This is a genomic window from Burkholderia sp. IO2, from assembly GCF_029522185.1.
In the GTDB taxonomy this organism is placed as follows: Bacteria; Pseudomonadota; Gammaproteobacteria; order Burkholderiales; family Burkholderiaceae; genus Burkholderia; species Burkholderia cenocepacia.
Map to the genome: position 1 here is coordinate 1 of NZ_JAKWFH010000026.1, position 57,671 is coordinate 57,671.

Sequence of the window (57,671 nt, forward strand, 5' to 3'; positions counted from 1 at the left end):
GGGGTAGTGCAGCTCATGACTGGAAGACCGCCATGAACCAATTCGCTATCCTTTACGCAGATCGATTCATCCGGCCTTCCGTGTAATTACTCAACCCGCCTTGAACACGGAAATCCTGACACCCCCGATATTTCCTCAGGATATCAACGAGTCGAACGATTTCCAGCGCGGTTTGACGGCAGGGGATCACGGCGTTTCGTTGCGATGCTTGCCGGAATCGCGCGTTGCGGCGACAGCGATCTATCGCACCCGTACCGTTCTTACGCAAGCCGGGGCCGGCGGCTCACCGTTATCGCCGCGCTCTCTGTAGGGGACGACCTCCACGGACATCTGCTCGCGCCAGAAGATCTCGGAGATCCGGCGGCCGTGCTCGCCGTAGTGGGTACGATGATTGAACCCCATCGACTCCAGTGCTCCAGTGAATTGCGCGAAATTCGGCTCGCATGTCGTCAGCGGCGCAGCCGGCATTCCGGGAATCGGATCAAAGCCCAGTTCTACGCGCGTCCCCCTTCCATAGACCACGAACCGCTGGATACCGACCGCCCAGTTACCGGGCAGGCGCTGGCCGTAGCCGAAGCTGTCTTGATCGATCGCGTGGGTCTGCACGCCGAAGCTGCGGTGCACCGCGTCGGGTGTCATGTCGGTAACCTGATTGCTAATCCGAATCAGCTCCAGCATGCCTTGCAGCGCCTGCGTGACGGTCAGGCTCGCCGGGCTTCGCGATTCGACGTGCGACGCCCCGCTACCGTCGGGTGGGGCATCCGCCGATTGCCCATGTGCGCCGCCGAACGGCAGGCACAGGCTCAATGCCGTCACGACGGCCAAGGGGCTGACGAATCCGTGCCTGGTATGAGCGGTTGAAACGACGTGAATTCTGTTCTTGGTCTGCATCACGCTGGATCCTTGTTGTCGTCGAGCAAAGCAACGATGTTCATTCCCCGTGCCCGTCCCGCGCGGCGTTGTGACGACATTGTCGACAATCTCGCCGACGTAATGGCGTCACTTCGTGGTGCGCGTCGACATCAATACGCTGTCACGGCACCGGACGACGCGAGTGTCCACTGAAACTTCTCAAAAAATCGACCTTCCCGTGTACGTCGTCAACCACTCCAGCGCCAGCGTCCCCGCCAACGAGTTCCCGTTCGCATCCAACCCTGGCGCCCACACGCACACCGCCATCTCCCCCGGCAGCACCGCGACGATCCCGCCCCCCACGCCGCTCTTCGCCGGCAACCCGACCCGATACACGAAATCGCCGGCCGCATCGTAGGTGCCGCAGGTCAGCATCAGCGCCGACAGCCGCTTCGCGGAACTCGAATCGACGATCCGCTCGCCGGTCACCGGCGCGACCCCGCCGTTCGCGAGGAACAGCGCGGCGCTGGCGAGTTCGACGCAGTTCATCTCGATCGCACATTGGCGGCAATACGCGTCGATCACGGTATCGGGCGGCATCTGCATGTTGCCGAAGCTCGCCATGAAATGCGCCATCGCGCGGTTGCGCTCCGCGTGCTGCAACTCCGACAGCGCGACGCGCGAGTCGTAGTCGATGTCGTTCGCGCCGATCAGCCGCCGCACGAACTCGACGAGCGCCGTCTCGGCCTTCACGAAGCGGCGGCACAGCACGTCGGTGACGACCAGCGCGCCCGCATTGATGAACGGATTGCGCGGCTTGCCGCGCTCGCTTTCGAGCTGGACCAGCGAGTTGAACGCGGTGCCGGACGGCTCGCGGCCGACCCGTTCCCACAGTTCGTCGCCCAGCAGCTGGAACGCGAGCGTGCACGCGAACAGCTTCGAGATGCTCTGGATCGAGAAGCGCTCGTGCGCATCGCCGACCGTGTAAACGTTTCCGTCGAGCGTCACGACCGCCATCCCGAACTTGTCGGCGGGCACTTTTGCGAGTTCGGGAATGTAGTCGGCCACCCGGCCCTGGCCAATCCAGGGGGCGAGTTCGGTGTGGATGCGTTCGAGAGTCGTCTGGTAATTCATCGCGTCAGGCAGGGTAGAGGCACGGCCGGATTCCGGCGAGCCCGTATGGAACCGTCCCGGCGCCGATTCGTCAAGCGCGGGCCGAATCGCGCCCTTATTTTCAAGACCGGCAAACAGGCAAGCGGCGGGCGCAGTATCATGCGGTACGTTTCGGCCGATGGCCGGCGTCCGGCACCGGCCGGCGCCGCCGCGGCTTCCCCGATGATCCGACCGCTGCCCATGTCTTTTCGCATCCTGCTCGTCGAAGACGACACCCGCCTGTCCACGCTGATCGCCGGCTACCTGCGCAAGAACGACTATGAAGTCGACACTGTGCTGCATGGTGACGCCGCGGTGCCGGCGATCCTGTCCATTCGTCCCGATCTCGTCATCCTCGACGTGAACCTGCCGGGCAAGGACGGCTTCGAAATCTGCCGCGAGGCGCGCAAGCAGTACGACGGCGTGATCATCATGGTGACCGCGCGCGACGAGCCGTTCGACGAGCTGCTCGGCCTCGAATTCGGCGCGGACGACTACGTGCACAAGCCGGTCGAGCCGCGCATCCTGCTCGCGCGGATCAAGGCGCAACTGCGCCGTGCGCCCGCGCGCGCGGCCGAGAGCACCGCGCCGCAGCCGGAGCGCTACGCGTTCGGCAAGTTCTCGATCGACCGCACCGACCGCACCGTCGTGCTGCCCGACGGCAGCACGCCCGATCTGACGTCGGCCGAATTCGACCTGCTGTGGGCGCTCGTGTGTCATGCGGGCGAAGTCGTCAGCCGCGACGATCTGATGCTGCAATTGCGCGGCGTCGAATTCGACGGCCTCGACCGCACGATCGACGGGCGCATCTCGAAGCTGCGCCGCAAGCTGCGCGACGACGCGAGCAACCCGCAGCGGATCAAGACGATCCGCAGCAAGGGTTATCAATTCAGCAAGCACGCGTGGGAATGACGCCGCGCTCGCGCGACGCCGTCACGTTCCGCGCGGGCATTCCGCCTGCCGGCCGGGAGCCGCGATGATCCGACGAACCCGTTCGCACCCCGATGCACCGCCGCTGCCGACGCTGCGCTACGTCAAGTGGCGCTGGCTGCATTTCCGTCGCGCGTGGACCGACACGCGCGCCGACCGCATTCCGAGCTGGTCGCGCCTGTACGTGCGCACCTATCTGCATCTGCTCGGCCTCGTGCTGCTCACCGCACTGGTGCCCGCTCTCGCGCTGTGCGTCGAATTGTCGCCGCAGGTCGTGTGGCATGCGTTCGACTCGTTGCCGGGCGACATCTGGATCGTGCTCGCGTTCGTGTTCACCGCGCCCGCGCTCGCCGCGTACCGGTGGATGCGGCCGGTCTGGTCGGATCTCGTGATGGTGCGCGAGCGGGCGATCGACTTCACCGGCGGCCGCTTCAACACCCGCGCGCGCGAATCGCACAGCGTGATCATCGGTCCGCTCGCGCGCACGCTGAATGCGCTGGCGATGCGCATGGAGCGGCTGATCGCCGCGCAACGCGATTTGACGAACGGCATCTCGCACGAACTGCGCACGCCGCTCGCGCGCGTGCGCTTCGCGCTCGAAATGTTGCGCGAACCGGGCTCGGCGGCCGAATACCAGGGCGCGCTCGAGAGCATCGCGCAGGACGTGACCGAGCTCGAGGAACTGATCGACATGAGCCTCACGTATGCGCGGCTCGAATACAGCTCGCTGCAGTCGAACCTCGAGTCGACCGCGCCCGTCGCATGGTTCGAGCATCAGGTGAACGACGCGCAGCTGCTGTATCCGGAGCGTGCGATCGAGTCGCGCATCGCGATCGCGTCGGATTTGCGCGTGAAGATGGACCGGCGGCTGATGTCGTATGCGATGCGCAACCTGTTGCGCAACGCGAGCAAGTACGCGAAATCGCGGATCGTCGTCGGGATCTCGCTCGTGCACGGCAACATCGGAATCTTCGTCGAGGACGACGGCCCCGGCGTGCCCGAGAGCGAGCGCGAACGGATCTTCGACGCGTTCGTACGCCTCGACCGCCGCACCGGCGGTTACGGGCTCGGCCTGTCGATCACGCGGCAGGTGCTCCACGCGCACAACGGCCGGATCGCGGTCGTCGATCCGGTCGAGCTCGGCGGCGCGCGGTTCGAGATCAGCTGGCCGGTCTAGCGATACGCGGCAAGCGTCCCGAGCCTCGCCGCAACAACGGCACGACAGCACGCAGCCGCGCGCGCCGGACCCGGTGCGTCGCCGGCCTTTCCCGCCATACCTTCCCCGTATCGATGCCTTCCTGCACCGCGAGCGCGTGACGATTCGTTTGCCACGGGGGCGCGCTTTGCATTACGATTGCAATTGCAACTATATGGGTGGCCGATCCGTGACGGCGGACGCGGGCGCCCCGCGACGCAGCAGTGAAGCCGGGGCCGCCACGATGGCCGTCCCCTTGTTCATGCATTCCTGTCCGGGTCACACATCATGCGGCTTTTGAATATCGTGTCTTCTCCCCGCGGCGCGAAGTCGGCTTCGATCGCGGTCGCCAATGCCTTTATCGATGCGTACCGGCAGACGGGCGCCACGCTCGACGTCGATACGTTGAATGTCTGGGAGGAGGATTTGCCGGACTTTGACGGCGACGCGATCGGCGCGAAATACAAGGGCGTCGCCAACGTGCCGATGGACGAGGCGGAGCAGTCGATCTGGCGACGAATCCAGTCCCTCGTGAAGCGCTTTCAGGAAGCGGACCGGATCGTCGTCGGCGTGCCGATGTGGAATTTCGGCTATCCGTACAAGCTCAAGCAACTGATCGATCTCGTCAGCCAGCGGAACATGCTGTTCACGTTCGATGGCACTGCCTACGGCCCGTTGCTGGAGATTCCGCGCGCACTGGCCATCCATGTGCGCGGGCAGGGCGAGGCGGCCGGCGCGGGACGTGCGGGCCATCCCGGCTTCGGGCATCAGGCCGATTACATCGAATTCTGGCTGAAGTTCATCGGCGTGGACGAGGTCAGAAGCTTGACCGTCGAACACACGTGGCATGCGAGAGCGCACGAAAGCATCGAACGCGCGCAAGCGCGTGCGGTCGCGATGGCCGCCGATTTCTGATCGGGAAACACGCCGGCGCGACGGCCGCACGGATGCCGCCGCAGCGGCATCCGCGCATGCTCAATAAGTCCGGCCGAGCTGCAGGTAGACGTTGCGTCGGCCGCCGGGGGCGAGCGCCACGCCGATGTAGACCGGCCCGAACGCGGTCGACAGGCTCGTGAAGAACGTATAGCTCTGCTTGAGCGCGCCGCCGCCGATCTTCTCGCCGGCGGCCCACACGTTGCCGACTTCCGCGCTGGCGCCGATCGACAGGGCCTTGATCGGCGACGCGTTGAACGTCATCAGCTGGTTCATGTACGTCACGTTGCCGTATGCGAGCTCGTTGCCGTTCAACTGGTCGGCCGCATAGGCGGCCAGATGCTGGAAGCCGCCGAGCGTGAAGTTGAACGCGTTGATCAGGTTGGTGCCGCCGATGCTCTTGCCGCCTTCGATCGTCGCGCTGATGCTGTGCCGGCCGAACTGTTGCGCGATCATCGCCTTGCCGTAGATCTCCGTGTACGGCGTGTTGGAGATCGCATCGTCGAATTCCTGCGCCGACTGGCTGTTGTGCGACAGCAGCGAGCGTTCGACGCGGAATTCGGTGTAGTAGCCGTGACGCGGGAACATCGGATCGTCGAGCTGATCGATGACGAGCCGCGCACGGGCGATGAGCGCCTGCGACGTGAAACTCGGCCACAGCAGCGTCGAGCTGCTGCCGTCGTCGGCCGAGAACGGCAGGTTGTAGTTCGGCGAGCCGTGCCCGGTCGCGTAGCCGAGGCCGATCCGGAAGTCACCGAGACGCCCGATCGGCAAGCCGAGGTCGAGCCCCGCGCGCGCCGTCTGCATCAGGTACTGGTTCAGCTTCACGTCATTGCTGTTGTCGTACAGGTTCGCATAGCGACGCTGGTATTCCGCGTACGGCGACAGGTACACGCCGTATGCGGCCGGCAGCGGCTGGCGCAATTCGACGCGCGCCGACTGCAGGTCGCTGCCGATCGTCGTGTCCGCGCGGAATTCGAGCCCCGATTCCGTGAGCCACGGCCGCCGGTAGCCGACGTGCAGGCGGAAGCCGCCTTCGTCGGTCGAACTGCTCGACATGCCGAGCCCGAACAGCAGGAAGTTGGGCCCCCAGTACTTCTCGCGCGCGTCGATCTCGAGCACGTTGTCGTCGCCGCGGCTCACGATCTGCTGCGTGACGCTCTCGAAGTTGCCGCCCGTCGTGAGTCCGAGCAGATCCTGGCTGACGGTCTGCGGATCGTAGATGTCGCCGGGTTTCACGTGCAGCGCGTTGCTGACGACCCGCTTCGGCACGCCGCCGCTGGTCTTGATGTCGATGCGCGTGATCCGGATCGGTGGCGGCAGCGGCTGCGCGTGCGCGGACCGGTACGCCGCGTACTGTTCCGGCGTGAGCGCGAAACGCCGCAGCCTCGGCAGCGCCGCGGTCGCGGCGGCCTCGCCGGCGGCGATCGCCTGCTTCGCGTTCTGGAAATCGGTGAACGCGAGCGAGCCGAGGTCCGGCGTGAGCAGCACGTCCTGCGCGTCGAGTTGCTTGCGCTGCGCGGTCACGTTCTGGCGGATCAGGATGCCGACCATCTGCTGCATCACGTCGGCCGGCGACGCGAGCGCGTCGAGCGGGCGCAACTGCGAGCCGATGTCGACGGCGATCACGACGTTCGCGCCCATCTGCCGTGCGGTGTCGACGGGCAGGTTGCTGACGAGGCCGCCGTCCACGAGCGCGCGCCCGTTGATCTCGGCCGGCGCGAACAGGCCCGGCATCGCCATGCTCGCGCGAATCGCGAGCGGCAGCGAGCCGTGGTCGAGCACGACCATCTGGCCGGTCTGCAGGTCGGTCGCGACCGCGCGATACGGGATCGGCAGGCGGTCGAACGGCTGGTTGGTCGGCACGGCGGCCGTCCAGTTCGCGAGCAGCGCCTGCAGCCGGTTGCCCTGCACGAGGCCGACCGGCGCCTTGACGCCTTTCTTGCCGAAGCCGAGCGTCAGTCCGTTGATGTACAGGCGTTCGTCCTCCCGGCTGGTTTGCGGCAGGTCCGCGCGGTCCGTCACGTCGAACGCGATATCCGCGAGGTTCACTTCCGACAGCCGCTTCTGCATTTCGTCGGCCGCCATTCCGCTCGCGTACAGGCCGCCGACGACGGCGCCCATGCTGGTGCCCGCGATGCAGTCGATCGGGATCCGGTTGTCCTCCAGCACTTTCAGGACACCGAGGTGTGCGTAGCCGCGCGCGCCGCCGCCGGACAGCACGAGGCCGATCGACGGGCGGCCGGCCGGGCCGCCGTCGGCCGAGCAGGTGTGCGCGGATGCAGCGGGCGTGGCGGCCGCCGGCGCGTTGGCCGCCGCGGCGACGGCCTGGGCGGCGGCGGATTCGGTGGCCGGCAGCGGTTGCGCGGCGACCGTGCAGCACCAGAAGGCAACGAGCGTCGTGCAGAGCGGGCGCACCGGCGCCCAGCGGAAGGAAACGGTCGCTGTCATGGTGAAAATACCTGGCGTGATCGTGCGTCTGACGCCTGCCGGGAGCAGGCAAGACCGAGAGATTACCGTGTTTTACAGGCCCAACGCGAGAGGCTGTTGCGTAGCCGGACGGGCGCGGAATGCCCGTTTCGGCAATTTCGTCGCGAAAAAATCATGGGAATTGCCTAAAGTATCGGAATGATTTGCCGCTAAGCTCGTGATGGGGCGGCATGGACGCGCGGCAAAAAAGTGCGGCGCGGCCGTCCCGGCCCGTTCCCTCACCAAGGTTTGATATGTCGACACCGCTGTTCGGAAAGTTGTTTGCGCAACCCGTTGCGATCGACCCGGGAACGGCGAGTACGCGGATCTATACGCACGAACGCGGCGTGGTGCTGAACCAGCCGTCGGTCGTCTGCTTCCGCAAGGGCGGCGCGAGCGACGCGCGGCCGACGCTCGAGGCCGTCGGCGAGCTCGCGAAGGCGCTGGTCGGCCGCGAACCGGGGCACCTCGAAGCCGTGCGGCCCATGCGGCACGGCGTGATCGCGGACGCGCACGCGGCCGAGCAGATGATCCGCAGCTTCATCGACATGTCGCGCACCCGCTCGCGCTTCGGTCGCCGCGTCGAGGTCACGTTGTGCGTGCCGTCCGACGCGACGGCCGTCGAGCGCCGCGCGATCCGCGAGGCCGCGTTCGCGGCCGGCGTATCGGAGGTCGAACTGATCGAGGAATCGCTCGCGGCCGGGCTCGGCGCGGGTTTGCCGGTGACCGAGCCGGTCGGCTCGATGGTCATCGACATCGGCGGCGGGACGACCGAAGTCGCGGTCATCGCGCTCGGCGGCATCGTCTACCGCGAGGCGATCCGCGTCGGCGGCAGCCAGTTCGACGCGGCGATCGTCAACCATGTCCGCAACCTGTACGGCGTGCTGCTCGGCGAGCAGACGGCCGAGCACGTGAAGAAGACGATCGGCTCGGCCACCAGCGCGGTGCCGCGCACGTCCACGCGCGCCGTCGGTCGCAGCATCGGCGACGGCCTGCCGCGCTCGGTCGAGCTGTCCAACCACGACGTCGCGGACGCGCTGGCCGCGCCGCTCAAGCAGGTCATCGGCGCGGTGAAGTCGGTGCTGGAAAACGCGCCGGCCGAACTCGTGACCGACATCGCGCATCGCGGCGTGGTGCTCACCGGCGGCGGCGCGCTGCTCGCCGATCTCGAACGCCTGCTGTACGACGAGACCGGGCTGGTCGCACGGATCGCCGATGAGCCGGCCACCTGCGCGGTACGTGGCGCGGGCGAGGCGATGGGGCGACTCGCGATGTGCCCGGCCGACTGACCCGGGTGCCGGGTTCGCGTCGCGACGCGGCGCATCCTTCACATACTTTCGATCTCCCGATGGCCGGCCTGCGTGGCCGGCATCGGTTCGTCGCATGGACAGGCGCGAGCGCGCCGTGCTAGCGTGACGCGCCCATTCGGGGCGGGCCGGCCGATGCGCGCGGCGATACCTGAGAGAGACCGACTACCTTGAAATATCGAACCAAACGGGGCTTCGCGGCCCGGGCCGGCCGCGTGCTGGCCGTCGTTGCGTGCGTCTGGGCCGCGGCCGCTGGCGCGATCGTCGTCCATGGCATGCGGATGCCGAGCGATCCGGCGGACGTCGCCGTGATCTTCGGCAATGCGCTCGACGAAACCGGCGCGCCGAAGCCCGTGCTCGCGGCCCGGCTCGATGTCGGCGTGCGGTGTTACCGCGCGGGGCAGTGTCCGGCGTTTCTGGTCAGCGGCGCGATCGACGGCCCCGGGCTGAACGAGGCGACGGCGATGCGCGACTACCTCGTCGCGCGCGGCGTGCCGGCGGACCGGATCGCCGTCGACGACCAGGGCGACAACACGCTCGCGACCGCGCAGCATACGCTGGCCTACCTGCGCACGCACCGCCTGTCGCGCGTGCTGATCGTCAGCCAGTATTACCACCTCGCGCGGGCGCGCCTCGCGTTCGAGCGCGTCGGCATTGCGCGGTCGACTATCTCCGCCGCCTATCCGCGCCGCTTTCAGTGGCGCGATGTCTATTCGAGCTGGCGCGAGGTGCCGGCCTATGCGGTGTATGCGGTGCGGCTGTGGGTGAATCCCGATGCGCGGCCGGTTTCGTTTCGGCCGATGCTTTATCTGATGAGCCTGTTTTCGTGACGCGGCAGCCGCGGCGGCACATGCTTCCGGCCGCGTTGCAACGGTGTTTCAAGACGAAAATCGAAGCAATTCCGGGGATTGCTTGAAAATCCGGATTCCTCTGATGATTATTGACGGCGCGGATTATCCATTTCCTGATCCGGCAGGGTAAAAATATTGCACTGCAAGATTCGCGTATAACGCATCACGACGATATATCAGCGTTTTCACGGATGCGGCGCGTCCGATATCTTTGCGAAAAACTTGAAACAAGCCGGTGAAAGACCTGCCGGTCGTTATTTGATGAGCGCCTTCCGGTGAGTAAAAAGTACATGTGCGTCGGCCCTTGATCCGATGGGAAAACATCGACTGGAAAACGGGTTGAGTTTGATATAGCCTTGTCTGATAAAAGCAGGGCAGTAATCAAATCAACAGAAAGTCGCTGCAAAAAACAGGGGCCGCCATCATGTCATTCGACTAGTTTCGACTTGCATTCCCGGTCTGGCTAAAAATTCATCCATGAATAAACCGACATCGCGCCGCGATTGCCGGAGCGGACGCTTTCATCCGTGATTTTCTGCTGTGCGTCACCCTGTGTGGTCGCAATACCAATACCAAGGCCGAAATCAATAACGAGGGAAAGCATGAATACTGCGCGTTCGAAAAAGGCGAGTGAACCGTTCCCGAGACTGTTGTTGCCCACGGGTGTTTTCCTGGCACTGTCCGGCGCGGGTATCGTGCCCGCTCATGCAACTTGCAACCAGGCGGGCACGACGGTGAGCTGTTCCGGCGTCGCGAACCCGCTGGCGCCGAGTTTCTCGAGCAACCTCAACAACATCAACGCGACGGTCAACCCCGGTGCGAGCGTCGGCGTGCTGCTCGGCGTCGGCGGCACGGCGATGTCGCTGACGGGCAACAACACCACGCTGACCAACAACGGCACGATCGACCCGTCGGCGCTCGGCTCGGGGCTCGGCGTGCTGTCGAGCGGCGCGGTGATCGGCAACGCGGCGGCGAGCTCGGTCAACGTCACCAACAACGGCGTGATGAACGGCTCGACCGGCGTGGCGATCAGCGGCGTGACGGGCATGGCGCTGTCGGTCCAGAACGGCCAGGGCGGCACGTCGACCATTACGAACACCGGTTCGATCGGCTCTTCCGCGCTGGTCGGTGCGACGCTGATCGGCGCCGATGCGCCGGTGGTCGCCGCCTACGGCGGCGGCACGGTCAACATGACGAACAGCGGGACGATCAGCGGCCGCGTGTCGTTCGGCTCGAACAGCGCGCCCGGGGGCGGCAATACGTTCACCAACTCGGGCGTGATCAACGGCAGCGTGTCGATGGGCGCGAACAGCACGAACACGTTCAATGCGATCACGGGCTCGCAGGTCAACACGGCGGGCGGCACCGGGGGCGCGTTCAACATCACGGTCGGGGCGAACACGCTCAACGTCGCGCAGACGGGCATCGTCGACGGCGGCGCGGGCGGCAACAACACGCTCAACCTGCAGCAGGGCGCTTCCGCGAACGGCACGATCGCGGCCAACAACTACATCAACTTCAATCACCTGAACGTCCAGGGCGGCAACTGGACGATCAACGGCGCGTCCACCGCGCAGGACGCGACGCTGAGCGGCGGCGTGGCGATCATCAACGACAACGCGTCGTTCGGCACCGGCAACATCACCGGGAACGGCGGTGCGTTGCAGGCGGGCACGGCGGCGCTCAACGTCTCTAACAACGTGTCGCTCGGCGTGGGGGGCCTGACGGTGCAGGGCACGACCGGGCTGACGCTGTCCGGTACGGTGTCGGGTGGCGGTGCGCTGACGAAGAACGACGGCGGCACGCTGACGCTGTCCGGCGCGAACAGCTACACGGGCGGCACCAACCTGAACGCCGGCGGCCTGGTGATCGGCAACAATTCGGCGCTCGGCATCGGCACGCTGAACGTGAACGCGTCGGCGTCGCTCGACACGAGCACGAACGTGACGCTCGGCAACACGGTCAATCTCGCCTCCGGCTCGACGCTGTCGATCGGCGGCAGCAACAGTCTCGGGCTGACCGGCGCGATCAACGGAAGCGGCGGCCTCGTGAAGAACGGCGCGGCGACCACGACGCTGAGCGGCGTCAATACGTATACGGGCGGCACGACCATCAACAGCGGCACGCTCGCGCTGAATGGGGCCGGCAGTCTGTCGGCGACCGGCACGGTCAACCTGACCGGTGCGGGTGCAACGTTCGACGTGAGCGCTGCGTCGGGCGCGCAGACGATCGGCTCGCTGGCCGGCGCGGCCGGCACGAACGTGAACCTCGGCGTCAATTCGCTGACGCTCGGCGGCACCGGCAATGCGACCTATGCCGGCACGATCGGCGGGTCGGGCAGCGTGACGCTGTCGGGTACCGGCGTGCAATCGCTGACGGGTACGAACGTATACACGGGCGGCACCAACCTGAACGGCGGCAACCTCGTCGTCGGCAGCAATACGGCGCTCGGCAGCGGCGCGGTGAACGTGAACGGCTCGTCGACGCTCGACGCGACGACCAACGTGACCCTTGCAAACGGCGTCAATCTCGCGACGGGCACCACGCTGACGCTCGGCGGCGGCACCGATCTCGGCCTCGGCGGCGTGATTGCCGGTGGCGGCGGTCTCGTGAAGAACGGCGCGGCCGCGCTGACGCTGAACGGCGCGAACAATTACACCGGTGGCACGACGCTGAACGCAGGCAGCCTCGTGCTCGGCAACGGCTCCGCGCTGGGCACCGGTGCGCTGACCGTCGGCGGCGCGGCGACGCTCGATACGAATGCGAGCCTGTCGGTCGGCAATGCGATCGGTCTCGGCACGGGCGCAACGCTGACGCTCGGCGGCAGCAACGCACTCGGATTGAGTGGCGCGATTTCCGGTACGGGCGCGCTGGTGAAGAACGGCGCGTCGACCACGACGCTGACGGGGGCGAACACCTACACCGGCGGCACGACGATCAATGCCGGCACGCTCGCGCTCGGCGCGGGCGGCAGCCTGTCGTCCACGGGTACGGTGAATCTGGTCAATGCGGGAGCCGCGCTCGACATCAGCGCGGGCAGCGCGCAGTCGATCGGCGCGCTGTCGGGCGGCGTCGGCACGAGCGTGAGCCTCGGCGCCAACGCGCTGACGCTGGGCGGGACTGCGAGCGGCACGTTCAGCGGCACGATCGACGGCACCGGCAGCCTGACGCTGGCGGGTACCGGCACGCAGACGTTGAACGGCGCAAATACCTATACCGGCGGCACGAATCTCAATAGCGGCAGTCTGGTACTCGGCAACAACGGGGCGCTCGGCTCCGGCGCGCTGAACGTCGGCGGGGCGGCGACGCTCGATACGAATGCGAGCCTGTCGGTCGGCAATGCGGTCAATCTCGGCACGGGCGCCGCGCTCACGCTCGGCGGCAGCAACAACCTCACGCTGGGCGGCGCGATTTCCGGCGCGGGCAGCCTCGTGAAGAACGGCGTGGCCACCACCACGCTGACCGGCGCGAATACTTACACGGGCGGCACGACGATCAACGCGGGGACGCTGGCGCTCGGCGCGAGCGGCAGTCTTGCATCGACCGGTGCGATGAATCTCGCGGGCGTCGGTGCGACGCTCGACCTGAGCGGCGCAGCGGGCGGCCAAACGCTCGGCGCGCTGTCGGGTGTCGCGGGAACGAACGTCAACTTGGGCGGCAATGCGCTGACGTTGGGCGGTACGGCGAGCGGCACGTTCAGCGGGGTGATCGGCGGCTCGGGCAGTCTCACGTTGTCGGGCACCGGCACGCAGACGCTGAACGGCGCAAATACCTATACCGGCGGCACGAATCTCAATAGCGGTGGCGTGGTGCTCGGCAACAATACGGCGCTGGGCACCGGCACGGTGAACGTGGGCGGCGCGGCGACGCTCGATACGAACGCGAGCCTGACGGTGGCCAATGCGGTCAATCTCGGCACGGGTGCGGCGCTCACCTTGGGCGGCAGCAATGCGCTCGACCTGAGCGGTGCGATTTCCGGTGCGGGCAGCCTCGTGAAGAACGGCGCGGCGACGACCACGCTGACGGGCGCGAACACGTACACGGGCGGCACCACGATCAACGCCGGCACGCTGGCGGTGGGCGCGGGCGGAAGCCTCGCGTCGACCGGCGCGATGAATCTCGCGAGTGCCGGCGCGACGCTCGATCTGAGCGCCGCGACGGGCGCACAAACGCTCGGCGCATTGTCGGGCGTCGCGGGCACGAACCTCAACCTCGGTGGCAACGCACTGACGCTGGGCGGGACCGCCAGCGGCACGTTCAGCGGTGCGATCGGCGGCACGGGCAGCCTGACGCTCGCGGGCACCGGCACGCAGACGCTGTCCGGCGCGAACACCTATACGGGCGGCACGACGATCGGCGGGGGCAGCACGCTGGCGCTCGGCGCGGGCGGCAGCCTTGCGTCGACCGGCACGGTGAACCTGGCCGGGGCCGGGGCGACGTTCGACCTGAGCGGCGCATCGGGCGCGCAGACGATCGGCGCACTGACCGGTGCGGCCGGCACGAACGTGAACCTCGGCGGCAACGGGCTGACGCTGAGCGGCAACGGCAGCAACACGTTCGGCGGCGCGATCGGCGGCGCCGGCGGCCTGACGCTCGCCGGCAGCGGTACGCAGACGCTGACGGGCGCGAACACGTATACCGGCGGCACGACGATCAGCGGCGGCGGCACGCTGGCGCTGGGTGCGGGCGGCAGCCTCGCGTCGACCGGCGCGGTGACCCTCGCCGGCACGGGTGCGACGCTCGATCTGAGTGGCGCGACGGGCGCGCAGACGATCGGCACGCTGGCGGGTGCGGGCGGCACGAGCGTGAATCTGGGCGCGAATGCGCTGACGCTGAATGCCACCACCAACGGTACGTTCGGCGGTGCGATCGGCGGGACGGGCGGTGTGACGGTCGCCGGCACGGGCACGCAAACGCTGACGGGCGCGAACACGTATACCGGCGGCACGACGATCAACGGCGGCAGCACGCTCGCGCTCGGTGCGGGCGGCAGCCTCGCGTCGGGGGGCGCCGTGACTCTCGCGGGCGCGGGCGCGACGTTCGACGTGAGCGGCGCGACGGCCGCCCAGACGCTCGGCACGCTGACCGGCGCGGCCGGCACGAACGTGAATCTCGGCGCGAATGCGCTGACGTTGAGCGGCAGCGGCAACGGTACGTTCGGCGGTGCGATCGGCGGGACGGGCGGCGTGACGTTCGCCGGCACGGGCACGCAAACGCTGACGGGCGCGAACACATATACCGGCGGCACGACGATCAACGGCGGCAGCACGCTTGCGCTGGGAGCCGGTGGCAGTCTCGCGTCCGGTAGCACCCTGAATCTCGCGGGCACGGGTGCGACGTTCGACGTGAGCGCTGCGAGCGGCGCGCAAACGATCGGTGCGCTGTCAGGGGTGGGCGGCACGAACGTGAATCTCGGCGCGAATACGCTGACATTGAACGGCAGCGGCAACAACACGTTCGGTGGCACGATCGGCGGGACGGGGGGCGTGACGCTGGCGGGCACCGGCACGCAGACGCTGACGGGGGCGAACACGTACACGGGCGGCACGACGATCCATGGCGGCAGCACGCTTGCACTCGGCGCGGGAGGTAGCCTCGCGTCGACGGGCGCGGTGAATCTTGCGGGCACCGGTGCGACGTTCGATGTGAGCGCCGCGACCGGTACGCAAACGATCGGTGCGCTGTCCGGCGCGGCCGGCACGAACGTGAATCTCGGCGCGAATGCGCTGGCGCTGAACGGCACCGGCAGCAGTACGTTCGGCGGCACCATCGATGGCTCGGGCAGCGTGACGGTGGCGAGCGGCACGCAGGTGCTGACCGGCGGCAACACGTACACGGGCGGCACCACGATCGCCGCCGGCGGCACGCTGCAACTCGGCAACGGCGGCACGTCGGGCAGCGTGGCCGGCAACGTCGTCGACAACGGTGCGCTGATCGTCAATCAATCCGGCAATGTGACGATCGCGAGCGTGCTGTCCGGCACCGGCTCCCTCACCCAGGTCGGCAGCGGACAACTGACCCTGACCGGCGCGAGCACGCTGAGCGGGCCGACCACGGTCAGTGCGGGCACCCTCGCCGTCAACGGTTCGCTCGGCCAGTCGACCGTCACCGTGCAGAGCGGCGCGACGCTGACGGGCACCGGCACGGTCGGCGGCCTCGTCGTGCAGAACGGCGCGACGGCGGCTGCCACGCAACCGGGCGCGGCGCTGAACGTGGGCGGCAACGTCACGTTCCAGCCGGGTTCGACGTTCCAGGTCGCCGCCACGCCGCAGCAAAGCGGCAGCCTCGCGGCGAGCGGCACGGCGACGCTGAACGGCGGCACCGTGCAGGTGCTGGCGAACCAGAGCGGCTACCAGCCGAGCACGACGTACACGATCCTCAGCGCGTCGTCGGGCGTGCAGGGCGCGTTCACCCAGGTGAGCGCGAACTACGCGTTCCTGACGCCGACCCTCAGCTACGACCCGGGCCACGTGTACCTGCGACTGGTTCAGAACGGCACGTCGCTGCCCGACGTCGCGACGACGCCGAACCAGCGCTCGGTCGCGACCGCGCTGGGCGGGCTCGGCGCCGGCAATCCGCTGTACGACGCGGTGCTGACGACCGACGCGCCCACCGCGCGCCGCGCGTACGGGCTGCTCGACGGCGAACTGCAGGCGAGCCTGAAGAGCATGCTGCTGCTCGACAGCCGCTATGTACGCGACGCGGTGACCGATCGTGTCCGCCAGGGTCTCGCGCCCGGATCGGGCCCGCTCGCGGCCCTGTCGTCGGGCGGCGCCGCGCTGTGCGGCGACAACACGGCCGGCGTGGCCGACCCGACGCTGCCGCCGGAACGCCGGATCGGCTCGCGCGACGGGTGCTACGGTGGGACGCCGTATCAGCCGGTCGTCTGGGGGCAGGCGTTCGGCGGCCGCAGCCGGCTCGCCGGCGACGGCAACGCGTCGACGATCAACCGCAGCATGACGGGCTTCATCGCCGGCGCCGACATGGCGCTCAACGACAAGTGGCGCGCGGGTCTGGCGGCCGGTGTCACGCACAGCTCGCTCGACAACGACCAGAGTTCCTCGGCGGCGGTGAACAGCTACTACCTGTCGCTGTACGGCGGCGCGCAGTACGGCGCGCTCGGCGTGCGCGGCGGCGCGTCGTACACGTGGTACCGCATCAACAGCGACCGCTATCCGGGCTTCGCGGGCTTCTCCGATCACGACTCGGCCGGCTACAACGCGAATTCGGCGCAGGTGTTCGGCGAAGTCGGCTACGCGCTGCCGGTCGGGCCGGTCGCGATCGAGCCGTTCGCGGGCCTCGCGTACGTGAACCTGCATACCGACGGCTATACGGAAACCGGCGGCGCGGCCGCGCTGCGCGCCGGCGGCGAGACGACCCACGTCGGCTTCTCGACGCTCGGCCTGCGTGCGGCGTCGCAGCTCGGCTCGATCGCGAGCGGCACGTTCACCGCGCGCGGGACGGTCGGCTGGCGGCATGCGTTCGGCAACGTGCGGCCGTCGTCGGCGTTCACGTTCGCGAATGGCGGCACGTCGTTCCAGGTGTCGGGTGTGCCGATTGCTCGCGACAGCGCGGTACTCGAAGCCGGCATCGACGCGAACGTCACGAAGCGCCTGACGCTCGGCCTCACGTACAGCGGCCAGTATGGCAGCGGCGTGCGCGACAACGCGATCCTCGGCAACATCCTGTGGAAATTCTGACCGGCAACTGACGTACCCGTCCGCGGCGCCCCGCGACGCAGCAACGTCGCGGGGCGCCGCGGCCGTTTCGTCGCTGCGCACGTGCCCGGTTCTGGCCTATCCTGTGCGAAACACGCGACGCGCGCCGCGCGTTGCGCCTCGACACAGGAGCATCGATGCCGAATCACGCCGAAGCCACGACGACGCAGGCGCCGCAAGTCGCGCCAGTTGCCCCGACCATCGCGTCGGGTCCCGCCTTCATCGCGCCCGAAGCCGATCAGCAGGTTCTCGCGCGCAACAACCAGTACGTGCTGAAATCCGGTGACGCGTTCGTGGTCAGCGACGCGCTCGGTGACATCGGCGGGCATGACGACGGCCTGTTCGTCGACGACATGCGCGTGCTGTCGAAATGGCGCCTGACGTTCGGCGGCCGCGCGCCGTCGCTGCTGTCGGGCGCGACGAGCGCCGACAACGCGTCGTTCACCGCGCACCTGACGAACCGCCCGCTGCCGCCGCTCGGCGGCCACGAGACGCCCGAGGGCGTGATTCATATCGAGCGCATGCGCGTGCTCGCGGGCGACGTGCTGTACGAAGCGCTGACGCTGACGAACTACGGCGCGAGCGAAGCCGAGGTGCCGCTGTCGCTGTCGTTCGCGGCCGATTTCAAGGACATGTTCGAAGTGCGCGGCACGCAGCGGCCGAAGCGCGGCACGGTGGGCGCGCCGCGCGTCGACGCGGGCGCGGTGCGGCTGCGCTACGACGGCCTCGACGGCGTGGAGCGCAACGTGACCGTGCATTTCTCGCCGGCGCCCGACGCGCTGTCGGTCGATCGTGCGGACTACACGCTGACGATCGCCGCGCAGGCGTGCGTGTCGATCTACCTGACCGTCGATGCGACGCTCGGGCCCGAGCAGGGCGAAGGGCCCGGATGCGGCCGCGTCGCGCTGCGTACCGCGCTGGTCGGCGTGCATCGCGAGATGCGGGCACGGCGCGAGTCGATGGCGCGCGTGAACACCGGCAATCCGCTGTTCGACGCATGGCTCGATCGTTCGCTCGCGGATCTCGGGCTGCTCACGACGCAGCTCGACACGGGGCCGTACCCGTATGCGGGCATTCCGTGGTTCTCGACGCCGTTCGGCCGCGACGCGATCATCACGTCGCTGCAGATGCTGTGGCTGCAGCCGTCGCTCGCGCGCGGCGTGCTGCGTTTTCTTGCCGAGCATCAGGCGCGCGAGACCTCCGCGTTCCGCGACGCGGAGCCCGGCAAGATCATGCACGAGTTCCGCCGCAGCGAGATGGCCGCGACGGGCGAGGTGCCGTTCGCGCTGTACTACGGCGGCGTCGATACGACTCCGCTGTTCATCGTGCTCGCGGGCGCCTATCTCCAACGCACCGGCGACGATGCGCTGATCGACGAGCTGTGGCCCGCGCTCGAGCGCGCCGCGCAATGGGTGATCGACAAGTGCGACCGCAATCCGTACGGACTGCTCGATTACCAGCGCACGTCGGAGCGCGGCCTCGCGAACCAGGGCTGGAAGGACAGCCACGATTCGGTGTTCCACGCGGACGGCCGTTTCCCGGACGGGCCGATCGCGCTCGTCGAAGTGCAGGCCTATGCGTGCGCGGCGCTCGACGCGATGTCGGCATGCTCGCACCGGCGCGGCCATGCGGCCGACGCGACGCGCTACGCGTTGCGCGCGAAGACGCTGCGCGATCAGGTCGATGCGCTGTTCTGGATGCCGGAAGGCGATTTCTACGGGATCGCGCTCGACGGTCATGGCGAGCTGTGCCGCGTGTTCGCGTCGAACGCCGGCCACCTGCTGGCATTCGGGCTGCCCGACGCCGAGCGCGGCGCGGCGGTCGCCGGCGTGCTCGGCTCGGCGCTGTTCCAGACGGGCTGGGGCATCCGCACGCTCGCGGCCGGCCAGCCGCGTTTCAACCCGATGGCGTATCACAACGGCTCGGTGTGGCCGCACGACAATGCGCTGATCGCGCGCGGTCTCGCGCGCTACGGCGACAAGACGGCCGCGGTGAATCTGCTGCGCGCGCTGTTCGAGGCGGCGGTGAGCTTCGAGATGCGCTTGCCGGAGCTGTTCTGCGGGTTCCCGCGCCGGCGCGGCGAACCGCCGACCGCGTATCCGGTGGCCTGCCTGCCGCAGGCGTGGGCGGCCGGCGCGCCGTTCATGATGCTGCAGGCGTGCCTCGGCGTGAGCATCGACGCGTCGCGCCACGAGGTGCGCGTCGAGCGCCCGGCCTTGCCGGAAGGCGTCGACTGGCTGCGGATCGACGCGCTGCGCGTCGGCGACGAAACCGTATCGCTGACGTTCCGCCGTGTCGACGGTCAGGTCGTCGCGGCGGCGGAGCAGCCGGGCCGCGTGAAGGTGGTCGCGGTACTGTAGCGGGGCGCAACGTTGCGCGATGTCGCGCCACGTTCGCGCGCAGCGGCATAGAATCGTGACATGACCCTTGAACGATGGCGGAGGTAGACGATGACGACCGACAACCGGCCCGACGACGGCGAGCACAAGCTCGAGAATCTGGAAGCGGCGGTCGACCACCTGCACAAGTCGATCGAATCGCAGAGCATCGCGGTCGGCGCGGCGAAAGGCATCCTGTTCAGCCTGATCGAAACGCTCGGCGCACTGATCGGCGATCCCGACCTGCCCGAGCATGCGCGTTCGGGCTACGAAGCGTTGCGCGACAAGGCGAGCGAATTGCGCGGCGGGCTCGACCGCCATTGATGCACGGGCGGCGCGGGCGCTGCCCGATTTGGCAGACGCGGCACAAAACCCCGTGCGCTCAACCAGTTAGGTGCCCGATACGCAGGATATCCACAAGTTTGCCAACACAATCTGTGGAGAACCGCCCGGCCGCCGGCCGGGTGCGTCGCGGGTGCGTGGCGAGCGGTTCGACAACCGTTCCGGTGCCACACCATTGACCGGTCAAGGTCCGTGGATCGAATCCCCTTGTGTATCAAGATGTTACGCGTCCGATCTGATGGATATCCACAGGCTTGCCAACAAAATCTGTGGACAACTCGCAATCGATTGCGTCGCAGGGGTTGAGGATCCGGCCGGAATGCGACCAGGGCACGAAGCCCGTGCGCAAAGGCTGCCCGCGCCGTGCACCGGCACGCTAATGCGTGCGCGATCAAGGGCTTAGGCGCCAGGTACCCAGGATATCCACATCCTTGCCAACACTTTCTGTGGACAAGCGGCGTTATTCGACGGGCGCGGCGCCGGCCGCCTCGGCCACGATCCAGTCGCGAAAGAGCGTCATCGCGGGCGTCAGCGGTTTCGACTTCAGCGACGTGAGCCAGTAGCCGCCCGCGCGCACGTCGATGTCGAGCGGCCGCGCGAGCTGGCCGAGCTGCAGTTCGCGCGCGAACATGCACGCGGGCGCGAGCGCGACGCCCGCACCCTGCATCGCGGCCTCGACCATCAGCCGGGACGAATCGAACACGGGTCCGTTGACGGCCCACGGTTCGAGCCGTGCGGCGTCGAACCAGCCGAGCCATTCGTCGGTGCGGTACGAGCGCAGCAGCGTTTCGTTCGCGAGATCGGCCGGCCGCGCGAGGCGCCGCGCGATCTCCGGCGTGCACAGTGCGGTGAGTGGCGCATCGAGCAGCCGCTCGTTGCGCGTCGCCGGCCAGTTGCCTTCGCCGAAACGGATCGCGAAGTCGAGGCCCTCGGCGGCGAGGTCGACGACATTGTTGTTGGTCCGCAGCCGCAGCTCGACGAACGGGTGCGTGTCGCCGAACTGCTTCAGCCGCGGCATTAGCCAGCCTAGGGCAAAGGTGCCGACGACGCCGAGCGTCAGCACTTCGTGGAAACGCCCGCCGTCGAACTGCTTGAGCACCGTTTCGATGCGGCTGAACGCGTCGCTCAGCACCGGCAGCAGCGCGCGCCCTTCGTCGGTGAGCCCGAGGCCGCGCGGCAACCGCGTAAACAGCGTACAGCCGAGCCGCTCCTCGAGCGAGCGCACCTGCTGGCTGACGGCGGCCTGCGTCACGCTCAGCTCGAGGCCGGCGCGCGTGAAGTTCAGGTGGCGCGCCGACGATTCGAACGCGCGCAACGCATTGAGCGGAAGATGAGGGCGGAGCTTCGTCATAAGAATTTCTTTTGTCAGCGCTCAATTATCGTTGCTTGTCAGGCAACCGTAAAGTCTCGATAGTGCTGTCTCGGCGGCCGGCCGTTTTCCCTCTCCCGACACCGTTGCGCCGCCATTCCACCACGAGACAACCGACATGACCTACTCATCGAAACGTCGAACCCTGTTGCTGGCCGCCGCGACGGCGCCGCTCGTTCTCACCGCCACCGCGTGCGCGTCGCGGCAGGCCGCTGCGCCGGACCCGGCCACGGCGGCAGCGGCGGCTGCCGCGGACGCCATGGCGCCCGCCGCGGCAGCAGCGACGCTCGCCGATCTCGAACGCGACGCGGGCGGCCGTCTCGGCGTATGCGCGATCGACACGGCGAGCGGCCGGGTCATCGAGCATCGCGCGGGCGAGCGCTTCCCGTTCTGCAGTACGTTCAAGGCGATGCTGAGTGCGGCGGTGCTCGCGCAGAGCGTCGAGCGGCCGGGCTTGCTGCAACAGCGCGTGACGTATACGAAGGCCGACCTCGTCAACTATTCGCCGGTGTCGGAGAAGCATGTCGGCGCGGGCATGACGGTGGCCGCGCTGTGCGAGGCGACGATCCAGTACAGCGACAACTCGGCCGCGAACCTGCTGATGAAGCTGATCGGCGGCCCGTCGGCGGTCACCGCCTACGCGCGCTCGATCGGCGACGACGCGTTCCGGCTCGATCGATGGGAGACCGAACTGAATACCGCGTTGCCGGGTGACCCGCGCGACACGACGACGCCCGCCGCGATGGCCGCCAGCATACGCGTGCTGACGCTCGGCGACGCATTGCCGGCCGCGCAGCGTGCGCAGCTCGTCGCGTGGCTGCGCGGCAACAAGGTCGGCGACAAGCGGATTCGTGCGGGCGTGCCGGCCGGATGGGTGGTCGGCGACAAGACCGGTACTGGCGACTACGGGACGACGAACGACGCGGGCGTCATCTGGCCGACGTCGCGCGCGCCGATCGTGCTGGCCGTGTACTACACGCAGACGCGAGCCGATGCGCGGGCGAAGGATGACGTGATCGCGTCGGTCGCGCGCATCGTGGCGCAGACGTTCGGTTGAGCCACGCGGCGCGGCGTGCGTGGCGAGATCCGCGGGCGCGCCGTGCCGCAGTCGTGACCCGCGCGATCAAACGTTGTGCGATCAACGACTTAGATCGCGCATGCTCAGGATATCCACATGCTTGCCAACAAAAAGTGTGGACAAGCCCGCACGCAGCGGCGCCCGGCATGCCGCCCGCCGTCGTGCCGCGTTTGAAGCAGCGCGGACAAAGTCTTTCGGATCAAGCGTTTGGCCGCGGTATGCGCATGCTATCCACACGCTTGCCAACACAATCTGTGGACAAGCGCGGCAAGCAGCGTGGCAGCCGGCGCGTCACGCGTCGACGCAGCACATAATCGGTGATTGGCCGCTCGCGTGCCGTTTTCGAGGCGGCGCGGACAAAGTCTTTCGGATCAAGTGCTTGATCGCGGTATGCGCAGGCTATCCACATGCTTGCCAACACAATCTGTGGACAAGCCCGCGCGCTGCCGCGATGGCAACGCTCAGGGCTGCCGATCGCCGACGGCCGGCCAGCGCGCGAACGCGAACACCCACAACATGATGAAGTTCAGCACCGGGACGAACATCGTCAGGATCCACCAGCCCGAATGCCCGGTGCGCCGGACGATGCGGACGTACGGATAGACGACGATGGCGACGAGCACGAGCGAGATGAGCAATTGCCACGCGGTAAAGTGTTCCATGGTCTTCCTCGGATTGAAATGTCGTCATGCGGTGCCGGCGGAACGGCCGGCCCGTGGCGCCGACGCGGGTTGCCGGCCATGCGCGGCCGCGTGCGGCTTGCGTGATCTTGATGGGTGACGGGCGCGGGCGTCAAGGCATCGGCGCCGCGCTGCGATCGCACTGAATCGTCCGCGTGCGCGCCGGCCGCTACCGCGCGCTGCCGAAACGGTGACACGCGGCACGAACCGTAGACCGATCAATGGGTTAGCGCAGGCTTGCGCAGGATATCCACAAGCTTGCCAACACAATCTGTGGGTAAGTGGCGCAGCGCCGGCCGTTACGACGCGCATCGAGCGTGCATCGGACTGCATCGGAGTACATCGGAGTACATCGGGACTACATCGCCGTGGCGTCGTGATGCGAAGTGCGGCGAAGCGGTGTGCGCGATGGCCATGGCGCGCGCCGTGTCTGCATCACGCGTGCCAAAGTCCATCGGATCAAGGGTTTAGCGTCGCGGTGCGCAGGATATCCACAAGCTTGCCAACATTTTCTGTGGAGAACTCCACGTTCGCGAGGCGGCCGATGCCACGCACTGCCACGCTTCGCATGTCCGCTCACGCCGTGCAGATACCGGCCACGCCGACCTTCTGGAACAGGTGCGGGCTGGCGACGGCGGACGACGGATAGGCCGACAACTTGGCGACGAACTCCGGATGCGTGAAGGCCGCGCGAAACACTTCCGTCGATTCCCAGATCGCGTAGTTCAGGTAGGTCGGGCTGTCGCCGAGTGCGCGATGAAGCTGCGTCGAGATGAATCCCGGCTGCCGCTTCATGAAAGCCGCGTCGTCTTTCCAGGCGGCGAGAAAATCGGCTTCGTCGGCGGGCGCGAGCGTGAACACGTTGACGAGCACGACCGGGTCCGCGTCGATCGCAATCTGTTGCTGGATCGGAAAGGCCGGATCCATCGGCTTGAACTGGGGCATGGGTGCTCCTGGTGAGGTAAAGGGCGAGCGGGCGGCTACGCGTGGCCGTCCTGGCCGTGCGCGCCGGACATCGCCGACAGCACGCGCAGCGCCGCGTCGAGGTCGGAAGAGCTGAAGTCGCCGGCGATGTCGCGGACATGCCGCTGCCACTGCTCGACCACGGCCTGATAGGCCGCTTCGCCGCGCGGCGTCAGCGCATACAACGGCGAGCGTTTGTGCGCCGGATTGGGCAACGACAGCACCAGCCCTTCGTCGGTCAGCACGTTGATCTGTTTCAGGACGGCCTGCCGCGTGATGCCCATCGTGTCGGCGATCTGCGGGATGTTGGGCGCGTCCGGCGCCATCGAGATCGCGCCCAGCACCTGCCAGCGCGCGCTGGTCAAGCCGTGCGGCCCGGCGAAGGTGTTGCCCCATTCGATCAGCAGGCCGTTCAACCGGAATACGGATAGCGCGACGGCGGTCAACTTGTCGGATTTCGTCATGGCCAGCTCGGGTCGTAAATTGACAACTACTTTACGTAATAGACAACTAGTTGTCAAATTGATGGGCGAGTGTCGACAGACGAAGGGGCTTCGGTATTGCAGCGTGGAAGCGCACGCGAACATCCGTGAAACCTCGACCGATCTTTGGGGCGAGCGGATTGTCCACCAGGAGTGACGCGCGCGGGCGTGCTTGCCCCGGGCCGGCGCATTTGCCGCGCACGCACGACAAACCCTTTCCGATCAAGGGCTTGGTGCTGTTAATGGAAGGTTGTCCACAAGCTTGCCAACATTATCTGTGGACAAGCCTTCGGCCGCCCGCGCATCAGGCCGGCAGCGGGAAGCGCACCGTGACGGTCAGCCCGCGTCCGCCGCGGGTGGTGCCCAGCGAGACGGTCGCGCGATGCTGTTCGGCGATCCGCTTGACGATCGACAGCCCGAGCCCGCTGCCCGACGACGTGGCGGCCTGTGCGCCTTCGCCGCGATAGAAGCGTTCCCACACGTCGGCGCGCTCGGCTTCCGGAATGCCGGGGCCGTCGTCCGCGACTTCGAGCACGGGCGTCGTGCCGTCGACGCGCGCCGACACGTCGACGCGCGCGCCTTCGCCTGCATAGCGGATCGCGTTGTCGACGAGATTGTTCAGCAGCACGCGCAGCGTGTCGGCATTGCCCGCGGCCATCACCGGCACGTCGACGATCGCGCCGAGATCGATCCGGTGCGCGTCGGCGACGCGTGCGCGATCGGACACCACCGAGCGGCACAGCGCGGCGAGATCGACCGGCGCCGATGCGGAGACGACCGCCTGCGCATCGGGTTCGAGGCGCGCGAGCGTCAGCAACTGTTCGGCGAGGTGGCCGAGGCGGGTCGTGCCCGCATGGATCTGCGCGAGGATGTGCTCGCGTTCCTCGGCCGTCGCCGCGCGCCGCAGCAGTTGCGACTGGATCGACAGCCCCATGATCGGCGTGCGCAGCTCGTGCGCGGCATCGGCGATGAAGTGCCGCTGCAGCGTGAACGAGCGGTCGAGGCGCGCGAGCAGGTCGTTGATCGCTTCGGCGAGCGGGCGGACCTCGTTCGGCATCGACGCGACGTCGACCGGTTCGAGGTTGTTCGCATTCCTGCGTTTCAGGCCGGACGCGATCGCCCGCAGCGGCCGCAGCCCCGCGCCGATGCCGAACCACAGGCCGAGCGCGAGCAGCGGCAGCATCGAGAACACGGGCCACAGCAGGTGGACGGCGATGCCCGCGATCGCTTCCCAGCGCGCATGCCGCGCCTGCGCGAGCCGGATCGTCGTGCCGCCGCGCTCGGTCACATAGGTGCGCCACGGCTGGCCGCCGACGTCGACGCTCGCGATGCCCTGCTGCGCGGGCGGCGGCAGCTTCGAGTCGCGATCGGTCGAATACACGAGCGTGCCGTTGCGCCACACCTGCAGCAGCACCGCGTCGGGGTCGCTCGCTTCGAAGCCGTGCTTGCCTTTGGCATGGTTGCTGAACGACAGCTCGCCGTTCGGGCCGACCACGATCTGTTTCGACATGCTGCGCATCTGGTCGTCGAGCAGGTCGTCGAGTTCGCGCAGCGCGCCCCAGTAGGTGCCGGCACTCGCGACCAGGCCGATCACGCACGCGGCCGGCAGCAGCCACGTCAGCAGGCGCCGCCGCAGCGACGCGTTGCGCCAGCGCGCGACCGCGCGTTCCATGCGCGTCACGTGCCGTCACCGATCCGGTAGCCGACGCCGCGCACCGTGCGGATCATGTCGTGGCCGAGTTTCTTGCGCAGGTTGTGGATATGCACCTGCACCGCGTTGCTCTCGATTTCCTCGCCCCAGCTGTACAGCCGTTCCTCGAACTGCTCGCGCGAAATCACCGCGCCCGGTTCGCGCATCAACTCGTGCAGCAGTACGAATTCCTTCGGCGACAGCGGGACTTCGTCACCGTCGAGCCAGACGAGGTGCTTGACGGGATCGAGCCGCAGCGGGCCGATCGCGAGCGTCGTCTGCGCGCGACCCGCATGGCGGCGGCTGACCGCGCGAATGCGGGCGAGCAGCTCGTCGAGCTCGAACGGCTTGACGAGATAGTCGTCCGCGCCGCTGTCGAGGCCGGCGATGCGGTCCGGCACGCCGTCGCGCGCGGTGATGATGATCGCGGGCAGGTTTTCGTCGCGGCGGCGCAGCGCGGCGAGCACCGACAGGCCGTCGCGGTTCGGCAGCCCGAGATCGAGCAGCAGCAATCCGTAGCCGGTCGCGCGCAGCGCGAGCGACGCGGCGTCGCCGTCCTTCACCCAGTCGACCGCGAAGCCTTCCTGTTTGAGGCCCTGTTCGAGCCCGCTGCCGATCAGCGGATCGTCCTCGACGAGCAGTACGCGCATGAATTCGTGTCTCTTCAAACGGGGCGCCGCGGCGCCCGGGATTCCCATGATAAGCGCACGCGTCTTAGACCAAGCTTAAATGCGCGCAGGGCGCCGCGCGGTTTTCGTACTCGTCCAATGCGGCACCGTGTCACTTCGGGATGCCCTTCAGGTTTGCTTAATCTTACGGTCCGTAATCTGGCGCCGTCGCGTTCAACGGAGCGCGGCGCCACATCGAAGAAGAGGACCACGATCATGAAACATCTGGCCAGAATTCTGGCGGTCGCGCTCGTCGCGCTGCCCGCCGCCGTCTACGCGCAATACACGGGGCCGTCCGCGCTGACCACGACCACCGTGAAGGAACTGCTCGCCAACGGCCGGGATGACCAGCACGTGCAGTTGCAGGGGCGCATCGTCAAGCACGTCGGCGGCGAGGACTACGAGTTCGCCGACGCCACCGGCACGATCCGTGTCGAGATCGACCACAAGCTGTGGGCGGCGGGCCAGCCCGTCAGCGACAAGAACGAGGTGAAGCTGACCGGCGAATTCGAGCGCAAATGGTCGGGCCGCGTGAAGGTCGACGCCGATCACGTCGAAGTGCTGCGCTGACCGATGCGCGCGGGGCCGGTGATACCATGGACGACCGGTTCCCGTTCCCATCAAGATGGCCGCCAATTTCGACGAACTCGCGTCCCGGATCCGGGCGCAATTTTCCGAGCTGAGCCCGCAATTCCAGGCGGGCGCCGCCTTCCTGCTCGATCATCCCGACGACGTCGCCACGTCGTCGATGCGTAAGGTCGCACAGCGCGCGCAGGTGCAGCCTGCGTCGCTCGTGCGGCTCGCGCAGCAATTCGGCTTTCCCGGCTGGAACGAGCTGCGCGACCTGTGCGTCGCGCGCGTGCGTACGCGGCCCGAGCCGCTCACGCAGCGTGCGCGCTCGCTCGTGCGGCCCGACGCGAAGGCGTCGCTCGCACACGACCTGCTCGCCGCGCAGCAGCACAACCTGTCGGCGACCGCCGCGCAGAACGAGCATGCGCTCGCGGATGCGGCAAAGCTGATCCGCAAGGCATCGCATGTGCACGTGGCGGGGTTTCGCTCGTGCTATCCGGTCGCGTTCGGTTTCGTCTACGGCTACCGGCTGTTCCGGCCGACCGTGTCGCTGCTGAACGGCGTCGCCGGGTCGCTCGAAATGGAACTGCGGACGATCGCGAAGCAGAGCGTGACCGTGATCGTCAGCTTCGCGCCGTATTCGGCCGAAGCGACGCGCGTCGCGCAGGCCGCGAAGGCGCAGGGCAGCCGGATCGTCGCGATCACCGACAGCGCCGTGTCGCCGATCGCGCTGCACGCGGACGCGCAACTGATCTTCACGCACGACAGCCCGTCGTTCTTTCCGTCGCTGGTGGCCGCGCATGCGATGGCCGAGGCGCTGGTCGCGCAGTTGCTGGCGCTCGAAGGCAGCGATGCGATCGCGGCGCTCGAGCGGACCGAAGCGGAACTGCACGCGAAGGGCGCGTACGTCGTTTGACGGGCGCGGCACGGGCAGTTTCAGCCCTCTCGCATCACTTTCATTCACGACCCGACGCAACTCGATGACGTTGACCTACGCAGTGACCGACGCGGGCGACGCGGCGGTGCGCAAGCAGATCGTCGCGCCGCTCATCCGCTTCAACGAAAGCCAGGCCGGCCCGGTCGACTTCCGGCCGCTGGCCGTGATCGTGACCGACGAGGCCGGCGCGGTGGTCGGCGGCCTGTGGGGCGGCACGGCGTTCGGCTGGCTGCACGTCGACCTGCTGGTCGTGCCCGAGGCCGCGCGCGGCCAGGGTGCCGGCACGCGCATCATGGACCTGGCCGAACAGGAGGCCGTCGCGCGCGGCTGCCACAGCGCGTGGCTCGACACGTTCGACTTCCAGGCGCGACCGTTCTACGAGAAGCGCGGCTATGTCCGCTTCGGCGAGCTGCCCGATTATCCGGTCGGGCACAGCCGCATTTTCCTGACGAAGAAGCTCGCGGGCTGAGCGCCGCCGCGCGGCACGATTGACGTTGCCGGCGGCCGTCGCCTACGATACCGGACAGCGATGCAGGTCGCTTCCGGGTCCGCGGAAAGGGTTCAACCCACCTGTCGCGGCAAATCCGGTCTTTCCCCATCCTTTGTGCTGGCGGTATTGCGGACCTTCGGCCATCCATGCACGAGGATCCGCATGAAAAAGCTGCCTCCCAACGCCCATCCCGATCATCTGAAAAAGCAGGCCAAGGCGTTGTTGCGCCTGTACCGGCAGGGTGACGCCGATGCCGTCGCGCGCTTCGTCGAGTCGCTGCCCGCCGCCGCGAATCGCACGCACGACGAAACGCTCGCGCTCGGGCTGCGCCTGCACGACGCGCAGTCCTGCATCGCGCGCGAGTACGGTTTTGCTTCGTGGGCCGATCTCGGCGTGTTCGTCGAAACCCATGCGCTCACGCGGGAACCGCGGCCGCTGCTGATCCGCCGCTGGCTCGAGCTGGCTTACGGCGCCGACGTGACGGGCGGCTTCGACGCGGCCCGGCCGCGCGTCGCCGCGCAATTGCTGCTCGATCATCCCGATCTCGTTTCGGCGGACCCGACCATCGCGTGTGCGGCCGGCGATCTCGACGCGGTGAAGGCCGCGCTGGCCGCCGATCCCGGCTGGATCGCGCGCGCCGGCGGGGCGCTGAAGCTGCCGCCGCTCGTCGCCGTCACGCATTCGCGGCTCGGGCAGCTTCCCGAATTCGCGGCGAGGTTGCGTGCGTGCGCGCGTCATCTACTCGATGCGGGCGCTGATCCGAACCAGCGGATCGGCAACCGGTATCCGCCGGCCTCGCTCGCCGCGCCCGATGCGTCGGCGCCGCTGTCGGCGCTCTATGGCGCCGCCGGCGTCCAGCGCGATCCGGCGCTCACCGCGATGCTGCTGGAAGCCGGCGCCGATCCGAACGACGGCGAATCGCTGTATCACTCCGTGGAGAACCCGGCGTGCACGCGGCTGCTGCTCGAGCACGGCGCACGGGTGGGCGGGACGAATGCGTTGCGACGCGCGCTCGACGTGCCGGACGCGACCGCGCTCGAACTGCTGCTCGCGCATGGCGGCGATCCGAACGAACCGGCCGGCGAGGGGCCGACCAGGACGTGGGGCGCGCCGTTGCTGCGCGCGATCGCCGTGCGTTGCCCGGCGCGCCACGTCGCCGCGCTGCTGGCGGCCGGCGCCGATCCCCACGCGCGGACCGCCGCGGGCGTCAGCGCGTACCGGCTCGCGATGCAGACCGGATCGTCCGATGTCGCGGCGCTGTTGCGCGCGGCCGGCGCGGAGGAGGCGCTCGATGCGCAAGACGCGTTCGTGTCGGCGTGCGCGCGCGCCGATGCCGACGACGCACGGCGCATCCAGGCGCGTCATCGCGACCTGCCCGGTGCGCTGTCCGACGACCGGCTGCGGTTGCTGCCGGACGCCGCCGCATGGGGTTCGCGCGATGCGGTGAAGGTGATGGTCGAGCTGGGCTGGCCGATCGACGCGCGCGGCGGCGACTGGGACGCGAGCGCGCTGAATCACGCGGTGTTCCGCGGCGATGCGGAACTGCTGGCGTTTTTGCTCGCGCACGGTGCAGGCTGGCGCGACCTGCACGGGTTCGGCAGCGACGCGCTCGGTACGTTGTCGTGGGCGTCGGTCAACGAACCGGAGGGAGCTGGTGAGGCCGACTGGGAGGCTTGCGCGCGCGTGCTGCTTGCGTATGGCGTGCCGCCAGCGGTGCGCGATCCGTCGAATCCGGACGGCGTGCTGATCGACGGTCGCGCGATGCGGTTCTCCGAGGCCGTCACCGACGTGTTGCTCGGCAGCGACGGCGGGCGGCCCGTATCGACGTGAACCGACGCGGGCGGCCGCGCGGGGTGGCCTGCATTCGGCGTTGGGCCGCATTCTTCCTGTTGCGCGACGACATTTCGACGAAAGCTGAAACGTCGCGTGCACGACCGGCGTAAGCTCACCCGTCAACACTGTCCCTGGAGTTCGCGATGATCCGTTCCGACCTGCAAGCCCGCCACGCCGAAGCTTTCCGTGCGCTGCATACGCGCCCCGGCGCGTTCATCATCCCGAACCCGTGGGACGCCGGCACCGCGCGCCTGCTCGCGATGGCCGGCTTCGAGGCGCTCGCCACGACCAGCGCCGGCTACGCGTTTTCGAAAGGGCAGCCCGACAACGCGATCGACCGCGACGCGATGCTCGATCACATCGCCGATCTCGTCGCCGCGGGGGGCCTGCCGGTGAGCGCCGATCTCGAGAACGGCTTCGGCGACGCGCCCGGCACGGTGGCCGAAACGATCCGGCTGGCGGCCGAAGCCGGCGCGGTCGGTGGCTCGATCGAGGATGCGACCGGCCGCGCCGATACGCCGATCTATGCGCGCGACGCGTCGGTCGAGCGCATCGCGGCGGCCGTCGACGCGGCGCGCGCGCTGCCGTTTCCGTTCACGCTGACGGCCCGCTGCGAAAACTACCTGCACGGCCGCCGCGACCTCGACGACACGATCGCGCGGCTCGTCGCCTATCGCGACGCCGGCGCCGACGTGCTGTATGCGCCCGGCATCACCGACGCCGACGAGATCGCGGCGGTGACGCGGGCGGTCGGCGCGCCGGTCAATGTCGTCATGGGCCTGCAGGGCGGGCTGCTGAGCCTCGACGAACTGGCGGCGCTCGGCGTGAAGCGTGTCAGCGTCGGCGGCGCGCTGGCGCGGGCCGCGCTCGGCGCGTTCCTGCGCGCGACGACGGAGATGAGGCGCGACGGCACCTTCACCTTTACCCAGGCGGCCGTGCCGGGGCGCGATATCAACCGCTGGTTTGCGGCGCCCGATAATTCGCCGATTTTGTTCGACGAATGAGCCCCAATAAAAGCCGGAATCGTTTACGGCGAAACATTGATTGACAATAATCAACCAGTTTCGCGTCCGAATTAATCGTCGATGACGACGTGAAAATCATCGTCTATTCTCCGCATTCCGCCTGTTCGGCCACAGCCGGCGTGCCGCGCCTGACGCCCGGCGGGCCGTCAGGCGTGACGATCCCGCGCATTGTTGCAGGTTATTGTTCAGAGCGTTGCCGCGCGCGGCAGTTGCTGGATGATTTTTTGATTGATAATCTGCGGCACGTTCCAATGGCCGGTCAGTGCGCCGCCGGGAATATCAATATATTCAATATATAAAAAGCTGAGAGAGCGATGACGATCCGAGAAAATCACCGCATGAGGTTTCGCGTGGGCGATGTCGTGACGCTTAAAACGGGCGGCCCGCGCATGACCGTCACGTATGCCGGGCCGGTCGTGTTCGACGACGGCGACTGGCTGATCTGCCAGTGGTTCGACGAAAGCGGCGAATTCCGGCAGGAAATGTTCCATCACGACACGGTGGTGCCCGAACCGCGCGCGATTTCGGCCGGGCGGGTCCGGCTGCGCATGCAGTCGCACCGCGACCGATCGGCGGCCTGACACCGGCCGCCTCAGCCATGCCGTGACTCGTCGCTCGCCGTTCGTACCGCGACATTTCACGCCATCCCGAAACATGCGGCGGCGCACTGCGCCGATACTGAGCGCATGAACCCGACCGATCCCATTGCCGCGGTCACGCACCGCGATCCCTATCCCTATTACGCCGCGCTCGTCAACGGGCCGCCGCTCGCGTTCGATGCCACGCTCGGCCTGTGGGTCGCGAGCCGCGCGACGGCCGTGACGGCCGTGCTCGGCGACCCGGCCTGCCGCGTGCGCCCGCTCGACGCGCCGGTGCCGCCCGCGTTGCGCGGCACGACGGCCGGCGCGCTGTTCGGCGAGCTGGTACGCATGAACGAGGGTGCATCGCGACACGACGTACCGAAGCAGGCGTTGCGTGCGGCGTTCGCGCCGCTCGACCCGGCCGCGCTGCGCGATCGCGCCGAGGCGATTGCCGCGCGGCGGTTGTCCGCGTCCGGCGATGCCGACGCGCTGAACGCGTGGTGCATGACGGTGCCCGTGTGCGCGGTTGCCGAGCTGCTCGGCTTCGACGAAACCCAGCTCGACGACATCGCGGCGCGGGTCGTCGAGTTCGTCGCGGCACTGTCGCCGCTGTCGGATGCCGCGGCGCTGGCGCGCGCGAGCGACGCGGCGCGACAACTGCTCGACCGGATGACGGAACGCGTCGCGCAGTCGCATGCGCAGGACGGCACGCTGGTCGCCGCGGTGCAGCAAGCGGCCCGCGCGTCGGGCTGGCAGGCGGGCGGCGCGCTGGTCGCGAATCTCGTCGGGTTGCTGTCGCAGACATGCGAGGCGACCGCTGCATGGCTCGGCAATGCACTCGTGGCGTGGAACGGCGAAGCAGGCGAGGTGCCGGACGCCGCCGCGATCGACGCATTCGTCGCCGAAGTCGGGCGTTTCGATTCACCGGTACAGAACACGCGCCGCTTCGTCGCGGCACGCACGACGATCGAAGGCGTGAGCGTCGAAGCCGGCGACGCGATCCTCGTCGTGCTGGCGGCGGCGAATCGCGATCCGGCCGTGCATCGCGAGCCGCACCGGCTGATGCCCGGCCGCACGGCGGGGCCGAATTTCGGCTTCGGCACGGGGCCGCATGGATGTCCGGGCGAGCGAATCGCACGGGCGGTCACGGCGGGGGCATTCGCGGCGCGGTTGCACGCGGGCGGCTGGCCGCCGCGTGACGCACTGAAGTGGGATTACCGCGCGTCGACCAACGTCAGGATGCCGAAGTTCGACGCGAGTCGGTGAAGGGGAAAGAGGAACCTACCGGCAGCCTTGTTTTTCCGCCCATTGCTCCTGGGCGGCGACACGGCGTTGCACGCGTTCGACGAGGCCGGTCGAAAAAGTCCGCATGCTGATGCCGCGGCGCTTCGCGAGGATCGTCTGCGCGACGTCGGTGCGCGGGTTCGGCTGGCACGCCCAGTACAGCGTCATCAGCCAGCCGATGCCTGTCCACGCGAACAGGGCGTTGAACATCGCGATCGTCAGCTTGTCGTGCCGGCCGCGCCGGTCGGCAATGACGGCCGGCAGGAAATAGAGCGCGATCGCCGCGACTGAACCGGCCACTTGAATCAGGACTGCATCATGCATGGTGCTGCTCCGTCCGAACTGCAATGAGGTTGATTGTCGCGCTTTTTCCGTTCGTGTGCAGGCAATTGATTGTTGCGCTTTTAGTGACGATCAGGCGGCTTCGACGTCGGTCGGCTGCACGTCGTTGCTCAGTGCGAAACCTTCGTCGAGCCAGCCCGTCACGCCGCCGATCATCAGCTTGACCGGGCGGCCGAGGCGCGCGAGCCGGATCGCCGCGCGGGCGGCGCCGTTGCAGTGCGGCCCCGCGCAGTAGACGACGAACAGCGTGTCGGCCGGGTAGCCGGCGAGCTTGCTTTCGACGATCTTGCGGTGCGGCAGGTTGCGCGCGCCGGGCACGTGGCCGGCGGCGAACTGGTCGGGGCCGCGCACGTCGAGCAGCACGAAATCGGGCGTGCCGGATGCGAACGCGTCGTGCACGTCCCAGCAATCGGTCTCGAAGCGCAGCGAGGCCTCGAAATGCGCGAGGGCGGCGGGGCTGTCGGCGGCGGGGACGTCGGTGACGTGGGACATGGTCAGGCTCTCCGGGTTGAACGGGCACGAAATGCGCCGCAATGAAGGGCAGTATCGCGGTTCGGCGCGGGTCGCGGCAGTGGCGCGATCGACAAGTTCCGGTAACATCGCGCCATGCACAATCATCTCGTCGTCGCGCTCGCCTACGATCGGCTCTGCACGTTCGAATTCGGCTGCGTGGTCGAACTGTTCGCGCTCGAGCGCCCCGAACTCGGCGTCGACTGGTATCGCTTCGCGGTATGCGCGAGCGAGCCGGGGCCGGTGCGCGCGGCGGGCGGCATTACCGTTGCCGCGCCCTACCGGCTCGCGACGCTCGATCGCGCGGACACCATCGTGATTCCCGGCTGGCGCGATCCGGACGAATTGCCGCCCGAGCCGTTGCTGAAGAAGCTGCGGGCCGCGCACCGGCGCGGCGCGCGGCTCTGCTCGATCTGTTCGGGCGTGTTCGTGCTCGCGGCGGCCGGCGTGCTCGACGGCCTCACCGTGACGACTCACTGGCGGTATGCGGAACGCCTGCAGGCCCGTTATCCGGCGCTGCGCGTGAATCCCGATGCGCTGTACGTCGACGAAGGGCAGATCGTCACGTCGGCCGGCTCGGCGGCGGGGCTCGACATGCTGCTGCATCTCGTGCGCCGCGATCATGGCGGCGCGATCGCGAACCGCGTCGCGCAGCGTCTCGTGCTGCCGCCGCATCGCGACGGCGGCCAGGCGCAGTTCGTGCCGCGTCCGGTCGCACCGGGCGGCACCGACCGGCTCGCCAAGCTGATCGACTGGATGCGCGCGCATGCGGCCGAGCCGCACACGCTCGCGTCGCTCGCCGCGCAGGCCGCGATGAGCACGCGCACGCTGCAGCGTCAGTTCTCCGATGCGACGGGGATGTCGCCGCTGGCGTGGCTGATCCGCGAGCGCGTGAACGTCGCGAAGGACATGCTCGAGGCGCAGCCGGCACTGCCGCTCGCACAGGTCGCGGCGCGCGCCGGGTTCGGTTCCGAGGAGTCGCTGCGCCGGCATTTCCGGCGCGTCGCGGCGACGAGCCCGGCCGCGTACCGGCGCGGGATGGATCGGGGCGGCACGTAGCGGGTGTCGGGCCGGAGCGCTCGCGCGACGATGAAAAGCCGTCCCTGCGGCACGATGCGCTCACCCGCGCGGCCGGGCTGCGCGACGCATTTCCGAACGCTGTCTGAACGGCCAGGAGGGGCGCCGGCGGGGGCGCATCGGCGTATGATCTGGGTTTTCGTCAGCCCGATCCAGGCACCCCCACCATGACTTCCGTCGACACTACCCCCGTCCTCGACCATGACAAGCTCGTTACCTTCATCGAGCGCAAGTGGAACGATGAAATCCTCCACGCCCTGACCGACTACATCGCGATTCCCGCGAAGAGCCCCGCATTCGACCCCGACTGGGCGAAACGCGGATATCTCGAGCGCGTCGTCACCGATGCCGCGCAGTGGGCCGAACGGCAGCCGGTGAAGGGCCTGAAGCTCGAAATCGTGCGCCTGCCGGGCCGCACGCCGGTGATCTTCTTCGAGTCTCCGGCCACGCGCTCGGGCAGCACCGACACGATCCTGCTGTACGGCCACCTCGACAAGCAGCCCGAATTCGACGGCTGGCGCGCGGACCTCGGCCCGTGGACGCCGAAGTTCGAGAACGGCAAGCTGTACGGCCGCGGCGGCGCGGACGACGGCTATGCGATCTACGCAAGCCTCGCGGCGCTCGGCGCGCTCGACGAGCAGGGCATCGAGCGGCCGCGCTGCGTCGGCCTGATCGAGACGTGCGAGGAGTCGGGCAGCTACGACCTGCTGCCGTACGTCGACGCATTGCGCGACCGGCTCGGTCAGGTGTCGCTCGTCGTGTGCCTCGATTCGGGCGCCGGCAACTACGACCAGATGTGGCTCACCACGTCGCTGCGCGGCCTCGTGTCCGGCGACCTGCAGGTCGAGGTGCTGGAAGAAGGCGTCCACTCGGGTGTCTACGGCGGCATCGCGCCGTCGAGCTTCCGCGTGATGCGCCAGCTGTTCGAGCGCCTCGAAGACGCGAAGAACGGCAACCTGCTGCCGGGCGTGTTCCATTGCGAGATTCCGTCGAGCCGCGTGCGCGAAGCCGAGGCCGCTGCCGCGATTCTCGGCGACACGGTGTGGAAGGGGCTGCCGTGGGCGTGCGGCCAGGATGGCAAGCCCGTGCTGCCGACCACGACCGATCCGCGCGAGGCGCTGCTGAATTCGACGTGGCGTCCGTCGCTGTCGGTGACGGGTGCGGCCGGCATGCCGGCGCTCGCCGATGCGGGCAACGTGCTGCGTCCGCGCACCGCATTCAAGCTGTCGCTGCGGCTGCCGCCGCTCGTCGACGCCGCGCAGGCCGTCCAGCAGCTCAAGGAATTGCTCGAACTCGATCCGCCGTACAACGCGAAGGTCACGTTCAAGCCGGACGCCGGCGCCGCGACGGGCTGGAGCGCGCCGGATCTCGCGCCGTGGCTCGCGTCGTCGCTCGACGCCGCGTCGCGCCGCCACTTCGGCGCCGACTGCGCGTACATGGGCCTCGGCGGCACGATCCCGCTGATGAACGTGCTGCAGGAAGGCTTCCCCGCAGCGCAATTCATGGTGTGCGGCGTGCTCGGGCCGAAGTCGAACGCGCACGGCCCGAACGAGTTCCTGCACGTACCGTATGCGAAGAAGCTCACCGCGGCCGTTGCCGACGTGATCGCGACCGCGCGCTGATCGGCGCAACGTTCGACGTACCGATTGCCCGACCCGAACCGCCTTGATGGAGTGTTGCCGATGACCGCACTGCCGACGCCCGATACCGAACCGCTGCGCATGCGCGCCGAACCGCTGCATGCCTTCGTCGCGGCACTCTGGGAACGGGCCGGCAGCCACCCGCGCGAGGCGACGCTGGTCGCCGATCACCTGGTCGGCGCGAATCTCGCGGGCCACGATTCGCACGGGATCGGGATGATCCCGAATTACGTCGCGTCGTGGCGCGAAGGGCAGTTGCAGTTGAACGGGCACGCGTCGATCGTGCGCGACGGCGGCGCGGTGCTGACGATCGACGGCGGGCGCGGCTTCGGCCAGGTGATCGCGTTCGAGGCGATGGTCGAAGGAATCGAGCGCGCGCGGCGCATGGGCATCTGCGCGATCGGGCTGCGCGACGTTCATCACCTCGGCCGCATCGGGCACTGGGCCGAGCAGTGCGCGCGCGCCGGGCTCGTGTCGTTCCATTTCGTCAACGTGCCGGGCGACCTGCTGGTCGCGCCGCTGCACGGCACCGATCCGCGTTTCGGCACGAATCCGTTCTGCGCCGCGTATCCGCGGGCGGGCAAGCCGCCGTTGCTGCTCGATTTCGCGACGAGCGCGATCGCGTACGGCAAGACGCGTGTCGCGTACAACCAGGGCAAGCGCGTGCCGGCCGGGTCGCTCATCGACCATCGCGGCCAGCCGACCGACGATCCGGCCGTGATGCACGAGCAGCCGTTCGGCGCGCTGCTGCCGTTCGGGCTGCACAAGGGCTATGCGCTCGCGGCGATGTGCGAGATCTTCGGCGGCGCGCTGGTGGGCGGGCATACGACGTACGGCGATACGCTGCAGAAGACGAGCGCGATCGTCAACGGGATGCTGTCGGTGCTGATCGATCCGAACGCGTTCGACGCGGCCGATGCCGAACGCGAAGCCGATGCGTTCGTCGCGTGGGCGAAGGCGTCGCCGCGGGCCGGCGATGCGCCGGTGCAGGTGCCCGGCGAGCCGGAAGAGGCGAGCCGCGCCGCACGCGGCACGGCCGGGATTCCGGTCGACCGCGCAACGTGGCGGCAGATTCGCGAGAGCGCGGCGGCCGTCGGGGTCGACGCGGCCGAATTCGATGCGTGGACGCAGCGCTGCGAGGCGTCCGCATGAGCTGGCAGGCGGAGAAGGCGCACGGCGAGGAAATTGCGTATCAGCTTGCGCCGCTCGGTACGATCGCCGTAGCACGGTTCTTCAGCGGGGCGGCCTTGCGGCTCGACGGCGTGATGTTCGGCTTCCTGTCGCGCGGGTCGCTGTTCCTGCGTGTCGACGACGTGAATCGCCCGGCGTTCGTCGCGGCGGGGATGGGGCCGTTCTCGTATGCGCGGCCCACGCGCACCGTCTCGCTCGAGGGCTATTACGAAACGCCGGCCGACGTGCTCGAGGATGCGGGCGCGCTGTTCGACTGGTGCCGCAGCGCGTATCGCGCGGCGCTGCTGGCCGGGCCGCCGAAGCGCAAGGCGCGGGCGGTGTCGAAGACGGGATCGAGGGCGGCGCCGAAGCCTGCAGCGAAACCGGCGCCCAAAAAGGCATCCACGCCAGCGGCGAAATCCGCATCGAAACCGGCGTCGGCGCAGAAAGCGAAACCGGCATCGAAATCATCATCCGCGCCGGCACCGAAACCGGCAGCGAAGCGCAAGCAGACGTAATACCGGCTGCGCGGCGCGACAGCCTCGCAAGGTTCGCTTTCCTTTCTTTCAGACCGCCTCGTCGCGGCCGACCAGCACGCCGCGCGGGCGACTGGCCCGCGCGATCCGGCGCATGAACGCATCGAGCGTGACGCACCGCACATCCTGCGTGCTTCACAACGGCGGCCCCGACGTTTATGATCGGCGCGGGTTGCGCCCGTGCGTCGCGCGACCCGCGCCGGCCTCGCCACCGGCCCGCGAACGGCGCACCGTACGCCGCGCGGCACGCTTCCCCACTCATCATTCCAGACGGAGACAGCCGATGCTCGTCCTGATTCTCGGTTTAGCGATCTTCCTCGGTGTGCACTCGGTCCGGATCGTCGCCGACGGCTGGCGGTCCGCGACGATCGATCGGATCGGCGAGAAAGGCTGGAAGGGCGGCTACGCGATCGCGTCGATCGTCGGCTTCGTGCTGATCATCTGGGGGTACGGGATCGCCCGCGCGGGCGCGACGTTGCTGTGGGTGTCGCCGGTCGGCGTGCGCCACCTGACGGGCATGCTGACCGCGGTCGCATTCGTGCTGATCGCCGCGTCCTACGTGCCGCGCAACCGGATCAAGACGCTCGTCGGGCATCCGATGCTGGCCGGCGTGATGGTGTGGGCGGTGGCGCACCTGCTCGTGAACGGCACCGTGCATGCGGTTGTGCTGTTCGGTGCGTTCTTCGTGTGGTCGATCGTCGATTTCGTCGTGTCGCGTGCGCGGGATCGCAGCGACGGTGTCCGCTATCCGGCCGGCGGGCTGGCCGGCGACCTCGCAACCGTGGCGGCCGGGCTCGTCGCCTGGGCCGTGTTCGCGCTGTTCCTGCACGGCCCGCTGATCGGCGTGCGGCCGTTCGGCTGAACGGAACGCGCACGCCGGTCGGCCTCCCGCCGGTCAACGCCCCTTCGCGCCGGCGGCCTGCCCGAACGACGGCTGCTTGCGCCGCAGGAAGTACGCCGCGACGATCGCGAGCGCCGTCAGCACCGTGAACCAGAACTGGAAGCGCGAATCCGGGTTGAACGCCTGCGACCCCAGCACGGCGACCAGCGCCAGCAGCGCGACCCAGTTCGATACCGGATAGAACCACGCGCGGAACGCCGTCGGGTCGCGTTGCTCGTGCTTCGTCTGCCGGCGCATCGCGAAGTGCGCGACGATGATGAAGATCCACACGATCATCACGAACGCGCCGCTGCTCTTCGCGAGCATCAGGAACAGGTCGCCGCCGCTCACGAAGTGAATGCCGAGGATCGACACGCAGATCGCGAGGCACAGCACGAGCGCGTTCATCGGCACGCCCTTCGCGTTGGTGCGGCCGAACACCGCCGGCGCGTGGCCGCGCTGGCTCAGCGAGAACAGCATGCGCGAGTTCGAGAACAGGAACGAGTTCATCACCGACATGAACGACACGAACAGCACGATCTTCATCGCGACGGCGGCCTCCGTGAAGCCTGCCATGCCGAACAGCGATACGTACGGCGATTTCAGGTTGGCCTTGTCGGTCCACGGCATGCACAGGATCAGGATCGACACCGAACCGACGTAGAACACCATCACGCGCACGATCACGCTCTTGATCGCGCGGATCACGTTCCTGCTCGGGTTTTCCGATTCGCCCGCCGCTACTGCCGCGATCTCGCTGCCGCCGAGCGAGAAGATCACGACCATCACGCCGGCGAGCACGGGCGAGATGCCGTTCGGCATGAAGCCGCCGTGATCCGTGAGGTTCACGAGCCCCGGCGCGGGAATGCGCGGCTGGAAGCCGAGCAGGATCGACGCGCCGAGCGCCATGAACACGATGATCGTCGCGACCTTCGCGAACGACAGCCAGTATTCGGCTTCACCGAACGAGCGCACCGAATACGCGTTGCTCGCGATCAGCGTGACGAGCATGAACAGCGCGCCGCCCCAGATCGGCAGCCACGGCAGGAAATCGTGGAGGATCGCGCCGAGCAGGATCGCTTCGACGGTGATCGTCATCATCGACTTGAACCAGTACAGCCAGCCGACCGCGAAGCCGGCCCATTCGCCGAGATAGCTGCTCGCATACGTGGAGAACGATCCGCTGTCGGGATTGCGGGACGCCATTTCGCCGAGCATGAACATGACCAGCGTGACGATCACGCCGCCGATCAGGTACGACAGGATCGCCGCGGGGCCGGCCGTTGCGATGATCGCGCCGGAGCCGACGAACAGGCCCGCGCCGATCACGCCGCCGAGCGCGATCATCGTGATGTGCCGTTGCTTGAGGCTTTGCCTCAACGAGTTGTCCTGCATCTCCTACCTCTAGTTATTGTTGGCCGGGAACGTATCGGGCGGCGCGGCGGCAAGCGTTCTGCCGCCGCGGGGCGCCGATGTCGAGGGAGCGTGTGTGACGCGATGTGCGGGGCCGCCGGCGGTGAATCGAAATGGCGGCCACGGTGTGCCGGTCGGTGCCCGCGAGAGGGCGATGATGGCGACAAACCGGATTGTCGGCGGACACCGCCGCGACGGCAAACGAGATATGCGAAAGACGTCTTGCGGTTTGCTCATCAATTGCCGCGATCGCGGCAGGCGTGGGCGTGAGTCAGATCGGTTTGACGAACAACCCGATGGTCAGCAGCACGCCGATGCAGACGATCGCGATTCGCAGCACGCGTTCGTTGACGCGATGCAGCGCCCATGCGCCGAGCAGGCCGCCGACGATGGCGCCGCCGCCGAGTGCGATCGCCGCGCGCCAGTGAAGGTGCGGCGAGGTGAGGAACAGCACGACCGCCGACGCATTCATCACGCCCGCGAGCGCGTTCTTGGTCGACATCGCGCGACGCGGCGGCAGGCCGGCCATCGTCAGCGCGGCCATCATCAGGAACCCGATGCCGCCGCCGAAGTAGCCGCCGTAGATCGCGATCAGGAACTGCGAGGCCCCGGCCGCGACTGGGCCGAGATGTTGCGTGCCCGCGCCCGGCTTGCGAAAGAAGCTGCCCCATGCGAACACGATCGTCGCGAACAGCACGAGCCACGGGACGAGGCGCGAGAAGATCGACGAAGGCGTCTTCAGCAACAGCAGCCCGCCGAGCGCGCCGCCGACCACGCTGATCGCGAACAGCGCGCGAAACGGCAGCCTGCCCACGCCGCTCACCATGTTCCGGCTCGCCCAGCCCGTCGTGACCTGGCCGGGGAACAGTGCGACCGTCGACGTGATGTTGGCCGCGAGCGGCGACATCCCCGACACGATCAGCGCGGGCAGCGTGACGAACGAGCCGCCGCCGGCGAGAGCGTTCTGCAGGCCGGCCCACAGGCCGGCGAGGATGATGAGGGCGAGCACGATCGATTGATCCGGGATATTCCGACCTTGAACCGCGAACGGCCAGGCTTGCCGGGCGGGGATGCACGATGGTAATTCAGGACCGCGGCCGATGCACGCACGATACGCGGCGTGCCGATGGCGGCCAGGACGCGGACGAAATGAGCATCGATTGTCTGCGGCGACGATTCAATTAATAAAGACCAGGTCGTTTATTTCGTTTCTGGATTCATCGGGTGTGGTTTTCGGGAGACGGGTTTTTTGGTATGAGCGGACAGGGTTGCGGTGAAGGTTGAATTGGATTCCGGGCATCCATGCAGAAACGGATGCTGGGGTCGGAAGCGCCCGGATGTCGGAAGTTTTGAGTGAATGTCGGGAAGAGAGAAGCGTCTCGCGAAAATCCTTGTCGTCGAAGAGGTTTTTGGCAGGATCCGACGCGTCGAAATGCTCGATCTCAATATAGTTGCATGGTGAGGTTCGATTTCATTTTTCACCCTGCAGCGTTGGGTGCGAGCGTGCGTGCATACGCCTTGTCGCACCGGCTGGGCCGAAAACATTCGGTTTCGAGCGGTGCTTTCGGGGATAACCCGCATCGCGATGACTCATTGCCACGACAGCGAATAAGGTGAACCAATCCAGACAATTGTTTATGTTTTTATAAGCGGCGGGAAATATGCGAAAGAAAGGCTGAAAATATTTGTAAAAGTGCCAGTGGAGTGCAATCATGTACGTGAAAGACCGGTGTAATCTAAACGCAGGCACGAGCGGTACATAGAGAGAGTGATGGTGCACCGCGGCAATTCGCCCTGATCAAGCGAATTGTTGATGATTCGCGATAAAAGGAAATAACTAATATGGCGAGGGCGGTAGAAATGCAGATCCAATATCAAACAAAAAATCGCCGCGTGGACAACACCCGCGGCGCGAGGGCCATCAAACACGTATGTCCGTCGGACTGGCGCGTTGTATTGGGCCATTTCCCGGCACGCAGGGCGAACGGCTGTTCCGGCCGTCTGGACTCATCCCTGATTCCGTAGCAGCCCCGGCTCCATTTTTCCTTTTCCGGCATAGGCCGCCTCGGGCGGGCTAGCGGCTCGTTGCGTCCCGCACGAGCCGGATACCCGGTTTGCAGCGGCGCGAATTCGCGTCGTGCTCCGTCGCGCCTGTTTGGTTGAACGTTTGCCTGTCATCGACGGGCCAGGTTTTGTCACATCCATCTACAAGGAGTCGGGCAATGGTTTCCTCGTCGGTCTTGAGCAATCACGTCGATGTTCCGGTCGCCAACGGTTCGCAGGTCGTCGCGTCGCCGGGAGGCCCGGCCAATTTCCTGCTGTCGGCCCACAAGGAGGACGTGGCCAACTATGCGCGTTCGGGGAACGACCTGGTCGTCGAATTCAAGGACGGCCGAACAGTGCGCGTTCAGGCGTTCTTCGAGAACGGCGCGGATCATCACAATCTCGTCTTCGTTCAGGACGACGGGCGATTTCTTGTGCAGTTCGGCCCCGCACTGCAGGCGACCGGCGATGGCATCGTCGATGCGGCGCTCACTTATGCGCCGATCGGCGACGGGTTGTCGACCGGTGCGCTGCTCGGAATACTCGGCGGCGTCGCCGCGGCCGGCGGCATTGCGGCAGCCGCGGCCAGCGGCGGCGGTGGGGATGACGGCGGTAGCGGCGCCAGTGGCGGAGGAACGCCGACCGGGCCGGCGCGACTGGCGATCGATTCGATCGATGGGCAGTCGACCGACGGCAACGGCAATATCGTCACGGGGCGGGCGTCGCCGACGATCGCGGGTTCGGGCGCTCAGCCGAACACGACGGTGACGATCCAGGTCGATGGTCAGACGATCGGTGCGGTGACTGCGGACGCGAACGGGCGCTGGTCGTACACGCCCGGTACGTTGCCGGAGGGCGCCCATCAGATCACCGTGACGCAGACCGACAGTAGCGGCAATACGAGCGAGCTGAGCACGGTGGGGATCGTGGTGGATACGATCGTGCCGGAAACGCCTGCGATTACGGCCGTCAGCGACGATGCACAACATCCGGTGACGATCGGCGGTGCGACGAGCGATACGACGCCGACGCTCGGCGGTACCGCGGAAGCGGGTAGCAGGGTGAGCGTGTATGACGGCACGACGCTGCTGGGAACGACGACAGCGGATTCGTCCGGGAAGTGGACATTTACGCCGACCACGGGTTTGGGCGAGGGCGCGCACTCGATTACGGTGACTGCGACGGATGCGGCCGGCAACGTGAGCACCCCGAGCGCGGCCTTCGAGCTGACGATCGATACGACGGCTCCCGCGCTGCCCACGGTGAACGCGACGGACGGTACGTCGCTGTCGGGCACGGCGGAAGCGGGCGCAACGATCAACATCGATACGAACGGCGACGGCACGCCGGATGCCACCGTAACAGCCGACCCCGGCGGCGCGTGGACGTACACGCCCTCGACCCCGCTGCCGGCTGGCACGGTGATTGGCGTGACGGCCACGGACGCGGCGGGCAATACGGGCCCGTCTGCTTCGGTAACGGTGACGGGCGACACGACGGCGCCTGCGGCACCGATCATCGGCACCGTGACGGACGACGTAGGCTCTGTTGTTGGTGCGATCATTTCCGGAGGCAGTACTGATGACGCGACGCCGACATTGAGCGGCACAGCGGAAGCAGGCAGCACGGTTAGCGTGTATGACGGCACGACGTTGCTGGGCACGACGACAGCAGACCCGTCCGGAAACTGGACGTTCACGCCGACCACGGGTTTGGGAGAGGGCGCGCACAGCCTGACCGTCACCGCAACGGATACGGCCGGCAATGTGAGTGTTCCGAGCACGGCCTTCGATCTGACGATCGACATAACCGCTCCTGCGTCGCCGACAGTGAACGCGACCGACGGTACGTCACTGTCGGGTACGGCCGAAGCGGGTGCGACGGTCAACATCGATACGAACGGCGACGGCACGCCGGATGCCACCGTAACAGCCGACCCGAGCGGCGCGTGGACGTACACACCATCGACTCCGCTGCCGGCGGGTACGGTGATCGGCGTGACTGCTACCGACGCGGCGGGCAATACGGGCCCGTCTGCATCGGTAACGGTGACGGGCGACACGACGGCGCCTGCGGCACCGATCATCGGCACCGTGACGGACGACGTGGGCTCTGTTATTGGTGCGATCATTTCCGGCGGCAGTACTGATGATGCGACGCCGACATTGAGCGGCACAGCGGAAGCGGGCAGCACGGTCAGCGTCTACGACGGCACTACGTTGCTGGGTACGACGACAGCCGACCCGTCCGGAAACTGGACGTTCACGCTGGCCACAGGTTTGGGAGAGGGCGCGCATTCGATCACGGTGACTGCCACGGACACGGCCGGCAATGTGAGTGTTCCGAGCACGGCCTTTGACCTGACGATCGATACGACGGCTCCTGCATTACCGACGGTGAATGCGACCGACGGTACGTCACTGTCGGGCACGGCCGAAGCGGGTGCGACGGTCAACATCGATACGAACGGCGACGGCACGCCGGATGCGACCGTAACGGCTGACCCGAGCGGCGTCTGGACGTACACGCCCTCGACCCCGCTGCCGGCTGGTACGGTGATCGGCGTGACGGCCACCGATGCGGCGGGCAATACGGGCCCGTCTGCTTCGGTAACGGTGACGGGCGATACGACGGCACCGGGTGCGCCGGTCATCGGTACGGTGACGGACGACGTAGGCTCTGTTGTTGGTGCGATCATTTCCGGAGGCAGTACTGATGACGCGACGCCGACATTGAGCGGTACAGCGGAAGCAGGCAGCACGGTGAGCGTGTATGACGGCACGACGTTGCTGGGCACGACGACGGCAGATCCGTCCGGCAACTGGACGTTCACGCCGACCACGGGTTTGGGTGAGGGCGCACACAGCCTGACCGTCACCGCAACGGATGCGGCCGGCAATGTGAGCACCCCGAGCACGGCCTTTGACCTGACGATCGATACGACGGCTCCTGCATTACCGACTGTGAACGCGACCGACGGTACATCGCTGTCGGGCACGGCCGAAGCGGGCGCAACGGTCAACATCGATACGAACGGCGACGGCACGCCGGACGCCACCGTGACAGCCGACCCGAGCGGCGTCTGGACGTACACGCCCTCGACCCCGTTGCCGGCTGGTACGGTGATTGGCGTGACGGCTACCGATGCGGCGGGCAATACGGGCCCGTCTGCTTCGGTAACGGTGACGGGTGACACGACGGCGCCTGCGGCACCGATCATCGGCACCGTGACGGATGACGTGGGTTCTGTTGTTGGTGCGATCATTTCCGGCGGCAGTACTGATGACGCGACGCCGACATTGAGCGGTACAGCGGAAGCAGGCAGCACGGTGAGCGTGTATGACGGCACGACGTTGCTGGGCACGACGACGGCAGATCCGTCCGGCAACTGGACGTTCACGCCGACCACGGGTTTGGGTGAGGGTGCACACAGCCTGACCGTCACCGCAACGGATACGGCTGGTAATGTGAGTGTTCCGAGCACGGCCTTCGACCTGACGATCGATACGACGGCTCCGGCGATTCCGACAGTGAACGCGACCGACGGTATGTCGCTGTCGGGCACGGCCGAAGCGGGCGCAACGGTCAACATCGACACGAACGGCGACGGCACGCCGGACGCCACCGTAACAGCCGACCCGAGCGGCGCGTGGACGTACACGCCGTCGACCCCGCTGCCGATCGGCACGGTGATCGGCGTGACGGCTACCGACGCGGCGGGCAATACGGGGCCGTCTGCCTCGGTGACGGTGACGGGTGACACGACGGCGCCTGCGGCACCGATCATCGGCACCGTGACGGATGACGTGGGTTCTGTTGTTGGTGCGATCATTTCCGGCGGCAGTACTGATGACGCGACGCCGACATTGAGCGGTACAGCGGAAGCAGGCAGCACAGTGAGCGTGTATGACGGCACGACGTTGCTCGGCACGACGACGGCAGATCCGTCCGGAAACTGGACGTTCACGCCGACCACGGGTTTGGGAGAGGGCGCGCACAGCCTGACCGTCACCGCAACGGATACGGCCGGCAATGTGAGTGTTCCGAGTACGGCCTTCGACCTGACGATCGATACGACAGCTCCGTCGATTCCGACAGTGAACGCGACCGACGGTACGTCACTGTCGGGCACGGCCGAAGCGGGCGCAACGGTCAACATCGACACGAACGGCGACGGCACGCCGGACGCCACCGTAACAGCCGACCCGAGCGGCGCGTGGACGTACACGCCGTCGACCCCGCTGCCGATCGGCACGGTGATCGGCGTGACGGCTACCGACGCGGCGGGCAATACGGGGCCGTCTGCCTCGGTGACGGTGACGGGTGACACGACGGCGCCTGCGGCACCGATCGTTGTTAGCGTCACGGACGACGTTGGCTCGATCGTCGGGCTGCTGACGACTGGCGCAACGACGGACGACACGACCCCGACGCTTGCCGGTACAGCGGAAGCAGGCAGCACGGTGAGCGTCTATGACGGCACGACGTTGTTGGGTACGACGACAGCAGACCCGTCCGGAAACTGGACGTTCACGCCGACCACGGGTTTGGGAGAGGGCGCGCACTCGATTACGGTGACTGCCACGGACACGGCCGGCAACGTGAGCCCCCCGAGCACGGCTTTCGAGCTGACGGTCGATACGATGGCTCCTGCATTACCGACTGTGAACGCGACCGATGGTACGTCGCTGTCGGGTACGGCGGAAGCGGGCGCGACGGTCAATATCGATACGAACGGTGACGGCACGCCGGACGCCACCGTGACGGCCGACCCGAGTGGCGCGTGGACGTACACGCCGTCGACCCCGCTGCCGATCGGCACGGTGATCGGCGTGACCGCCACGGACGCGGTTGGCAACACCGGCCCGTCCGCGTCGGTAACGGTTTCAGACCTGACGGCGCCGGCCGCGCCGATCATCGGCACCGTGACCGACGACGTCGGCTCGATCGTCGGGCTGCTGACGACTGGCACGACGACGGACGACACGACCCCGACGCTTGCCGGTACGGCGGAAGCAGGCAGCACGGTGAGCGTGTATGACGGCACGACGTTGCTGGGCACGACGACAGCCGACCCGTCCGGAAACTGGACGTTCACGCCGACCACCGCACTGGGTGAAGGCGCACACAGCCTGACCGTCACCGCCACGGACACGGCCGGCAACGTGAGCCCCCCGAGCACGGCATTCGCGATCACGGTCGATACGACCGCACCGACTGCGACGGCCACGCTGACGACCCTGACCGACAACACCGGCGTGCCCAACGACTGGATCACCGGCGACACGACCCCGACCCTGAGCGGCACGCTGAATGCTGCGCTCGGTGCGGGCGAGGTCGTCCAGGTCAGCCTCGACGGCGGCGCCCACTGGACCAACGCGACCGTCAACGGCACGAACTGGACCTGGTACACGCCGGGCGTGTTGTCCGCGGCGAACTACACGGCGACGGTGCGCGTGGTCGATGCCGCCGGCAACCTCGGCCCGACGACGTCGCAGCTTTTCACGATCGATCCGAATGTCGCACCGGTCGTATCGGCGCAGGCGTCGGGGAACCTGCTCGGGATCATCGGCGCGAACCTGCTCAACCTGATCGATTTCAGCACGCAGCAGGCGTTCTCCGCATCGGACTACAACAACAACCTCGATCACGTGACGCTGCACTACGGCGGATTGCTCGGCCTCGGCGCGCTGCAATTCAACGCGAACCAGGCGCTGGCGAACGAACTGGGGCTGCACTTCGACGTCGTCAACAACCCCGGGATCCTCGGCATCATCGGGCCGTCGTCCGACCTGACGATCACGGCGACCGACGGCGGCCCGATCGACAACCTGAGGCTCAACGAGTTTCTCGGTTCGATCACGCTGAACGGCGGGCTGATCAGCATCAGCGCGCTCGACAGCGTGACGATCTCCGCGACCGACAAGACAGGGCTGTCCGCATCGGCCACCGCCGGTCAGTTGCTGAACGCGAGCCTGCTCGGCTCGACGCAGTCGGCGTCGATCATCGAGGGGACGTCGGGCAGCGACACCGTCACGGGCACGTCCGGCAACGACCGACTGTACGGCTATGGCGGCGACGACGTGCTGAACGGCGGCGACGGCAATGACCTGCTGCGCGGCGGCGCCGGCAACGACACGCTGAACGGTGGCAACGGCAACGATATCCTGATCGGCGGCGCCGGTAACGACACGCTGACGGGCGGCGCCGGCACCGACGTGTTCCTGTGGGAAGTCGTCGGCGCGGACAACACCGGCGGCAACGGCCATGACGTCATCACCGACTTCCAGCTGGCAAGCGGCCCCACCGATACGAGCGGCGACAAGATCGATCTGTCGAAGCTGCTGGTCGGCTACACGGCCGACGCGGACGGGCCCGCGCACTACGTGGACGGCGTGCCCACGATCGATGCGGGCGACACGATCGGGCAGTTCCTGTCGGTGACGAACGTCGGCGCCGATACGGTGATCAGCATCGACCGCGACGGCGCCGGGACGGCGTTCGGTTCCGAAACCCTCGTCACGCTGAACAACGTGACGACCAACCTGGAGAGCCTGCTCGCGAACCATCAGATCATCGTCTGACCGCAGCGCCCCGGGGAGGCCGGCCTGCCTCCCCGACACGGCAGGCCCGTTCGCATCGCGACGCGGGCTCGCCCGACGCATATCCGTTCCCGCGTCATGCGCGGGGCCAGCTTTGCCGGACGGCTCGCCGCCGGCGTCCCGATGATGCTCAAGACAACCGTTTGCTCCAGATTCACGGTGCGTCGCGCCGCTCGCGCGGCGCGTGCCGTTTTTCATCCAGGCCATGTGTTGTTCGCGATCGCGCTGTTCGATACCGCCTCGGTGGCGTTCGCGTCATCGTCGTCGCCGCTGCCGAGCGGTCGACTGACCGATTCGTTCGAGACCGCGGTCCGCGTGCCGGCTCCTGCGGCCCAGGCTGCCGCGGCATCTCCCGCGCGTTCGTTGCCGCCGGGGTCTCCCCGGGGTGCCGCTCCGGCGATGCACACCGCGATGGCGCCGTCGTTCGTGCCGTTGCCGGCCGGCATGCCCGCCGCCGCCGCTGCCGCCCCGCGCCGGCACCTGGCGCCGCCATTGCCGCCTGCGGACCCGGCACGGCGCATCGTCCTCGCGAACCTGTCCCGTGCGATGGCGCCGGGCGACCTGCCATCACCGGTGCCGTTGCCGCACGACGGGGTGACGACGATCACGCCGGATCTGCCGGACGCATTCGACACGCCCGCCGCCGCGCACGCAGCGGATCCCGAGGATGCAGAGGATTCCGCCGGCGCATCGGGCGAAACGCTGCGCATCGCGCTCGATCGCCTGACGCTGCGCGACGCGGTCGGCGTCGCGATCGCGCGCCATCCGGACATCGGTCGCGCGCATGCGGAAGTGGCGCAAAGCCTGTCGGAGGTCGAGGTCGCGAAAGCGGCCTGGTACCCGAAGATCGACTATGGCGTGCGCCCCGGCTATGGCGGCAGTTTCGGCAGCAACGGCAACCGCACCGGCACGCGTGCCTCGATCGGCGTGTCGCAGTTGCTGTACGACTTCGGCCGTACGTCGGGCCGGATTTCCGCAGCGGACTCGACGCGCAGCCAGAAGCAGTACCAGTTGGCCGACACGATCGAGACGGTTGCGTATCAGACGGCGTCGACGTTCATCGAACTGGCCGCGAGCCAGGACGTCGTCGCCGCCGCGCGGCGCCAGGTCGCCGCGCTGAGCGACACGCGCACGAAGATTCTCGATCGCGTGCGGGCCGGACTGTCGGTTTCGTCGGACCGCAATCTGGTCGAACTGGCGATCCTGCATGCACAGGCGGAAGTGCTGAAGGCCAACACGCGCTTCGACGTCGCCGCCGCGAAGCTCACCGAACTGATCGGCGCCCGCCCGCGGCGCGTGGCGCCCCTCGGCGGCACGGTCGATTTCGTCGGCGATCTCGGCCACGCCGGCGGCGACATCGAACGCACGCCGTCGGTGCTTGCCGCGGCGGCGGCCGTCGATGCGGCCGATGCGCGCGTGCGGGTCGCGCAGGCGGAACGCTTTCCGTCGATCGGTATCGGCGCGAGCCGTTCGATATCGAGCGGCCGCCCGAACGCGACCAACGACACATGGATCGGTTTCGCGGTGAGCGGCAACTACTCGCTCGGCGGCCTGGCGAAACACCAGATCGCGGCCGCCGAAGCCGAACTGCGCGCGAACCGCGAAAGCCTCGAGAACCGGCGGCTCGTCACGCGCAGCGCGCTCAAGTCGGCGGAAATCGAAGCGTCCGGCGCGGCCGCGCGCCTGAACAGCTACGAGAAAGTGACCGCGCTGTCGCGCGCGTCGCGCGACCTGTACTGGCAGGAATACATCCTGAACAAGCGTACGTTGACCGACGTCGTGAATCCGGAGCGCGACATCTTCGAATCGGAAGTCGAGGCGATCAACGCACTGGCCGACGGCGCGATCGCGCGCATCAAGGCATACGTGGCAGTCGGCAAATTCGTCGAATTGCTGCGCGAACACGAGGGGAGTCGTCATGAATGATGCGTTTCGCGCCGGGCGCGATGCCGGCGCCGATATCGCGCGCTGGACCGACCCGCTGATTTTCGCGGCACGGCATCTCGGTCTCGCCGTTTCGCCCGAGCAGGTCCGTGGCGCGGCGTCGTGGGCGAGCGTCGCGGAGCCGGACGCCGCCGTCATCGAAGTCGCCGCGTCCGCGGGCCTGGCCGCGCAGTTCGTCGCGTTGCCGCCGGCACGGCTCACGCCGGCGATGCTGCCGGCGCTCGCCGTGTTCGACGATGCGCATGTCGGCGTGATCGTATCGGTCGCGGCGGAGCGTGCGGTCGTCCAGTTCGTCTTCGACGGCAAGCCGGTCGAACGCGCGATCGATCTGGACGCGTCGACGCCGGCGTGGCCGGCCCGGATGTTGATCGTCCACGAGCGGGTCGCGCGGCGTGATGAACGCGTCGACGGCTACCTGTCCGCCAAACCCGACACCTGGCTGCACGATCTGTTCTCGGCGCAATGGAAGGTATTGCTCGATCTCGGTGCCGGCTCGCTGTTCGGCAATCTGCTCGCGATCGCGACGTCGCTGTTCGCGATGCAGGTGTGGGATCGTGTGGTCCCGGCGCGGGCGACGCACACGCTGTGGGTGCTGGCTTCAGGCGTCGTGCTCGCGCTCGCGCTGGAACTGCTGCTGCGTACCGCCCGCGTATCGATCGCCGATCATTTCGGCAAGCAGGCGGATCTCAAGCTGTCCGCGATGTTCTTCGCGCGCGTGCTCGACATCCGCAACGACGCGCGGCCGCGCTCGCCGGGCACGCTGGTCGCCCAGCTTCGCGACCTCGAACAGCTGCGCGAACTGCTGACGTCGAGCACGATGGGCGTGCTGATCGACATCCCGTTCGTCATCACGTTCCTGTTCATCATCTGGCTGCTCGGCGGGCCGCTCGCGTTCGTGCCGCTCGCGGCGATCCCGCTGCTGATCCTGCCGGGCGTGCTCGCGCAAATCCCGCTGGCGAAGCTGTCGAACCAGGGGCTCGAGGAATCGGCGCTGCGCAACGCGATCCTGATGGAGGCCATCTATCGCGCGGAGGACATCAAGGCGTTGCAGGCGGAGCCGCGATTCCGGCAGCTGTGGGCGCGGACGAATCGCGTGAATGCCGATATCGGCTTGCAACAACGCCGGCTGGCCGGTCTGCTGGTCAATCTCGCGCAGACGGTGCAGCAGCTTGCGTACGCCGGCGTACTGGTCGCCGGCGTGTACGGCATCCTGGACGCGAGCCTGTCGTTCGGCGCCGTGCTGGCCTGTTCCATCCTGACGAGCCGCACGATCGCCCCGCTGGGCCAGATTCCCGCCGTGCTGTCGCGCATCCAGAACGTACGCGCGGGCAAGAAGGGGCTCGACAACCTGCTCGCGCTGCCGGTCGATCATGATCCGGCGGTCGATGCGTATCACAAGCCGGCGCTCGTCGGCCGATATCGCTTCGAGCAGGTCGGATACAGCTTCGATCCGCAGGCAAAGCCGGTGCTCGGTATTCCGAATCTGTCGATCGAGCCGGGCGAGCGGATCGCGATTCTCGGCCGGGTCGGTGCGGGCAAATCGACGCTGCTGCGGCTGCTCGGCGGACTCGCGACGCCGGTGCAGGGGCGCATCCTGTTCAACGACACGCCACTGCCGCTGATCGACGTCGCTGACGTCCGTCGCGACGTCGGGATGCTGCTGCAGGAATCGAGTCTCTTCTACGGCACGCTGCGAGAGAACCTGCTGATCGCGAATCCGCTCGCTACCGACGATGCGATGCTCGCGGCGATGAAGGTCGCCTGCGCGGACCAGTTGCTGTTGCGGCAGCCGCACGGCCTCGACCTGAAACTGCGCGAAAGCGGCCTCGGCCTGTCCGGCGGCCAGAAGCAGGCGCTGATGCTGGCCCGCGTGATTCTGCGCGCGCCGAACGTGTTGCTGCTCGACGAGCCGACCGCGTCGCTCGACGAGGCGACCGAGCGCGCGATCGTCGAGCGCCTGCGGCAGTGGCTCGGCCATCGCACGTTGATCGTCGCGACGCATCGTTATCCGGTGCTCTCGATCGTCGATCGCATCATCGTGCTCGATGGCGGGCGCGTGGTGCGTGACGGTCCGAAAGACGAGGTGCTGGCAGCGTTGCGCGGCGCCGGCACGCCGGAGCCGGCGGCGGCTTCGCGCGCGCCGGCTGGCGAGTCGAGCCCGTTGCCGGCGCAGATGGCGGGAGAGGCACGATGAGCGATTTTCCGTGGTCGGCGCATCGCGCACGCGAAGCGGCACCCGCCCGGCGGATGCTGTGGCTGATCGTTGCTGCGCTGGCGATCTTCCTCGTGTGGTCCGCGTTCGCGAACCTCGACGAAGTCGCGGTCGGCGAAGCCAAGGTCACGCCGGCATCGAAAGGGCAGGTCATCCAGAGTCTCGAAGGCGGCATCCTGCTGGAACTGGCGGTGCGCGAAGGCGATGTCGTCGACGCGGGCCAGCGGCTCGCGACGCTCGATCCGGTGCTCGCGCGCTCGTCGATGGAGGAAACGCTGGAACGGATCACCGCATTGCAGGGGCGTGCCGCGCGGCTGTATGCGGAGATGAACGACCTGCCCGGCATCGAATTCCCGGCGGAACTGGCGAACGAGAAGGCCGTGACCGGGCGTGAGCGTCAGCTGTTCGTCGCAAACCGGCGCGCGTTTCGCGAGAACGTCGCCAACCTGCGCGAACAGTTGCGGCTCGCCGAGGACGAGCTCCGGATTGCGTTGCCGCTGTTGAAAACCGGCGCGACCAACGAGGTCGAGGTGCTCCGGTTGCGTCAGAAGGCCGCCGAATTCTCGACGAAGCTCGCAGCGGCGCAGAGCGAATACTACGTCGCGCTGAAAGCCGACTATTCGAAGACGATGGCCGATCTCGAGCCGCTGCTCAAGGTTCGCGAAGGGCGTGCCGATCAATTGCGGCGGACCGTGATTCGCGCGCCGGCGCGTGGCATCGTGAAGGACATCCGGGTGTCGACGGTCGGCGGGGTGATTCCGCCGGGCGGCATGCTGATGGAGATCGTGCCGCTCGACGACCAGTTGTTGATCGAGGCGCGCCTCAGCCCGCGCGACATCGCATTCATTCATCCGGGGCAGGAGGCGACCGTGAAGATCACGGCGTTCGAGTCGTCGATCTACGGGTCGCTGCCGGCGAAGGTCGAGCGGATTTCGCCCGACACGATCGAAGACCAGGTCGACCGGCGCGTGTATTACTACCGTGTCTACGTGCTCACGCAGCACGCGTATCTGGAAACCCGCGACGGCAAGCGGCATCCGATTCTGCCGGGCATGGTCGCCACCGCGGAGATCCGCACCGGGCGCCGCACCGTGTTCGACTACCTGGTCAAGCCGCTGAACCGCGCAGCCGAGGCGTTGCGCGAACGCTAACGCGCCGGCGCGGCACGATCATGGGTGCGACGCCGAGTCGTTGCGTTCGGCATCCGGATACACGATCGTGCCGTCGTCCCGGATCGCGGCGCCGGCCGTGAGCCGCGCGGGCTCCACGCGGTTGCGGCCCATGATGTGCAGCACCGTTTCGCCGCGCGCGATCAGGTAATCGGACACGATGCGCCGGTGGCAGCGCCACCACACGGCTTCCGAACACATGATCGCGCAGCGCTGCTCGTGCCCCTGCGCGATCAGCCGGTCGAGGCCCGCATGAAACGCCGGCGACAGCGCATAGTCCGCGTAGCGGTGAAAGCTGCGGTTGGTCCAGAAACCGTTGACGTCGTCGGGTACGCCGCGCGACTTGCCGCGCAGGCCGCCGAGCTCGGCGATGTGTTCGTACGCGATGTCGGCGGCGGCGAGCGCGTCCGGCAGCGTCGCTTCGTTGAATTGCGGATTGGTGCGCGAACGCGTCATCTTGCGGATGTCCGCGAGCAGCGTGATCTCGACCGCATCGAGCAGGTCGACGAATGCGTCGAGCGTGCGGTTCGAATGGCCGATCGTGTAGAACGGGAGCGTCATGCGTCGTCCTTGCCGGCGATGCGTTCGAGCACGCGGCCGCGATGCGCGGCGATGTGGTCGGTCCGGTCGCTCTTGATCTCGTACTGCGGATCGTCGGGCGACGCGCGATGGCGATGCCCCTTGTAGTCGAAGTCGGCGGTATGGATCGCGATGATCGTGCCGGTCACGTAGCCGGCCTCGGAATTCCAGCGGACGTGGTCGCCCAGCCTGAATGGGGTGGTCATGCCGGGTGTGCCTCCTCGTGTCGATACACGGTGGGTCGGTCCGCGGCCTTGGCGGTGCGCGTCGGAGGCCGCGAGACAGAACATCGATGAATTCAGGACAAACTGGATGCGTGAACGAGAGTAGCGCGATTTCCGCCACCCGGGCGAATGTGCTTGAGCGGAAGCCGGCGTGTCTTGTGTAACGCCATATATCCGACGAGGCGCCGGCAAAAAGTTCACGTCCGTTGCCCGTACGGTGGTAGCCGGGTTCGGAACAGCAATGTGTGGGAGGAATCGGGGTGATATCCCGGGACGAAATGACTCACCGGCAAGTCGGTGCGGCAGGCACTAACGGACCCACGGAGAATCGCAACTGCGTTACGTCGGGCTGTCGGGGGCAAAGCAACTGTTGCACCTTATCGGTGATGAAGATGTCGCGTCTTTCTTCACACCTGCCACGACCTGGTCTCCTAGGTTGGAGCGCCCATGCTGGCGTGCCGGCATGCTCTCCTGGTCTCGATGACAACGTCATGCCGGAATTTTCCACTTCCAAACGGGACAGTCTTGTGGACCCAGGCTAGGGTCGGTTTCAACTTGGAAGAAAAAAATTCCAAGTTGGACGCATCTCGACAGTCGGGCCGGACTGATAGACCGTCGGTCTCACGCTTGCTCTCGTGAAATTGTCATGCTAGTTTTTCATGAAATTTCTCGGCGTAATTTTCACGGGAGTCCGCATGTTCGTGCAGTCCGACCGTCACGTTGCAAGCTACTACGCGGGCACCTACCCGGCGCCGATCCCGCATCGGCCGGTGCTGGACGAACGCGTCGACGCCGACGTGCTGGTCGTTGGCGCGGGTTTCAGCGGGCTGCATACGGCGCTGCGGCTCGCGCTTGCCGGCAAGCGCGTCGTCATGCTGGAAGCGAGCCGCGTCGCGTGGGCCGCATCGGGCCGCAACGGCGGACAGGCGCTGCTCGGCTGGTCGTGCGACATGCAGCCCCTCGAGGATGCGCTCGGCCGCGACGGCGCGCGGCTGCTGTGGAACAGCATGCGCTGGGCGGCGGCCGAGGTGCGCGAACTGCCGGCGCGGCACGGGTTCGACATCGACTACCGGCCCGGCAGCCTGTGGGCCGCGGTGCGGCCGCGGCGCGTCGCGATGCTGGCGCAGACGCGCGACGAGGCGGCCGAGCGTTGGGGCTACGATCGGTTGCGCGTGATCGGGCGCGACGAGATGCCTGAATGGATCGGCGGCACGCGCTATCTGGCCGCGCTTCACGATCCGGAGGCCGGCCACCTGAACCCGCTGAAGCTCGCGCTCGGCCTCGCGCAGACGATCGAGCGCGCGGGCGGCCGCATCTTCGAACAGAGTCGCGTGCTCGACTGCCGCGAGACGGCCGGCGGCCACGTCGCCCGCACGACGCGTGGCGAAGTGCGCGCGGACGTGCTGGTGCTCGCCTGCAATGCGTACGTCGACCGGCTCGACCGCGATCTCGCGCGCCGGCTGCTGCCGGTCGGCACGTATCAGGTCGCAACGGCGCCGCTCGCACCCGACGTCGCGCGTGCGCTGCTGCCGCGCAACAGTTGCGTGATCGAC

Annotated in this window: 44 protein-coding genes (1 of these 44 running past the window's edge); 27 read left to right on the forward strand and 17 right to left on the reverse strand. The window is 67.7% G+C overall.

The genetic code is table 11. The features are described 5' to 3' along the window. Positions 1 to 240: 240 nt before the first annotated feature. Together MMB92_RS18085 and MMB92_RS18090 are read right to left on the reverse strand one after the other, a co-directional pair. A complete protein-coding gene (locus tag MMB92_RS18085; RefSeq protein WP_277562841.1) occupies positions 241 to 891 on the reverse strand; it encodes a hypothetical protein in 651 nt (216 codons plus the stop codon). Positions 892 to 1,071: 180 nt separating this feature from the next. After that, complete coding sequence (locus MMB92_RS18090; protein ID WP_058903396.1) at positions 1,072 to 1,986, reverse strand: glutaminase; 915 nt, start codon at positions 1,984 to 1,986, stop codon at positions 1,072 to 1,074. A 219-nt stretch (positions 1,987 to 2,205) separates the two neighbouring features. Here MMB92_RS18090 and MMB92_RS18095 point away from each other — a divergent pair, with 219 nt between their 5' ends. The 3 genes from MMB92_RS18095 to MMB92_RS18105 all read left to right on the forward strand — a co-directional run bounded on the left by MMB92_RS18095 (position 2,206) and on the right by MMB92_RS18105 (position 5,044). After that, positions 2,206 to 2,916, forward strand: coding sequence for a response regulator (locus MMB92_RS18095; protein WP_006498855.1), 711 nt, complete (start codon positions 2,206 to 2,208; stop codon positions 2,914 to 2,916). Between the two features lie 64 nt (positions 2,917 to 2,980). Beyond that, on the forward strand, positions 2,981 to 4,111 hold the full coding sequence (locus MMB92_RS18100; RefSeq protein ID WP_006483159.1) for an ATP-binding protein: 1,131 nt from the start codon (positions 2,981 to 2,983) through the stop codon (positions 4,109 to 4,111). Between the two features lie 306 nt (positions 4,112 to 4,417). Beyond that, entirely contained in the window at positions 4,418 to 5,044 is a 627-nt protein-coding gene (locus tag MMB92_RS18105; RefSeq protein WP_006483167.1) for an NAD(P)H-dependent oxidoreductase, read from the forward strand. Positions 5,045 to 5,104: 60 nt separating this feature from the next. Here MMB92_RS18105 and MMB92_RS18110 read toward each other — a convergent pair whose 3' ends face one another. Continuing rightward, on the reverse strand, positions 5,105 to 7,513 hold the full coding sequence (locus tag MMB92_RS18110) for a patatin-like phospholipase family protein (protein WP_048986884.1): 2,409 nt from the start codon (positions 7,511 to 7,513) through the stop codon (positions 5,105 to 5,107). Between the two features lie 272 nt (positions 7,514 to 7,785). Here MMB92_RS18110 and MMB92_RS18115 point away from each other — a divergent pair, with 272 nt between their 5' ends. Both MMB92_RS18115 and MMB92_RS18120 read left to right on the forward strand, forming a co-directional pair. Beyond that, the gene (locus MMB92_RS18115) at positions 7,786 to 8,820 is read left to right on the forward strand and encodes a rod shape-determining protein (protein WP_006498859.1); all 1,035 of its coding nucleotides are present in this window, start codon (positions 7,786 to 7,788) and stop codon (positions 8,818 to 8,820) included. 188 nt (positions 8,821 to 9,008) lie between these two features. After that, a complete protein-coding gene (locus MMB92_RS18120) occupies positions 9,009 to 9,668 on the forward strand; it encodes a YdcF family protein (RefSeq protein WP_048989341.1) in 660 nt (219 codons plus the stop codon). Between the two features lie 484 nt (positions 9,669 to 10,152). On the opposite strand, the gene MMB92_RS18125 is transcribed toward MMB92_RS18120, so the two are convergent. Beyond that, positions 10,153 to 10,350, reverse strand: a complete 198-nt coding sequence (locus MMB92_RS18125; protein WP_077209982.1) for a hypothetical protein — start codon at positions 10,348 to 10,350, stop codon at positions 10,153 to 10,155. Between MMB92_RS18125 and MMB92_RS18130 the strand changes: the two genes are divergently transcribed. The 3 genes from MMB92_RS18130 (at position 10,292) to MMB92_RS18140 (ending at position 20,109) form a co-directional block, all read left to right on the forward strand. Continuing rightward, on the forward strand, positions 10,292 to 17,389 hold the full coding sequence (locus tag MMB92_RS18130) for an autotransporter-associated beta strand repeat-containing protein (protein WP_277562842.1): 7,098 nt from the start codon (positions 10,292 to 10,294) through the stop codon (positions 17,387 to 17,389). The genes MMB92_RS18125 and MMB92_RS18130 overlap by 59 nt on opposite strands. A 155-nt stretch (positions 17,390 to 17,544) precedes the next feature. Beyond that, positions 17,545 to 19,767: an amylo-alpha-1,6-glucosidase gene (locus tag MMB92_RS18135; protein WP_212203373.1), complete on the forward strand. Its 2,223-nt coding sequence runs from the start codon at positions 17,545 to 17,547 to the stop codon at positions 19,765 to 19,767. A 90-nt stretch (positions 19,768 to 19,857) separates the two neighbouring features. Beyond that, positions 19,858 to 20,109, forward strand: a complete 252-nt coding sequence (locus MMB92_RS18140) for a hypothetical protein (protein ID WP_006482135.1) — start codon at positions 19,858 to 19,860, stop codon at positions 20,107 to 20,109. A gap of 478 nt (positions 20,110 to 20,587) precedes the next feature. On the opposite strand, the gene penR is transcribed toward MMB92_RS18140, so the two are convergent. After that, positions 20,588 to 21,478 carry a beta-lactamase transcriptional regulator PenR gene (gene penR, locus MMB92_RS18145; protein ID WP_006491626.1) on the reverse strand — a complete coding sequence of 297 codons (891 nt, stop codon included), beginning with the start codon at positions 21,476 to 21,478 and terminating at the stop codon, positions 20,588 to 20,590. 136 nt (positions 21,479 to 21,614) lie between these two features. Between penR and blaPEN-B the strand changes: the two genes are divergently transcribed. Continuing rightward, positions 21,615 to 22,553 carry a PEN-B family class A beta-lactamase gene (gene blaPEN-B, locus MMB92_RS18150; protein ID WP_012493495.1) on the forward strand — a complete coding sequence of 313 codons (939 nt, stop codon included), beginning with the start codon at positions 21,615 to 21,617 and terminating at the stop codon, positions 22,551 to 22,553. A gap of 482 nt (positions 22,554 to 23,035) precedes the next feature. On the opposite strand, the gene MMB92_RS18155 is transcribed toward blaPEN-B, so the two are convergent. From MMB92_RS18155 to MMB92_RS18175, 5 genes are all read right to left on the reverse strand, one after another. Further along, positions 23,036 to 23,236 (reverse strand): membrane protein, encoded by a 201-nt coding sequence (locus MMB92_RS18155; RefSeq protein WP_006485688.1) that lies wholly within the window; start codon positions 23,234 to 23,236, stop codon positions 23,036 to 23,038. Between the two features lie 594 nt (positions 23,237 to 23,830). Next, the gene (locus tag MMB92_RS18160) at positions 23,831 to 24,199 is read right to left on the reverse strand and encodes an antibiotic biosynthesis monooxygenase family protein (protein WP_059721944.1); all 369 of its coding nucleotides are present in this window, start codon (positions 24,197 to 24,199) and stop codon (positions 23,831 to 23,833) included. A gap of 35 nt (positions 24,200 to 24,234) precedes the next feature. After that, on the reverse strand, positions 24,235 to 24,681 hold the full coding sequence (locus tag MMB92_RS18165) for a MarR family winged helix-turn-helix transcriptional regulator (RefSeq protein ID WP_006485683.1): 447 nt from the start codon (positions 24,679 to 24,681) through the stop codon (positions 24,235 to 24,237). Positions 24,682 to 25,003: 322 nt separating this feature from the next. Next, complete coding sequence (locus MMB92_RS18170; protein ID WP_060263829.1) at positions 25,004 to 26,380, reverse strand: ATP-binding protein; 1,377 nt, start codon at positions 26,378 to 26,380, stop codon at positions 25,004 to 25,006. After that, positions 26,377 to 27,039 carry a response regulator gene (locus tag MMB92_RS18175; RefSeq protein WP_006485687.1) on the reverse strand — a complete coding sequence of 221 codons (663 nt, stop codon included), beginning with the start codon at positions 27,037 to 27,039 and terminating at the stop codon, positions 26,377 to 26,379. Before MMB92_RS18175 ends, MMB92_RS18170 begins: the two co-directional genes overlap by 4 nt. Before the next feature lie 234 nt (positions 27,040 to 27,273). Between MMB92_RS18175 and MMB92_RS18180 the strand changes: the two genes are divergently transcribed. From MMB92_RS18180 to MMB92_RS18215, 8 genes are all read left to right on the forward strand, one after another. After that, positions 27,274 to 27,627 carry a NirD/YgiW/YdeI family stress tolerance protein gene (locus MMB92_RS18180; protein ID WP_205671870.1) on the forward strand — a complete coding sequence of 118 codons (354 nt, stop codon included), beginning with the start codon at positions 27,274 to 27,276 and terminating at the stop codon, positions 27,625 to 27,627. Between the two features lie 55 nt (positions 27,628 to 27,682). After that, on the forward strand, positions 27,683 to 28,543 hold the full coding sequence (locus tag MMB92_RS18185; protein WP_277562843.1) for a MurR/RpiR family transcriptional regulator: 861 nt from the start codon (positions 27,683 to 27,685) through the stop codon (positions 28,541 to 28,543). A gap of 64 nt (positions 28,544 to 28,607) precedes the next feature. Further along, complete coding sequence (locus MMB92_RS18190; protein WP_006485684.1) at positions 28,608 to 29,033, forward strand: GNAT family N-acetyltransferase; 426 nt, start codon at positions 28,608 to 28,610, stop codon at positions 29,031 to 29,033. A 183-nt stretch (positions 29,034 to 29,216) separates the two neighbouring features. Further along, complete coding sequence (locus tag MMB92_RS18195) at positions 29,217 to 30,884, forward strand: ankyrin repeat domain-containing protein (RefSeq protein ID WP_277562844.1); 1,668 nt, start codon at positions 29,217 to 29,219, stop codon at positions 30,882 to 30,884. Between the two features lie 146 nt (positions 30,885 to 31,030). Beyond that, positions 31,031 to 31,891 (forward strand): isocitrate lyase/phosphoenolpyruvate mutase family protein, encoded by an 861-nt coding sequence (locus tag MMB92_RS18200; RefSeq protein ID WP_196433460.1) that lies wholly within the window; start codon positions 31,031 to 31,033, stop codon positions 31,889 to 31,891. A gap of 89 nt (positions 31,892 to 31,980) precedes the next feature. Beyond that, positions 31,981 to 32,211, forward strand: a complete 231-nt coding sequence (locus MMB92_RS18205; RefSeq protein ID WP_179148637.1) for a hypothetical protein — start codon at positions 31,981 to 31,983, stop codon at positions 32,209 to 32,211. A gap of 15 nt (positions 32,212 to 32,226) precedes the next feature. After that, positions 32,227 to 32,493 (forward strand): YodC family protein, encoded by a 267-nt coding sequence (locus MMB92_RS18210; RefSeq protein ID WP_034178596.1) that lies wholly within the window; start codon positions 32,227 to 32,229, stop codon positions 32,491 to 32,493. 105 nt (positions 32,494 to 32,598) lie between these two features. Further along, positions 32,599 to 33,759, forward strand: coding sequence for a cytochrome P450 (locus MMB92_RS18215; RefSeq protein ID WP_125331653.1), 1,161 nt, complete (start codon positions 32,599 to 32,601; stop codon positions 33,757 to 33,759). A gap of 15 nt (positions 33,760 to 33,774) precedes the next feature. Here the strand turns inward: MMB92_RS18215 and MMB92_RS18220 are convergent, their stop codons facing one another. Next, positions 33,775 to 34,101 carry a superinfection immunity protein gene (locus MMB92_RS18220; protein ID WP_006490851.1) on the reverse strand — a complete coding sequence of 109 codons (327 nt, stop codon included), beginning with the start codon at positions 34,099 to 34,101 and terminating at the stop codon, positions 33,775 to 33,777. Between the two features lie 90 nt (positions 34,102 to 34,191). Continuing rightward, positions 34,192 to 34,611 carry a rhodanese-like domain-containing protein gene (locus tag MMB92_RS18225; protein ID WP_060211854.1) on the reverse strand — a complete coding sequence of 140 codons (420 nt, stop codon included), beginning with the start codon at positions 34,609 to 34,611 and terminating at the stop codon, positions 34,192 to 34,194. Between the two features lie 114 nt (positions 34,612 to 34,725). On the opposite strand from MMB92_RS18225, the gene ftrA reads away from it, so the two are divergent. The 5 genes from ftrA (at position 34,726) to MMB92_RS18250 (ending at position 39,914) form a co-directional block, all read left to right on the forward strand. Further along, a complete protein-coding gene (ftrA, locus tag MMB92_RS18230; protein WP_006490855.1) occupies positions 34,726 to 35,688 on the forward strand; it encodes a transcriptional regulator FtrA in 963 nt (320 codons plus the stop codon). A gap of 185 nt (positions 35,689 to 35,873) precedes the next feature. Beyond that, on the forward strand, positions 35,874 to 37,328 hold the full coding sequence (locus MMB92_RS18235; protein WP_006490856.1) for a M20 family metallopeptidase: 1,455 nt from the start codon (positions 35,874 to 35,876) through the stop codon (positions 37,326 to 37,328). Positions 37,329 to 37,388: 60 nt separating this feature from the next. Continuing rightward, positions 37,389 to 38,498: a malate/lactate/ureidoglycolate dehydrogenase gene (locus MMB92_RS18240; RefSeq protein ID WP_006498874.1), complete on the forward strand. Its 1,110-nt coding sequence runs from the start codon at positions 37,389 to 37,391 to the stop codon at positions 38,496 to 38,498. Next, positions 38,495 to 39,034 (forward strand): TfoX/Sxy family protein, encoded by a 540-nt coding sequence (locus MMB92_RS18245; protein ID WP_060211852.1) that lies wholly within the window; start codon positions 38,495 to 38,497, stop codon positions 39,032 to 39,034. Before MMB92_RS18240 ends, MMB92_RS18245 begins: the two co-directional genes overlap by 4 nt. Positions 39,035 to 39,335: 301 nt before the next feature. Next, on the forward strand, positions 39,336 to 39,914 hold the full coding sequence (locus tag MMB92_RS18250; protein WP_006490860.1) for an NnrU family protein: 579 nt from the start codon (positions 39,336 to 39,338) through the stop codon (positions 39,912 to 39,914). 33 nt (positions 39,915 to 39,947) lie between these two features. Here the strand turns inward: MMB92_RS18250 and MMB92_RS18255 are convergent, their stop codons facing one another. After that, positions 39,948 to 41,327, reverse strand: a complete 1,380-nt coding sequence (locus tag MMB92_RS18255) for an amino acid permease (RefSeq protein WP_006490861.1) — start codon at positions 41,325 to 41,327, stop codon at positions 39,948 to 39,950. A 289-nt stretch (positions 41,328 to 41,616) separates the two neighbouring features. Then, positions 41,617 to 42,354, reverse strand: a complete 738-nt coding sequence (locus MMB92_RS18260) for a sulfite exporter TauE/SafE family protein (RefSeq protein ID WP_006490854.1) — start codon at positions 42,352 to 42,354, stop codon at positions 41,617 to 41,619. A gap of 1,213 nt (positions 42,355 to 43,567) precedes the next feature. Here MMB92_RS18260 and MMB92_RS18265 point away from each other — a divergent pair. Beyond that, a complete protein-coding gene (locus tag MMB92_RS18265; protein WP_277562845.1) occupies positions 43,568 to 49,972 on the forward strand; it encodes an Ig-like domain-containing protein in 6,405 nt (2,134 codons plus the stop codon). Positions 49,973 to 50,184: 212 nt separating this feature from the next. Here the strand turns inward: MMB92_RS18265 and MMB92_RS18270 are convergent, their stop codons facing one another. Next, positions 50,185 to 50,598: a hypothetical protein gene (locus MMB92_RS18270; RefSeq protein ID WP_277562853.1), complete on the reverse strand. Its 414-nt coding sequence runs from the start codon at positions 50,596 to 50,598 to the stop codon at positions 50,185 to 50,187. On the opposite strand from MMB92_RS18270, the gene MMB92_RS18275 reads away from it, so the two are divergent. The 3 genes from MMB92_RS18275 to MMB92_RS18285 are packed head-to-tail and all read left to right on the forward strand — an operon-like array spanning position 50,483 to position 55,297. Continuing rightward, positions 50,483 to 51,916, forward strand: a complete 1,434-nt coding sequence (locus MMB92_RS18275; RefSeq protein ID WP_006490365.1) for a TolC family protein — start codon at positions 50,483 to 50,485, stop codon at positions 51,914 to 51,916. The two genes, MMB92_RS18270 and MMB92_RS18275, sit on opposite strands and share 116 nt — an antisense overlap. After that, a complete protein-coding gene (locus MMB92_RS18280; RefSeq protein ID WP_077189472.1) occupies positions 51,909 to 54,128 on the forward strand; it encodes a type I secretion system permease/ATPase in 2,220 nt (739 codons plus the stop codon). Before MMB92_RS18275 ends, MMB92_RS18280 begins: the two co-directional genes overlap by 8 nt. Next, positions 54,125 to 55,297 (forward strand): HlyD family efflux transporter periplasmic adaptor subunit, encoded by a 1,173-nt coding sequence (locus MMB92_RS18285; protein WP_058903380.1) that lies wholly within the window; start codon positions 54,125 to 54,127, stop codon positions 55,295 to 55,297. Before MMB92_RS18280 ends, MMB92_RS18285 begins: the two co-directional genes overlap by 4 nt. Before the next feature lie 18 nt (positions 55,298 to 55,315). On the opposite strand, the gene MMB92_RS18290 is transcribed toward MMB92_RS18285, so the two are convergent. Further along, positions 55,316 to 55,876 carry a DUF488 domain-containing protein gene (locus tag MMB92_RS18290; RefSeq protein ID WP_277562846.1) on the reverse strand — a complete coding sequence of 187 codons (561 nt, stop codon included), beginning with the start codon at positions 55,874 to 55,876 and terminating at the stop codon, positions 55,316 to 55,318. Beyond that, a complete protein-coding gene (locus tag MMB92_RS18295) occupies positions 55,873 to 56,100 on the reverse strand; it encodes a DUF2945 domain-containing protein (RefSeq protein ID WP_006490334.1) in 228 nt (75 codons plus the stop codon). The genes MMB92_RS18290 and MMB92_RS18295 overlap by 4 nt, the downstream gene beginning before the upstream one ends. 713 nt (positions 56,101 to 56,813) lie before the next feature. Here MMB92_RS18295 and MMB92_RS18300 point away from each other — a divergent pair. Beyond that, a protein-coding gene (locus tag MMB92_RS18300) for an FAD-binding oxidoreductase (protein WP_080322458.1) crosses the window boundary here: on the forward strand, positions 56,814 to 57,671 show its 5' portion. Its footprint extends 432 nt past the window's final position; the window shows 858 of its 1,290 coding nt (coding positions 1-858); its start codon is at positions 56,814 to 56,816; its stop codon lies off the right edge, out of view.

Coding starts and splice junctions, on each gene's coding strand:
- MMB92_RS18085 (WP_277562841.1), bottom strand. CDS start 891: ATGCAGACCAAGAACAGAATTCACGTCGTTTCAACCGCTCATACCAGG.
- MMB92_RS18090 (WP_058903396.1), bottom strand. CDS start 1,986: ATGAATTACCAGACGACTCTCGAACGCATCCACACCGAACTCGCCCCC.
- MMB92_RS18095 (WP_006498855.1), top strand. CDS start 2,206: ATGTCTTTTCGCATCCTGCTCGTCGAAGACGACACCCGCCTGTCCACG.
- MMB92_RS18100 (WP_006483159.1), top strand. CDS start 2,981: ATGATCCGACGAACCCGTTCGCACCCCGATGCACCGCCGCTGCCGACG.
- MMB92_RS18105 (WP_006483167.1), top strand. CDS start 4,418: ATGCGGCTTTTGAATATCGTGTCTTCTCCCCGCGGCGCGAAGTCGGCT.
- MMB92_RS18110 (WP_048986884.1), bottom strand. CDS start 7,513: ATGACAGCGACCGTTTCCTTCCGCTGGGCGCCGGTGCGCCCGCTCTGC.
- MMB92_RS18115 (WP_006498859.1), top strand. CDS start 7,786: ATGTCGACACCGCTGTTCGGAAAGTTGTTTGCGCAACCCGTTGCGATC.
- MMB92_RS18130 (WP_277562842.1), top strand. CDS start 10,292: ATGAATACTGCGCGTTCGAAAAAGGCGAGTGAACCGTTCCCGAGACTG.
- MMB92_RS18135 (WP_212203373.1), top strand. CDS start 17,545: ATGCCGAATCACGCCGAAGCCACGACGACGCAGGCGCCGCAAGTCGCG.
- MMB92_RS18140 (WP_006482135.1), top strand. CDS start 19,858: ATGACGACCGACAACCGGCCCGACGACGGCGAGCACAAGCTCGAGAAT.
- penR (WP_006491626.1), bottom strand. CDS start 21,478: ATGACGAAGCTCCGCCCTCATCTTCCGCTCAATGCGTTGCGCGCGTTC.
- blaPEN-B (WP_012493495.1), top strand. CDS start 21,615: ATGACCTACTCATCGAAACGTCGAACCCTGTTGCTGGCCGCCGCGACG.
- MMB92_RS18155 (WP_006485688.1), bottom strand. CDS start 23,236: ATGGAACACTTTACCGCGTGGCAATTGCTCATCTCGCTCGTGCTCGTC.
- MMB92_RS18160 (WP_059721944.1), bottom strand. CDS start 24,199: ATGCCCCAGTTCAAGCCGATGGATCCGGCCTTTCCGATCCAGCAACAG.
- MMB92_RS18165 (WP_006485683.1), bottom strand. CDS start 24,681: ATGACGAAATCCGACAAGTTGACCGCCGTCGCGCTATCCGTATTCCGG.
- MMB92_RS18175 (WP_006485687.1), bottom strand. CDS start 27,039: ATGCGCGTACTGCTCGTCGAGGACGATCCGCTGATCGGCAGCGGGCTC.
- MMB92_RS18180 (WP_205671870.1), top strand. CDS start 27,274: ATGAAACATCTGGCCAGAATTCTGGCGGTCGCGCTCGTCGCGCTGCCC.
- MMB92_RS18185 (WP_277562843.1), top strand. CDS start 27,683: ATGGCCGCCAATTTCGACGAACTCGCGTCCCGGATCCGGGCGCAATTT.
- MMB92_RS18190 (WP_006485684.1), top strand. CDS start 28,608: ATGACGTTGACCTACGCAGTGACCGACGCGGGCGACGCGGCGGTGCGC.
- MMB92_RS18195 (WP_277562844.1), top strand. CDS start 29,217: ATGAAAAAGCTGCCTCCCAACGCCCATCCCGATCATCTGAAAAAGCAG.
- MMB92_RS18200 (WP_196433460.1), top strand. CDS start 31,031: ATGATCCGTTCCGACCTGCAAGCCCGCCACGCCGAAGCTTTCCGTGCG.
- MMB92_RS18210 (WP_034178596.1), top strand. CDS start 32,227: ATGACGATCCGAGAAAATCACCGCATGAGGTTTCGCGTGGGCGATGTC.
- MMB92_RS18215 (WP_125331653.1), top strand. CDS start 32,599: ATGAACCCGACCGATCCCATTGCCGCGGTCACGCACCGCGATCCCTAT.
- MMB92_RS18220 (WP_006490851.1), bottom strand. CDS start 34,101: ATGCATGATGCAGTCCTGATTCAAGTGGCCGGTTCAGTCGCGGCGATC.
- MMB92_RS18225 (WP_060211854.1), bottom strand. CDS start 34,611: ATGTCCCACGTCACCGACGTCCCCGCCGCCGACAGCCCCGCCGCCCTC.
- ftrA (WP_006490855.1), top strand. CDS start 34,726: ATGCACAATCATCTCGTCGTCGCGCTCGCCTACGATCGGCTCTGCACG.
- MMB92_RS18235 (WP_006490856.1), top strand. CDS start 35,874: ATGACTTCCGTCGACACTACCCCCGTCCTCGACCATGACAAGCTCGTT.
- MMB92_RS18240 (WP_006498874.1), top strand. CDS start 37,389: ATGACCGCACTGCCGACGCCCGATACCGAACCGCTGCGCATGCGCGCC.
- MMB92_RS18245 (WP_060211852.1), top strand. CDS start 38,495: ATGAGCTGGCAGGCGGAGAAGGCGCACGGCGAGGAAATTGCGTATCAG.
- MMB92_RS18250 (WP_006490860.1), top strand. CDS start 39,336: ATGCTCGTCCTGATTCTCGGTTTAGCGATCTTCCTCGGTGTGCACTCG.
- MMB92_RS18255 (WP_006490861.1), bottom strand. CDS start 41,327: ATGCAGGACAACTCGTTGAGGCAAAGCCTCAAGCAACGGCACATCACG.
- MMB92_RS18265 (WP_277562845.1), top strand. CDS start 43,568: ATGGTTTCCTCGTCGGTCTTGAGCAATCACGTCGATGTTCCGGTCGCC.
- MMB92_RS18280 (WP_077189472.1), top strand. CDS start 51,909: ATGAATGATGCGTTTCGCGCCGGGCGCGATGCCGGCGCCGATATCGCG.
- MMB92_RS18285 (WP_058903380.1), top strand. CDS start 54,125: ATGAGCGATTTTCCGTGGTCGGCGCATCGCGCACGCGAAGCGGCACCC.
- MMB92_RS18290 (WP_277562846.1), bottom strand. CDS start 55,876: ATGACGCTCCCGTTCTACACGATCGGCCATTCGAACCGCACGCTCGAC.
- MMB92_RS18295 (WP_006490334.1), bottom strand. CDS start 56,100: ATGACCACCCCATTCAGGCTGGGCGACCACGTCCGCTGGAATTCCGAG.